Here is a 57,307-nt window from a genome sequence, read left to right on the forward strand (position 1 = left end):
ATTCGCGCACGCCGTACCCCGCACAAGTAGCCGACCGACCTTAGACAAGCCAGAACGCTACTGGGACAACGGCGTGCGCACCCATATGCGACACAACCACCCACGGTTACGTCAGTAGAGCCCTAAAAGACTCACGAGCTGGTCACGCCTAGTCTCGAAGGATGGCTCTCGTTGCAGGAGTGGATTCGTCGACGCAGTCGTGCAAGGTCGTCGTTCGCGATGCGGCAACCGGCGCCCTGATCCGACAAGGCCGCGCATCGCATCCGGCGGGCACCGAGGTCGATCCAGCGCACTGGCGGTCCGCGCTGGAACGCGCGGTCGACGACGCGGGCGGGCTCGCCGATGTTGCGGCGGTGTCGGTCGGCGCACAGCAGCACGGCATGATCTGCCTCGACGACAAAGGCGCCGTCGTGCGACCAGCCTTGTTGTGGAACGACATTCGGTCCGCAGCGGCCGCCGATGAGCTGGTCCGGGAGTTGGGTGGCGCACAGCAATGGGCACAGGCGGTCGGCGTGGTTCCGCTTGCGGCCATCACAGTCGCCAAGCTGCGCTGGCTTGCCGACAACGAGCCTGGCAACGCCGATCGGACAGCGGCAGTGTGCCTCCCGCACGACTGGTTGACGTGGCAACTCGCAGGCGCCACGTCGATCGACGTGATCGCCACCGACCGCGGCGATGCCAGCGGCACAGGGTATTTCGCCGCAGCGACCAACGAATACAAACCAGAATTGCTCGCGCTCGCCTTCGGCGCACGGCAACCGTTGCTCCCCCGCGTCGCCTCGCCCAACGAGGTCGTCGGCACTCACGCCGGCGGCGCAATTCTCGGACCAGGCACGGGCGACAATGCGGCGGCCGCCCTCGCGCTCGACGCCCGCGAGGGTGACGTCATCGTCTCGATCGGAACGTCCGGTGTGGTGTCGTCGGCCAGCACGGTCGTCGCGAACGACTCGTCCGGCGAGGTTGCCGCATTCGCTGACGCAACGGGTCGCCAATTGCCATTGGTCTGCACGCTCAACGGCGCTCCGGTGCTCGACGCGACCGCGCGACTACTCGGCGTGGACCTCGACCGTCTCGCCGACCTGGCGCTGTCTTCGACCAGCGACGGACTTGTGCTGGTCCCCTATCTGAGCGGCGAGCGCACCCCGAACCGGCCCGCCGCCACCGGCGCGGTCCACGGTTTGCGGCTCGGCAACAGCACGCCCGCACACTTCGCCCGCGCCGCCGTCGAGGGCTTGTTGTGCGGATTGGCCGACGGCATCGACCGGCTTCGCGCCCAAGGCGTCCGGACCGAGCGAGTCCTGCTGGTCGGCGGCGGTGCCCGGTCCCGAGCGGTCCGCGAACTCGCGCCAGCGATCTTCGGTATGCCGGTGGGGGTTCCCGAACCGGGCGAATACGTGGCCGACGGCGCAGCCCGCCAAGCGGCGTGGGCGCTGACCGGCCAGGACGCGCCACCGCAGTGGAATCGTTCTGCGACAAAAACTTACGAGGCCGATCCGACGCCGGACATTCGCGAACGCTACAGCGAGGTCCGCGATCTCACGGACGGCTCACCGCTACTGCCTTAATGCCGCAACTGTCGCCGCGGCGCCGTTTTCGTGCAGAGACGCGAGCGCCTGCACGTACGAGTCGACGAATACAGGCTGGTCGATGAGGTCACCGAACACCTCTCGGTCGGTCAGGAATGCCGTCGGATCTTGGCGTTGCTTGCGCGCCAACGGGACGAGCCGATCACGCAGCGGGTCGACGATCTCGATCTCGTTGCCCTGCTCATCGACGCCTTCGGCATATCGCGCCCAGCTTGCGATCACGGTCGCGGCGCACGACATTTCGCCACCGGTCGACAATTGATGCCGTACAACTGGCAAGAGCCACTTCGGGATTCGGTCCGACGACTCGGCACAGAGCCTCGCGACCGTGTCGCGAATCGCAGGGTTGGAGAAGCGCTCGATGAGTGTGTGTTTGTACTCGTCGAGGTCGACGCCGGGCACCGGTCGCAGTGTCGGCGTCGCTTCGGTATTCATGTAGCGCAACAAGAATCGGGCGAAATCAGGATCGCGGGCGACCTCGTGGACCAACCGGTAGCCACTGAGATAGCCGAGGTAGCACATCGCTTGATGGCTGGCATTGAGCAGACGCAGCTTCATCAATTCGTAGGGCGCGACGTCGTCGACGACCTGGACACCGACCTTTTCGTACGCCGGACGGCCGGCCGTGAAGTGGTCTTCGAGAACCCATTGGGTGAACGGCTCGGTGACGACGGGCCAGGCATCGTCGATCGAATAGCGTTGTGCCACCTCCACAGTGGTGTCCGCAGTCGTCGCGGGCGTGATGCGGTCGACCATCGAATTGGGGAACGCACCCTCGGAGTCGATCCACTCTGCGAGGTCGGGATCTCGAAGCCGCGCGAAGGCTGTGAACGTCGCCTGCGCCATGTGCCCGTTGCCTTCGATGTTGTCGCAGGACATGATCGTGAACGGCACCAGTCCGCGATCTCGGCGTCGAGCCAACGCCTCCACAATGAGTCCGAAGGCAGACGTCGTGTCGTACCCGTCGGAGTCAGGCGAGAAGTTGTAGCCGCCCTCGGTGATGGTCAACGACGCGATGCGAGTCCGCGGGTCGGCAAGCTTCTCGATCACCGCTTCGGGGTCGTCCGGCGCATAGAGGTACTCGACGATCGACCCGACAACCCTTGTCTCCCAGGTCCCATCTGGATTGGTGATCGACAGCGTGTACAGACAATCCTGGTCACGCATGACATCGCGCATCCGCTTGTCCGACGGGAGCACACCGACGCCGCAAATGCCCCATTCGCGCGCTTCGCCACGTTCCAACAGCCGGTCCAGGTACATAGCCTGGTGTGCGCGGTGAAACCCGCCGACCCCGAAATGCACTATCCCGACGCCGATTCCGGCACGATCGTAGGTCGGAACGGATACGACATCGGCGAACTGCCCGACCGTGTCAGCTCGTAGTTTCGTCATGATTGTCCTCCCCGCCGCACGTCGACGACTGCCTTGATGTTTCCAGGGATACGGTCCGCTTCCAGCGCTTTCGCTACTTCTTCCAGCCCGAATCGGGCAGTCACCATGGAGTCGAGATCGACCGCGCCCGACGTGGCGAGTTCGATCGCGAGCGGCCACGTGTTGGCATAGCGAAAGACACCCTGCAGCACGAGTTCTCGGTTCTGCAGGAGCGACAACGGCAGACTCACCTCGTCGGCCCCCATTCCGACGAGGACGACTGTGCCTGCCGGACGAACCGCGAACATGCCGTCGACGACGGCCCGCGGCGCACCGGAGGCATCGATGAACGAGTCGACCGCCAGTTCGCGGACCGAGTCCGTCGTGGGATCGATCGTCTCGGTGGCACCGAATTCCGTTGCGCGAGCACGGCGCGCGGGATCGGGATCGGACATGACGATGCGGGTGGCGCCGAACGCACGCGCGACGGCGGCGGTCACCAGCCCGACCGGACCGGCCCCCGCGATCAGCACGTGCGCGCCCGCTTCGATACCTGCCTTGCGGACCGCGGCGATCCCCACCGAAAGCGGCTCGAGCAGCGCGGCGGAATCGTCGCTCATGCCGTCCGGCACAGCGTGGGCAAATGCGGACTGGATCGTGACGAACTCGCACAAGGCGCCGTCGACGGGCGGGGTGGCATAGAACTGCAGGTGCGGGCAGAGGTTGTACAGGCCGCGCCGAGTCTCCGAACTGGCCGGATCGGGCCGCTGCGGTTCGATGGACACTCGCTCGCCGATTCGGCTTTTCGGCACGTCGTCGCCGACTGCCACGATGCGCCCCGCGGCTTCGTGCCCCAGGACGATCGGTGCGGTCACGACGTATTCGCCGATGCGCCCGTGCCGGAAGTAGTGCGCATCCGAGCCGCAGACGCCGACGACGCTGACCTCGACCAGCACATCGTCGCGCGCGGGCTGCGGGACCGGCCGCCGTCGCACCTCGACCTGACCTGGCTCGACGAGCACGCTCGCCAGCATCGACTTCGTTTCGAGTGTTGTGTGCGTCACACTACGATGCTAACTTGTTTGAGCAGCCGTTCATAGCCTGAGCAATTGCTCACGCAGCTGGCCCGCTCGACGAGGAGTGCGTGTGACTACCGATCCACCCCGCCCCGCCGCATCCGAAGATGTGCGGCTCGCGCTTCGCGCCGCGACGCTGTATCACCTCGAGGGGGCCACCCAAGCCGAGATCGCCGCCAAACTCGGCGTCTCCCGGCCGACTGCCGGACGATTGATCGCCCGCGCTCGGGCCCAGGGTCTTGTACGAATCGAAATCAGCGTCCCCAACGATCTGCTTGCCGCGATCCACACCGATCTGGAACGCGATCTCGAGCGCGCCTTCGGTCTTACCGAGGCGGTCGTGATCGGCGATGTACCCGATGGATCCGCGACCGGTTATCACCCGCTCGGTCGGGCCGCGGTGAGTGTGCTCAGCCGCCGTTTGCAGGCCGACGATACGCTCGGATTCACCTGGGGCCCTGAGACTGTCGCGGTGGCGCGGGCCCTCGGTCCGCGGTCCGCGCGGTGCGCAAATGTCGTGCAACTCGACGGATCGATGACGACTGCCGATTACCAGACCGGCGTCGATTACATCCTCGGCACCTGCGCGACACAGTTGCAGGCGACCCCACTGCGCCTGCATGCGCCGCTGTTCGCCGATCCCCCGACAGTCACTGCACTGGAACAGGATTCGAACATCGGACGAGCTCTCGAAGTAGGACGCAATGCCGACGTGATGATGTTCGGCGTCGGTCCTGTGTCGACGAACACGACACTGTTCGAAGGCAGCTACATCGACAACACCATTCTCGACGAACTGCACGAACTCGGCGCAGTCGGTGAAATCGGTGGGCGCTTCTACCAATTGGACGGCACCGACGTCGGCGGTTCACTGCCCGCCCGGACCGTCTCCACGCCGCTCGGCTCCGTCCGGGCCTGCCCGTCGACGGTGCTCGTTTGCGGCGGAGAACTCAAGCACGAGGCCATCCTCGGCGCACTCAATGGAGGTCTGGCGACCGTCTTGGTCACCGACGTCGAGTGCGCACGGTGGCTGCTGGAACAGAAGGAGGAATCGGCCCGATGAGCATTCGTTCGAAGATCGTTGCCGCCACGATGGCGGTCACGACAGCTATGGCGATCGGAGGGTGCGCCGGCGCCGGGTCGTTCACCGGTGGGGGCGGCGACGCCGTCACGATCGCGATCATTTCCAACTCCCAGATGCAGGACGCGATCAAGCTCTCCAAGGAGTTCGAGCGCGAAAACCCCGACATCAAGCTGAAATTCGTGTCGCTGTCGGAAAACGAGGCCCGCGCAAAGATTACGGCGTCGGTCGCGACGGGCGGCGGCGAGTTCGACGTGGTGATGATCAGCAACTATGAGACACCGCAATGGGCCAAGAACGGCTGGCTGACAAACCTTTCCGACTACGCCAAGAAGACTCCCGGCTACGACGAGACGGATTTCATTCCGTCCCTGCAGAAGTCACTGTCGTACGAAGGCAGCATGTACTCAGTTCCGTTTTACGGCGAGTCCTCGTTCCTCATGTATCGCAAGGACCTCCTCGAACAAGCCGGCCTGACGATGCCTGCGAAACCGACCTGGGAAGAGGTTGCGGGATTCGCAGCGAAACTCGATAACCCTGGCGATATTTCGGGTATCTGCCTACGCGGCAAGCCGGGCTGGGGTGAAGTTCTCGCCCCACTCGACACAGTCATCAACGCTTTCGGTGGTCGCTGGTTCGACGAGAAGTGGAACGCGCAACTCAACAGCCCGGAAACCGAGAAGGCCGTGCAGTTCTACGTCGACTTGGTCCGCAGCCATGGTGAACCAGGGGCTGCGACAAGCGGATTCAGCGAATGCGCGACTCAACTTTCGCAGGGCAACACCGCGATGTGGTACGACTCCACCGCCGCGGTCTCTGTGCTGGAGGATCCGTCTGCGAGCAAGGTCGTCGGCAAGATCGGTTATGCGCCAGCACCGTCCGCGGAAAAGGGTGACAACGGCTGGCTCTACTCATGGTCGCTCGGTATTCCGAAGACCAGCGAAAGGCCGGACGCTGCCTGGAAATTCGTGTCTTGGATGACCAGCAAGGAATACCTGAAGATGGTCGGCACCCAGCTCGGCTGGGAGCGCGTTCCACCTGGTAGCCGGCTCTCGACCTACGAGATTCCTGAATACAAGGCCGCGTCCGCCGCGTACGGACCACCGACCTTGTCTGCCATGGAAAAGGCTGATCCCGACCATCCGACCGTTCAACCGGTGCCATACACCGGAATTCAGTTCCTGACGATCCCCGAGTTCCAGGATCTCGGCACCCGGGTCAGTCAGCAGATCAGCGCCGCCGTCGCGGGACGGATCAGCGTGCACGACGCATTGGCACAAGCACAGCAATACGCCGAAGTGGTCGGCAAGACATATCAGGAGGCTGGGTAGCCATGTCCCAATCGGTAGCAGAAGTGGCGCCCCCGTCGACGCCCGAATCGAGAAAAGCCGCGGTGCTGAAGTCGAAGCGCCAGCACATCTCCCGTGCTGAAGGCTGGCGCCGGCGCGGACCGCTCCTCCCCGCGCTGATCTTCATGATCGTCGTCACCCAGATTCCGTTCGTCTTCACCCTGTACTACTCGACGCAGTCGTGGAACCTGGTGCGCCCGGGTTCGCAGAAGTTCAACGGACTCAACAACTACGTCGACGTTTTCAAGGACAGCCAGTTCCGGTCGGTCGCGCTCAACACGGTCATCATGATCGTCGGGACCGTCATCATCTCGGTGTTCCTCGGGCTATTGCTCGCGTTGCTGCTGGACCGCAAGTTCCTCGGTCGCGGCATCGTGCGGACACTGTTGATCACCCCGTTCCTCGTGACTCCCGTTGCCGCGGCGTTGATTTGGAAGACGACGATGTTCGACCCCGTCTTCGGTCTGATCAACTTCGTCTTGAAGCCGTTCGGCGTCGGTCAGGTCGATTGGATCAGCAAGTACCCCCTGCCAGCAGTGATGGCCGACTTGGTGTGGCAGTGGACGCCGTTCATGATGCTGCTGATTCTCGCCGGCCTGCAATCGATGCCACGCGACATCCTGGAAGCGGCCCGGGTCGACGGCGCAGGTTCGTTTGCCCTCTTCCGAGAACTCACCCTTCCGCACTTGCGGCGGTTCATCGAACTCGGCGCGGTTCTCGGAGCCGTCTACCTCGTCAACACCTTCGACGCCGTGTACATGATGACCTCCGGCGGTCCGGGTGTGGCGAGTTCCAACCTGCCCTACTACATCTATCAACGCGCGTTCCTCGGCTTCGACATAGGCCAAGCGGCCGCGATGGGCGTCGTCACAGTAGTGGCAACGATCATCATTTCGACCCTGGCGCTGCGCCTGATCTTCAAGAGCTTCAGCGGAACCGAGGAGGCAGCCTGATGAGTACCGATGTGACAGCACGGCCTACGCAGACCGCCACGAACATCGTCAAACACAAGAAGCGTTGGGGCCGCGACTCGATCTGGTCCGTCATCGCGTGGGTGATCGGCATCGGCTTCTTCTTCCCGGTGCTGTGGATGGTGATCACCGCCTTCAAGCAGGAGAGCGACGCCTACACCGATCCCCCGACGGTCGTCTTCACTCCGACCCTCGATCAGTTCCGCGCGGTCCTCGACAGCGGAATCGGAACGACACTGCTGAATTCGGCTTTCGCAACGGGGATTTCGACACTGCTGGTGCTGCTCCTCGGAGTTCCCGCGGCGTTCGCGTTGTCGCTGCGTCCGGTCCGAAAGACAAAGGACGCGTTGTTCTTCTTCATCAGCACGAAGATGCTTCCCGTCGTCGCAGCGATCATTCCGCTTTACGTCATCGTCGGCGACATCGGCATGCTCGACAACGTCTGGACTCTGGTAATCCTCTACACCGCAATGAACCTGCCGATCGCGGTGTGGATGATGCGGTCGTTCTTCCTCGAAGTTCCCGGCGAACTACTCGAAGCGGCAAGCATGGACGGCGCCAGCTTGTGGACCGCGGTTCGAGAGGTCATCTTGCCTCTCGTGTCACCCGGCATCTCTGCGACGGCTTTGATCTGCATCATCTTTTCCTGGAACGAATTCTTCTTCGCAGTGAACCTGACAGCCGTTCAGGCACAGACGATTCCGGTATTTCTGGTCGGCTTCATCACGGGCCAGGGCCTGTACTGGGCACAGTTGTCCGCTGCCGCTGTGCTCACCGCCCTGCCCGTGGTGCTCGCCGGCTGGTTCGCACAGAACAAGCTCGTCCGCGGTCTCTCTTTCGGCGCTATCAAATAGAAGCTTTCAAATAGACATAGGAGCATCACAATGGCTGAGATTTCGTACAAAGAAGCCTCGTGCGTATACGAGGGCGCAGACAAGCTCGCGGTCGATTCGCTGAGCCTCGACATCGAAGACGGTGAATTCGTCGTTCTCGTAGGCCCTTCCGGCTCGGGGAAGAGCACAGCCCTGCGCATGCTCGCCGGCCTGGAAGACATCGACGGCGGCAACATCTCGATCAACGGCAAGGACATGGCCGGCGTCCCGTCGAAAGACCGTGACATCGCAATGGTGTTCCAGAACTACGCGCTGTACCCGAACAAGACGGTCGGCGAGAACATGGGCTTCGCCCTCAAAATGCGCGGGGTGCCGGTCGAGGAGCGCAAGCGAAAGGTCGCCGAAGCGGCGAAGGTCCTGGACCTGACCGAGTACTTGGACCGCAAGCCCGGCAAGCTGTCCGGCGGTCAGCGGCAACGAGTTGCGATGGGGCGGGCCATCGTTCGCGAACCCCAGGTGTTCTGCATGGACGAACCGTTGAGCAACCTCGACGCCAAGCTCCGTGTGCAGACGCGCACCCAGATCGCCGCTCTGCAACGACGATTAGGCACCACAACCGTCTACGTCACGCACGATCAGGTCGAGGCCATGACGATGGGCGACCGCGTGGCTGTCCTGAAGTTCGGCCAGCTGCAGCAGTTCAGTTCACCGACCGAACTCTACGACCGCCCGGTCAACGCGTTCGTCGCCGGATTCATCGGTTCCCCTGCGATGAACCTGTTCGTCACGCCGGTTGTATCCGGCGGAGTCAACATCGCGGGCACCACGGTGCCGCTGCCCCGGGAGTCCATGAACCAGATCGCAGCGGCGGGACTCGAGACCGTCACCGTCGGAGTGCGGCCTGAACAGCTCGAATTACGCAGGGACGGTGCAGGCTTCGGCGTGGTCGTCGAGCTGATCGAAGAGCTCGGCAGCGAATCCTACGTCTACGCACGGAATTCCGGCCCGGCCATCACCGGACTCGACTCCGCACCGGTCACGTTCGTCGCGCGCTCAGCCACCCGTTCGCCCGCCAAGCTCGCTGAGACCGCGACCATGACCGTGCGCGAGGGAGCCACGATCCACCTGTTCCACCCGGCCACAGGCGCGCGGATCGGCGACTGAGACGCTATTTGAGGAACTTGCCGCCGACCACCACGACGACAGCGCCGATCAGCAACCCGACGATCGCCGTCGGCAGCCCGACAAGCCACCACACCAAGCCGAACACCGCAGCGACCGGCAACAGCGCGACCAGCAGAATCACTGGGCTCTCGCGAATCGTTTCGATCGCCGACCGTGCGCGGATCCGATCGATTTCTTTAGCCATGAGAGTCAGATTACTGGGATTTGGCGCTCCACGCTTGTGTCCCGGTCGGCCCACCCTCGTGAGTCTTTTAGGAGTCCCTGGACTCCAAAAAGACTCACGAGCAGTCAGCGGGGTTTTCCGCTCAACGCTTGTGTCCCGATCACGCGCAGGAGGTCGAGTTTCGCCTGCGCGTCGGTCCCGGGCCGGGGGAAGTAGACGAGCAGGTGCTGGGTGGTCGACGGGGTGAGCAGCGTTTCGCAGTTGATGTCGATGAGCCCGACCTCGGGATGCAGGATGCGCTTCTGGTCGCTCACCCGCACCGCGACCTGATGCTCGTCCCACAACCGCTCGAATTCCTCGCTCCCGCCACGCAACGACCCGATCAGCTCCGTCACGTCGGCATCGCCCGAGCGTCGAGCGGCTGTGGCGCGCAGGTCCGCGACGTGCTTGCGGCCCAAGCGGTCCCAGTCCTCGGCCGGGAAGCGCTCTCGCGCGGCCGGATCGGTGAACCACCGCCAGGCGTAGTACCGGTCGAGGCCGGCCCGATCTGCGTTGTCCCCCAACAGAATCGTGTGCATCCTGTTCTGTACGAGGACCTCGCCGAGGTCGGAGATCACGCAAGCCGGCGTGTCGTCGAGCTTGGTCAGCAAATGCAGGAGGCCAGGTCCGACGTGTTTGTCGCCGCCCGCTCGAGTCGGCGCCGGATCGCCGACCAAATGGTAGAGATGGTCGCGCTCGTCGTCCGTGAGGCGGAGTGCCCGGGCCAACGCCGCGAGGACCTGCGTCGACGGGTGCGGTCCGCGTGCTTGTTCGAGGCGCGTGTAGTAGTCGGTCGACATCCCGGCCAGCAACGCGACTTCGTCGCGACGTAGGCCGGGCGTGCGCCGACGCACGCCCGGTGCAAGCCCCACATCGGAGGGGACGAGCTGGGCGCGACGGCGACGCAGAAAGTCGGCGAGCTCGGTTCGGTCCATCGCTCCACTGTCTCGCACCGCGGTCACTGTTAGCCAGGGATTGCCGATCCCCCGATCGACCATCTCTGCCGAACTCCGACCAGCAGGCGCAAGGTTGAGTCATGACGACAACACAGATCGAGAAAGTTCAGCTCGGATCGACTGGTCCGACAGTCAGCCGCATTGGCCTCGGCGCCATGGGAATGTCGGGGATGTACGGCGCTTCCGACGACGCCGAATCCATAGCCACAATCCACGCCGCGCTCGACTCCGGCGCCAACATCATCGACACCGGCGACTTCTACGGCGCGGGCCACAACGAGATGCTGATCGCCAAGGCCATCGCCGACCGCGCCCGCGAAGACGTGGTGCTGAGCGTCAAGTTCGGCGGAATGCGCAGTCCGGGCGGCGGGTGGGGCGGCGTCGATACCCGCCCTGATGCGGTCCGCAACTTTTTGACCTACTCGCTGCAACGCCTCGACGTCGACTACATCGACATCTACCGGCCTGCACGCCTGGACCCAGCGGTCCCGATCGAAGAGACGGTCGGCGCGATCGCCGAAATGGTGGAGGCGGGCTACGTCCGCCATATCGGGTTGTCGGAGATTGGCGCAGACACGCTTCGCCGGGCGACTGCGGTCGCGCCGATCGCGGACCTGCAGATCGAGTACTCGCTGATTTCGCGTGGCATCGAAGCCGACATTCTGCCGACCGCCCGCGAACTCGGCGTCGCGGTCACGGCGTACGGCGTGCTGTCACGCGGTTTGTTGAGCGACTCTATGCGTGACGGTAAAGCATTCGCCGCCAACGACTTCCGCGCCCATAGCCCCCGCTTCCAAGGCGAGAATCTGACCCGCAACTTGCAACTGGTCGAGGCATTGGCCCAGGTCGCCAGCCAGCACGACGTCAGCGTTGCGCAGTTGGCCATCGCCTGGGTGCTGTCCCGCGGCACCGATATCATCCCTGTCATCGGCGCGCGACGCCGCGAACGCTGGGCCGAAGCCACCGCCGCTCTCGCATTGGAATTGACACCCGAGGACCTTGCGGTGATCGAGGCTGCCGCCCCTGCCGACGCGGTCGCGGGTGAACGCTACGCGGTCGCGCAGATGGCGACGCTCGACAGCGAGCACTAGGCCCTACAACCGTGCGCGAGTCTTACCCTTCCAGGGGTAAAACTCGCGCACAGTCTTAGACAGTCAAGTCGAGAAGTCCGAGTTGGGCAGCGCGGACCAGCCTGCGCGGAACTCGGTGCGCCACACCGTCGATCCTCACTTTCACCAGGTCGGGAGGCGTCGCCTTCCACTGGGACCGGCGATGACGAGTGTTGGACCGAGACATACGACGCTTGGGGACGGCCACGGGAGTACCTACTTTCGATAACGGTTTCCAATAGCGAGCCTACGCACAGGCGGTGCTAAATGAAAATAGTTACCAACAAAAGGCGAACCCGGACTGTGCGCGATTTTTACCCCTCAGGGGGTGAGACGCGCGCACGGGGTCCGGACAGCACTCGGCCCCCGCATCCGAAGGGATGCGGGGGCCGAGTTGCGTTGACTAGCGGTAGTCCGAGAAACCGTAGTCGTCCAAAGGAACCGCAGCACCGGTCCCGGAGCCGAAGCCGTCCGGGGAGTAGTACTGGTCGTCGTAGGACGGGACCGCGTATGCAGCTGCGCGGGCCTCTTCGGTCGGCTGAACCGTGATGTTGCGGTAGCGGTTGATACCGGTACCAGCAGGGATCAGCTTTCCGATGATCACGTTTTCCTTCAGACCGATCAGCTTGTCGGAGCGGCAGTTGATCGCCGCATCCGTCAGCACGCGAGTGGTCTCCTGGAACGACGCTGCCGAGAGCCACGAGTCCGTCGCGAGCGACGCCTTCGTGATACCCATCAGCACCGGACGTCCGGCAGCAGGCTCGCCACCTTCGGCAACGACTCGACGGTTGCTGGACTCGAACTCGGCACGCTCGGTGAGCGAACCGGGCAGGAACTCCGTCGAACCCGAGTCGATGATCGTCACGCGACGCAGCATCTGGCGCACGATGACCTCGATGTGCTTGTCGTGGATCGACACACCCTGGCTGCGGTACACCTCCTGGACCTCGTTGACGAGGTGGATCTGCACCTGACGGGGACCCATCACGCGCAGGACCTCGTGCGGATCCGCCGAGCCTTCCAGCAACTGCTGGCCGACCTCGACATGGTCACCGTCGGACAGCAGGCGCTCGGTGCCGTCGTCGTGCTTGAAGACGCGCAGACGTTGACGCTTGCTGAGCTTGTCGTAGACGACTTCCTCACCACCGTCATCCGGGATGATGGTGATCTTGTAGAAGCGGTCGTCGTCCTCGAGCCGAACTCGGCCGGTGACGTCGGCGATCGGAGCCTTGCCCTTCGGCACACGTGCCTCGAACAGTTCCTGGACACGCGGCAGACCGCCGGTGATGTCCTCGCCTGCAACACCACCCTGGTGGAAGGTACGCATGGTCAGCTGCGTGCCGGGCTCACCGATGGACTGCGCAGCGACGATACCGACCGCCTCGCCGATGTCCACCAGCTTGCCGGTAGCCATCGAGCGGCCGTAGCACGTTGCGCAGACGCCGGTGCCGGTGGTGCAGGTGAGCACCGAACGGACCTTGACCTGCGTGATGCCGGCAGCGAGCAACGCATCGATCGCCGGGTCGCCGAGGTCGGCGCCACGGTTGATGATGATGTTTCCGCTCGCATCGACCGCGTCGGAGGCCAACGTACGTGCGTACGTGCTGGTCTCGACGTGTGCGTCACGAACCAGCGAACCGTCGAGCTGCTTCTCGGCGATGTGCGTCGTGATGCCGCGCTCGGTGCCACAGTCGTGCTCGCGCACGATGACGTCCTGCGACACGTCCACCAGACGACGGGTCAGGTAGCCCGAGTCGGCGGTACGAAGCGCGGTGTCTGCCAGACCCTTACGAGCACCGTGGGTGTTGATGAAGTACTCCAGCACGGTCAGGCCTTCCTTGAAGGAAGACTTGATCGGACGCGGGATGAACTCACCCTTCGGGTTCGTCACCAGACCCTTCATGCCGGCCAGCGAACGGACCTGCGTCATGTTTCCGGCGGCGCCGGACTTCACGATGATCGGGATCGGGTTGTCGTCCGGGTAGTGGGCCTCCATGGCCTTACCGACCTCGTCGGTAGCCTCGGTCCAGATCTTGACCAACGCGCTGTTGCGCTCCGTGTGGTTCAGAGCACCGCGCTGATACTTGCGCTCGATCTGGTCGGCCTGCGCCTCGAACGCCTCCATGATGGCGGGCTTCTCCGGCGGAACCAGGACGTCGGACATCGAGATCGTGACACCCGAACGCGTGGCCCAGTAGAAGCCAGCGTCCTTGAGCTTGTCGACGGTCTGCGCAACGACGATCATCGGGTAGCGCTCGGCGAGATCGTTGATGATCGTCGCCTGACGCTTCTTCGGCATCTGCTCGTTGACGAACGGGTAGTCGGCCGGGAGCAGCTCGTTGAAGAGCACGCGACCCAACGTCGTTTCCGCGATCCAGGCGTCGCCGCGCTTCCAGCCGTCCGGGAACAGCTGCGCTTCGAGCTCACGCGACGGACGCTGCTGCGTCAGCCGCACTCGGATTGCTGCCCGAACAGACAGCGCGCCACGATCGACGGCCATCTGTGCCTCGGCCGGCGAGGAGTACGCACCGGTCTCAGGCACGTCCTTCGCGGTGTCGGTGCGAGTGCCGACGGCACCCTCTTCGAGCCGGGTCAGGTGGTACAGGCCGGTCACCATGTCCAGACGCGGCATGGCGAGCGGTCGACCCGACGCGGGCGACAGGATGTTGTTGGACGACAGCATCAGGATGCGGGCCTCGGCCTGCGCCTCCGCGGACAACGGAAGGTGCACGGCCATCTGGTCACCGTCGAAGTCGGCGTTGAACGCCTCACAGACGAGCGGGTGCAGCTGAATTGCCTTGCCTTCGACCAGTTGTGGCTCGAATGCCTGAATACCCAAGCGGTGCAGGGTAGGTGCGCGGTTCAGCAGCACGGGGTGCTCGGCGATGACCTCTTCGAGGACGTCCCACACCTGTGCACGCTGACGCTCGACCATGCGCTTCGCAGACTTGATGTTCTGCGCATGGTTCAGGTCGACGAGCCGCTTCATGACGAACGGCTTGAACAGCTCGAGCGCCATCAGCTTCGGCAGACCGCACTGGTGCAGCTTGAGCTGCGGACCGACGACGATGACCGAACGGCCCGAGTAGTCGACGCGCTTGCCGAGGAGGTTCTGACGGAATCGACCCTGCTTGCCCTTGAGCAAGTCGGAGAGCGACTTCAGCGGGCGGTTACCCGGCCCGGTGACCGGACGTCCACGACGACCGTTGTCGAACAATGCGTCGACGGACTCCTGCAGCATCCGCTTCTCGTTGTTGACGATGATCTCGGGGGCACCGAGGTCGATCAGTCGCTTGAGGCGGTTGTTGCGGTTGATCACGCGGCGGTACAGGTCGTTCAGGTCGGACGTGGCGAAACGGCCACCGTCGAGCTGAACCATCGGGCGCAGCTCCGGCGGGATCACCGGAACGGCGTCGAGGACCATGCCCATCGGCGAGTTGCCCGACATCTGGAATGCCGCAACAACCTTGAGCCGCTTGAGCGCGCGCAGCTTCTTCTGCCCCTTGCCACTGCGAATGGTCTCGCGCAGCGACTCGGCTTCGGCATTGATGTCGAAGGTCTGCATCAGCTTCTGGATCGACTCTGCACCCATCGCACCGGTGAAGTACTCGCCGTAGCGGTCGATGAGCTCGCGGTAGAGCACCTCGTCGACGATGAGCTGCTTCGGGCTCAACTTGGTGAAGGTGGTCCAGATCTCGTCCAGCCGGTCCAGCTCGCGCTGGGAGCGGTCACGGAGCTGACGCATCTCGCGCTCGCCGCCGTCCTTGACCTTGCGGCGAACGTCGGACTTGGCGCCTTCGGCTTCGAGCTCGGCCAAATCGGCTTCGAGCTTCTGGGCACGGGCCTCGAGGTCGGCGTCACGCTGATCGGCGACGCCTTTCTTCTCGACCTCCATCTCGGCTTCGAGAGTGGAGAGCTCGTTGTGGCGCAGCTCTTCGTCGACCGTCGTGATGACGTAGGCGGCGAAGTAGATGATCTTTTCGAGATCCTTCGGCGCCAAGTCGAGCAGGTAGCCCAAGCGCGACGGAACGCCCTTGAAGTACCAGATGTGGGTGACCGGTGCGGCCAGTTCGATGTGGCCCATCCGCTCACGACGCACCTTGGCGCGAGTGACCTCGACGCCACAGCGCTCACAAATGATGCCCTTGAAGCGCACGCGCTTGTACTTGCCGCAGTAGCACTCCCAGTCCCTGGTGGGACCGAAGATCTTCTCGCAGAACAAGCCGTCCTTCTCTGGCTTGAGCGTGCGGTAGTTGATGGTCTCCGGCTTCTTGACCTCGCCGAAGGACCACTGACGAATATCGTCGGCGGTAGCAAGACCGATCCGGAGTTCATCGAAGAAGTTGACGTCTAGCACGTAACTCCCTTTCCCCATTTGGGTTTTAGGTTGAGCAAAATTCTCGATGTGTGAATGTCGCATCCAGTCGATCTGTCCGACTGGATGCGACATTCATTCGCTAGTTCGCGAGGTCGTCGACCGTGGCGGACTCGTTGCGGGACAAGTTGATTCCCAGGTTCGCGGCAGCGCGTTCCAGGTCCTCGTCGTCGCCGTCACGCATTTCGATGGCCGCACCGTCGGACGACAGCACCTCCACGTTCAAGCACAACGACTGCAGCTCCTTCAGGAGCACCTTGAACGACTCGGGGATACCAGGCTCCGGGATGTTCTCGCCCTTGACGATCGCCTCGTACACCTTCACGCGACCGACAACATCGTCCGACTTGATGGTGAGCAGCTCCTGCAGCGTGTAAGCCGCACCATAAGCCTGCATCGCCCAGCACTCCATCTCACCGAAGCGCTGACCACCGAACTGGGCCTTACCACCGAGAGGCTGCTGCGTGATCATCGAGTACGGACCGGTCGAACGAGCGTGGATCTTGTCGTCGACCAAGTGGTGCAGCTTGATGATGTACATGTAGCCGACCGAGACCGGGTACGGGAACGGCTCGCCGGAACGGCCGTCGAACAACGTGGCCTTTCCGTCCTTGCCGACCATGACGTCGCCGTCGCGGTTCGGCAGGGTCGACTCGAGCAGACCGGTGAGCTCGTCTTCGCGGGCACCGTCGAACACGGGCGTCGCGATGTTGGAGTTCGCAGGTGCAGACAGCATCTCCTCGGGCAACGTCGCGGCCCAGTCGGGCCGAGTTCCGTCGCTGGCGATGTCGATGTTCCAGCCGGTCTTGCCGATCCACCCGAGGTGGGTCTCCAAGATCTGACCGATGTTCATACGACGCGGCACACCGTGGGTGTTCAGGATGATGTCGACCGGAGTGCCGTCAGGCAGGAAGGGCATGTCTTCGGCGGGGAGGATCTTGCCGATGACACCCTTATTGCCGTGGCGGCCGGCCAGCTTGTCGCCGTCCTGAATCTTGCGCTTCTGCGCGACGTACACGCGAACGAGCTCGTTGACGCCGGGAGGCAGATCGTCGTCGTCATCGCGGCTGAAGACGCGGATGCCGATGACCTTGCCGGACTCGCCGTGCGGCACCTTGAGCGACGTGTCGCGAACCTCGCGTGCCTTTTCACCGAAGATCGCGCGCAGCAGGCGCTCCTCCGGGGTCAGCTCGGTCTCGCCCTTCGGCGTGACCTTTCCGACCAGCACGTCGCCGTCACGAACCTCGGCACCGATGCGGACGATGCCGCGCTCGTCGAGGTCTGCGAGGACCTCGTCGGAGACGTTCGGGATGTCCCGAGTGATCTCTTCGGCACCGAGCTTGGTGTCGCGAGCATCGATCTCGTGCTCTTCGATGTGGATCGAGGTGAGAACGTCCTCTTCCACGAGGCGCTGCGACAGGATGATCGCGTCCTCGTAGTTGTGGCCTTCCCACGGCATGATCGCCACGAGCAGGTTCTTGCCGAGCGCCATTTCACCCTGATCGGTGCATGGTCCGTCGGCGAGGACCTGACCGGTCTCGACGCGGTCACCCTCGTCGACGATCGGCCGCTGGTTCGCGCAGGTGCCCTGGTTGGAACGGGCGAACTTGCGCATCCGGTAGCTCTTGCGAGTGCCGTCGTCGGCCATCACCGTGACGTAATCGGCCGAAACCTCTTCGACCACACCGCTCTTCTCGGTGACGACGACGTCGCCCGCATCGACAGCCGCACGCAGCTCCATGCCGGTGCCGACGAGCGGCGCCTCGGAACGGACCAGCGGAACAGCCTGACGCTGCATGTTCGCACCCATGAGGGCACGGTTGGCATCGTCGTGCTCGAGGAACGGAATCATCGCGGTTGCGACCGACACCATCTGGCGCGGCGAGACGTCCATGTAGTCGACGTCAGTAGACGCGACCAGCTCGACCTCGCCACCCTTGCGTCGCACGGTGACCCGCGCGTCGGTGAAGAAGTTGTCCGCGTCGATCGGCGAGTTCGCCTGAGCAACGACGTGACGATCTTCCTCGTCGGCAGTGAGGTACTGGACCTCTTCGGTGACCTGACCGTTGACGACCTTGCGGTACGGCGTCTCGATGAAGCCGAACGGGTTGACCCGCGCGTACACCGACAGCGAACCGATCAGGCCGATGTTCGGACCTTCAGGAGTCTCGATCGGGCACATACGGCCGTAGTGGCTGTGGTGCACGTCGCGGACCTCGAGGCCGGCACGCTCACGGGACAGACCGCCGGGGCCCAACGCCGAAAGACGGCGCTTGTGGGTAAGACCCGACAGCGGGTTGTTCTGGTCCATGAACTGCGACAGCTGCGAAGTTCCGAAGAACTCCTTGATCGCGGCAACGACCGGACGGATGTTGATCAGGGTCTGCGGCGTGATCGCCTCGACGTCCTGAGTCGTCATCCGCTCGCGAACCACACGCTCCATGCGGGACAGGCCCACGCGGATCTGGTTCTGAATCAGCTCGCCGACCGTACGCAGACGACGGTTACCGAAGTGGTCGATGTCGTCGACCTCTACCGGAACCTCGATGCCGCCGGGAGCGGTCATCGTCTGATCGCCCGCATGCAAGTGCACGAGGTACTCGATGGTGGCGACGATGTCTTCTTCGGTCAGCACCGACGAGGTGATCGGATCACCCGTGTGGATACCGAGCTTCTTGTTGATCTTGTATCGACCGACGCGAGCCAGGTCGTAACGCTTCTCCTTGAAGAACAAGTTCTCCAGAAGGGTCTGCGCGCTTTCCTTGGTGGGGGGCTCGCCTGGTCGCAGCTTGCGGTAGATGTCGAGCAGCGCCTCGTCCGTGCCGGCTGTGTTGTCCTTCTCCAGCGTGGCCATCATGATTTCGGAGAAGCTGAACCGCTCGGTGATCTGCTCGGTCGTCCAACCCAGCGCCTTGAGCAGCACTGTGACCGGCTGGCGACGCTTGCGGTCGATGCGAACGCCGACCGTGTCGCGCTTGTCGACGTCGAACTCGAGCCACGCACCGCGACCCGGAATGACCTTCACACCGTGCAGGTCCTTCTCGGTCGCCTTGTCGATGTTGTGCTCGAAATACACACCGGGCGAACGCACGAGCTGCGACACCACGACACGCTCGGTGCCGTTGATGATGAATGTGCCCATCGACGTCATCATGGGGAAATCGCCCATGAAGACCGTCTGGCTCTTGATTTCACCAGTGTTGTTGTTGATGAATTCCGCGGTGACGAACAACGGCGCCGCGTAGGTCATGTCCTTGTCTTTGCACTCGTCGACCGACGCTTTGACTTCGTCGAAGCGGGGGTCCGAGAACGACAGCGACATGGAGCCCGAGAAGTCCTCGATCGGGGACAGCTCGGTGAGGATCTCCTCCAGTCCACCGGCAAGCGCGTTATCGCCGCGTGCTGCTGCACGCTCACGCCACGCCGGCGCACCGATCAACCACTCGAACGAATCAGTTTGGAGATCAAGGAGCCCTGGTACCTCCAAAGGCTCACGAATCTTTGCGAAAGAAACCCTCTTAGGGGCTCCGGGAATCCCGGTATTGGCCTTGGTCTGGCTAGAGACTGCCAAGATGCGTCCTTCCAGCACCTCACGCGGGCCGCGTAATCACGCGACCATCGCTCGTACCTGCTTGTTCCTGTGGGGCGAGTCGCTGGTGACTACCGAACGGAACTCGCCCACGACAACCAGGAAGTGACACTGAGAAGTGACACTTTCGGCAGTAGAGGTACGAGAGGTGGACAGGAGGCAGCCAGCGCAACGTCCAAACTTACACGCAAAGGTGCGCCATGTCGAGCGGCGCAGCAAAAGTAACACCCGAGCTGGGGTTCCGTGTGGCTACGACGCTGGTTGCCAGCCGCCAGACGAACAAACTCTAGCGTCGACGCACAGCCGCACGACCCGCGATTTCTCGCATGTTCTCGCCATTAGAGTGACGCTTCAACACCGCGCCGTCAAGACTTCTGGCGGCGTTTTACCCAATCTGTTCAGCAGAAACACATCACAACTCAGTTGGGAACAACTTCGGCGAGCAGCCACTTGTCGCCGACCTTCTCCATCCGCACGACCTGCGGGCCTTGCCTGCTTTCCACGGCGACACCGTCGCGGTCCACGCTCACGGCCACGAACACGATCACCTCGGCGCGGTCGCCGTCCAATGCCGTGACACCCACGTCGTCGACACGCGCGGTCGTGCTCGTGTGAGACTGAACCGCGAAGTCCTTTGTGGCATCGGCAGTCTTGTTGAACTCGTCCTTCATCTTGTCCGTGAAGACCTGGCTGCCCGCGTTGCGCCAGTCGTCGATCTTGTCGTATTTGTACTGGGCGAGAGTGACGATCGCATTCGCTGCCGCGGCCTTGACCTGCTCGGTCGCGGGGTTGTCGACGAAGGCCTCGTTGGTCACGTCGGCGCCCGGCCTGAAGTAGGCGACCAACGCGAAGACACCGAGGACGAGTGCGGCGCCCGCGAGAATCGCGGTGAGCCGCCAGTCACGCAAAGTTCGAGCCGGCGACGGCGCCGGCTCCGACTTCTTGTCTGGTTTGCGGAGCAGCACGCTCGGCGTCGGGGCGTCCTCGCCGTTGTCGACAACCCTGTCGACTGCGGGTCGGTTGGCCCCCGCGACCTTCGGACGACGACGCGGAGTCGACCGGTTCACGCGACGATTGGGCGGTGCCATCACCGGCCTCCTGGCTCGGTCGGTTGGGGCTCGGGTGTTGGCGTTGGCGTGGGTTGTGGCGTCGCAGGCACGTCGAGCGGCAGCGTTTCGAGCCGCGTCGCTTCGGAGGCCTTCCAGACACCGTCGACGGTCTCCAACTGGATCGTCATCGTGACGCGGTCCAAGAGGGCAGGCTGGTTCGCCCTCGTCGTCGACTGGTGCAGCACGACGAGCGCTTTCGCCGTCTCTTCATCGGAGTTCAGTTCGATGAGCGAGACGTTGGTGATCTCTTTGACGGCGAGGCTCGCTTGATTGGCGGTGATTGCTGTCTTGAGCGCTTCCTTGTTCGCGATGTACTCGTCCTTGAGCTTGCCCGTGACCGACGATTCGATGTTCCGGAAGCTGGCGTCGAGATCGGCCAGGTCGAAGGTGCTGATATTCAGCGCAGCACTCTGTGCCGCATCGAGTGCTTCCTCGCGCGCATGGGCCCGCGGCTTCTCCACAAACGCCGCGTGGGCCCAGCCGAATCCGAACCAACCGGCCGCAGCGAGGGCAATGAGCGCCAGCAAGGCCGCCAGCCCCGTCGCTGCGGGCAACAAGCTACCGCGCTTCACGCGCCCACCATACGTGCCGACGAAGGTTGATCGATTTCACCGCTTCGGAGTGATCCCCATCAACGTCGCCAGCTGGATAGCGATGGGCGAGAGATTGAGCTTGTCCGGGTCGACCTTCGGCCGGCTGTCCCACGGTTGCACCACGTCCGGGTCGGCGTACTTTGCCCGTTCACCGCCACGCACATCCGTGGGGTTGCCGAACGGCACGGTGCAGGTCGCGTCCTTGTTGAACGGAAAGTCGTCGCGCGTGTCGTCGAAGTTCGGGTTCTGCCGCTTCATTTCCTCGAGGATCGCCTGAGTGCCCTCGTAGCCCTTTGTGCAAGCCGGCGGGTTGTTGGTCTCCAAGACCAGCCCGAAATGCGTCGTACCGTCACCTGGGGCCGTCGCCGAGGCGCCGGTGGACAGTGCGGGCAAAAGCTGAAGCAGCGGTCGCAACGCGAAGCTGGTCGGCGCGATCGTGCGCAGTGTGTCGTGCAGATTGGTCAGGTCCTGCGTCAGCCCCGGACCGCTCTCGTCGAGCAGGCTGCCCGCCTGATCACTCGCGGCCAGCCCGGTGTCGATGAGGGTCCGGATGTCGGGATCGCTCGCACGCAGTTGCTGGGTCAGCAGCAGCAGTCCGTTGCTGAAGGTCCGAATCGAGTCGGCTTGGTCGGCCTGCGTCCCGAGTACGGTCCGGCCGTCGTGAATCAGCGCCAACGTCTGCGGCAACGCTTCGAGAGCGGAATCGGTGAAGGTGTTCAGCGAGTCGACGAGGATCTGCAGATCGTCACCCTTTGCGTTGAACGCGACGCCCAGTTCGTGGACCATCTCGCGCAGCTTGTCCAGCGGTACGGACCGCGCAAGGGTGTCGACGCTTGCGATCAGGTCCTCGACGGGGACGGGCGTCGACGCCTGTGCTTCCTTCTCGTCCTTGGGTTCGATGACCGATCCGGCTTTCAGGAAGGGCCCTTCGGAGGTGTCCGAGCGCAGGTCCACGTACTGCTCGCCGATCGCGGAGCGGTTCACCACGAACGCTTGAACGGCTGCCGGGATGTCCGGCCCGCCGGTGTCGAGCATCAGCGATACCGCCACGCCGTCGGCGGTCAGCGAGATATCGCCAACCCTGCCTACCGGAACACCGAGGAACGTCACTTCCGAATCGCGGTACAGCCCACCGGTCTGCGGGAACTTGGCCGTGACCTCGTACTGACCGAACCCGAGCAGATTGTCGAGGCGGACGTACTTGCCGCCGACGAACACGACGCCGAGCACTGCCACGATGACGAACGCGACGAGCTGATACCTGACGAGTTTGGACCTCATCGCGGCACCACCCCCAACTGGTCGAGTAACGCGGAGAACGGATCCTGGCCAGGAGCGGGAACGTTGCCGACCGCGGGCCGCACGACATTCGGCGCCAACGGCAGAAGCGAGATGGTCGGCCACCCCGGGCGCGGACCGTTGCCGTGGTAGTACGGATTGGTCGGATCGACGGGAACCGGTGGACCCACTGGGTCGACGTACACCGGGTCGGGCTTGCCGACGCCGAGGTTGCTCAGGGTCGTGCCGATCTGCAGGTCGACCGACAGCCAGGTGTTGACGTATCCGCCCGCGGTGCTTTCGAGTACCGAATCCGGGAACGGATAGGTCGGGATGAGCGGGAACGCCGTCACCAGATCAGGCGCTGCTTCGCCGAGAGCCTGCAGGGTCGGGCGCAACGCTCGCAGGTCGCGGATCAGATCGTTCTTCGAGGTGTTGATGACGTCGAAGCCGACCTGACCGAGGCGGTCGAGCTGGCTCAACATAGCGGTCAATTGCGGACGCTGTTCTTCGAGAATCCGAACGCCCTCGGGCAGCTCGTCGAGGATCTTGCCGATCTGATCGGTCTGCTCGCTGACCCGGCTCGCCAGCACGTCGAGCCCGTCGAGCGCACGCGTGATGTCGTCGACCTGCTCTTCCAGGCCGGACACCAGGGTGTTCGCCTGTTCCAGCAGCGACCGCAATTTCGACTCACGCCCACCGACCGCCTTGTTGACCTCGGTGATGATGGGCTGCAACTGGGCGACACCGCCACCGTTGAGCAGCAAGGACAACGCGCCCAATACTTGCTCGATATCCGTTGCGTGCCTGGTGTTTTCGATGTGAATGACGGAGCCGTCGTGCAGTTTCTCCGACGATGCGTCCTCCAGCGGGACCGTCAGCTCGATGAACTTCTCACCGAGCAGATTCGACTGCCGCACTTCCGCGCCCGCATTGCTCGGCACGTCGACGTTCCCGTTCAGCAGGACGGTCACGCTCGCGATCCAGCCGTCGCCACCTGTCGCGATCTTGTCGACTCGGCCGACGGGGACGCCGTCCAACTTGACCGCAGACTGCGGAACGAGGTCGAGGACGTCGTCGAACTGGATGTCGACCTTCATCGGATGGTCGCCGACGTCGGCGCCACCGGGCAGCGGGATGTCGTATACACCTTGCGAGCCGCACGCCGTTGCTACCAGCGCGGTCGCGCAGACGCTGAGTGCGGCGAGACGAGTGCGCTTCATCGGGTGCCGTCCGGAACTCGAGGGGACGGGATTGGCGGCACGGTGCCCGGAACGGGAGCTTGCTGCTGGTTGTCGTTGCTGAGAATGCCGAACGGCAGAATCAGCGTCGGAGTCTTCACGCCTGCGGTGATCTGATCGGTGATCGTCTTGCAGTTGTCCAGAATCGGTCGGAGCTGCCGACCGAGCGCTTCGAATTTGGGATCGCCAGGCTTGAGCTTGCCGAGGTCGAGCATCTTGCAGATCACCCCGAACGGTTCCTGCAGGTCCGGGAAGTCCGCGCGCATATCGAGCGTGCCGGATTCGGCGTTGTGCACGTTGACCAGGTTGCTCAGCGCCACCGGCATCACCGGCAACGCCTTGGCGATGTTGTCGCGCTGGTCGGCCAGGGTCTGCGTCAGCGTGACCAAACTGTTCGAGTTGGTTTCGATCAATGCGCGATTGTCGTTGATGAATCGCGCGACATCGCCGAGCGCGACGGAGAGCAGGTTGAGCGCCTCCCCGAGATTCTGCCGTTCACCCGCCAGGAATCCGCTCAGATCGGCCAGCTGGGCATTGAACGTACGAACCTGGTTGTCGTTGACTGCCAGCATCGTGACGAACGATTGCAGCGCTTTGATGGTGTCGAAAATGTCGCCGCGAGTGTCGGAGAGATAGCGCGCCGCTCGCGAGAGTTGGGTGATGCTGTCGCCCAGCGCTTGACCGTTTCCGCTCAGGTTCGCGGCACCCGTTTCGACGAGCTTCGAAAGCACGCCGTCCTTGTTGGCACCGTTGGGGCCGAGTGCGGTCGACAGCTCGGTGACGCTCTTGTAGAGCCGATCGACCTCGACGGGAGTTGCCGTGCGGTCGCGCGGGATGGTGGCAGTTCTGCCCATCTTCTCGCCACCGGAATACGCCGGGGTGAGCTGGATGAAGCGGTCCGCGACGATCGAGGGAATGATCTCGGCTGCTCTGGCGTCCGCCGGAATGTCGTACTTGCGGTCGATGGTCATCACGACCTTGACCTGGTCGCCCATCGGCTCGACGGAGTCGACTTCACCGACTGGCACGCCGAGCACACGAACATCGGAGCCTTCGTAGATCCCGACGCCGCTGTCGAAGTACGCGGTGATCTTCGTCGTCGTCGCCCACTGGAAGATCCACCAGGCGCCGCCTGCCAGCACGAGCGCGACGACCGTCGCAAGAGCGATCGGCACCCAACGCGAACGCTTGCCGGTGGTCTGCGGTTCCGTCATCAGTTACCCCCGATCGTTCGGATCGGATCCCGATAGCCGGGAATGTCGGGCAATCCTGGTGGCGTGAGGTTGACGATGATGGCGTCGAACCAGCGACCGGTGCCGAGGACGTTGGCGTAGATGTTGTAGAACGGCTTCGCCAATTCGAGAGTCTTGCTGAGGTTCGCCTGATTGGCGTTCAGGATGTCCACGGCCCCAGCGAGGTTGGTCAGCGCCGGACCGATCTGCGCCTCGTTGTCGGCGACGAACGCCGAGAGCTCCGAGGACAAGGCGCGGGTCGAGGTCAGCAGCTGGGAAATTGCCTGTTGCCGATAGTTGAGTTCGGTCAGCAACTCGCCGCCCGATTGGATCAGGCGCTCGAATTCGGCATTGCGGTCGGCGAGGATCTTCGTCGTCGTCTTGGTCGCGGCGAACAGTCGCTGCAGTTCCTGATCGCGTTTGGCGAGCGTCTCCGACAGTCGCTTCACGCCGTCGATCGACCCGCGGATCTCCGGTGGCGTTCCCGCAAATGCCTCGGTCAACACCTGCATGCTCGTTGCCAGCTTTGTGGTGTCGATGTCGTCCAAGGTTCGCGCCGCATCGCTGAACGCATCGACGACGTCGTACGGCGACGTCGTACGCGTGAGCGGTATCCGCGAGCTCGGGTCCGCAGTCTCGGTGCCGCGCGGATCGAGGCCGAGGTACTTCTGGCCGAGCAACGTCTTGATCTGGATGGACGCTGTGGTCTCGTTGCCGATCCACGTGTCCTTGGTCCTGAAATCGACGAGCACCTTGTTTCCGTCGAGACGCACATCGGTGACTTTGCCGACCTTGACGCCTGCGACTCGAACTTCGTTGCCCACCTTGAGCCCAGCGGCTTCCTTGAACTCGGCCGTGTACTTCGTGCCTGCGCCGATGATCGGCAGGGAGTCGAGGAAGAACGCGGACATCGTGACCAGCAGAACCAGGACGATGCCCAACGCACCGGTGGCGGCAGGACTACGACGGTGTCGAATGCGATCGGTCATCGGCCCGCCTCGTTGTGGCAGCGAGTTGCGGAGTTCGTGTAGATCGGCTGGTTGATCGTCGGCAGTCCCGCGGGCAGATTCAGCTGCGGCGCGCCGTTGTCGCCGGCACCGGCGACGATGTCGATTCCGCAGAGATAGAACTGGAACCACGAACCGTAGCTACCGACTCTGCCGAGCCGCTCCATTTTCAGGGGCAGGTTCGTGAGGGCATCGTTGACCTCGTCGCGACGGTTGACGAGTTCGCCGGTGAGCTGACTGAGACCAGCGATGGAGCCCTGCAACGACGGCCGGGTCGGCACCAGCAAATCTGCTGTGGCGCTCGTGAGGTCGGACAGTGACTGGACCGAACTTCCCACGGTGTTGCGGTCTGCCGCGAGCCCGCTGACCAGACGCTCGGTCTTGATGATCATGTCGTTGAGCTCGTCGTCGCGCTGATTGACCGTCTCCAGAATCGTGGTCAGGTTCTTGATCAGCGAGCCGATCACCGCATCTTTGTCGGCGATCTTGTTCGTCAGCTTCGACGCGTTCGACACCAGGTCGGCGATGGTGCCGCCCTCCCCTTGGAAGACTTGAATGATCTCGCCGGACAAGTTGTTGACGTCGTCGGCGCTGAGGGTTTGGAAGAGCGGCCTAAAACCGTTGAACAACAAGGTCAGATCGACCGCGGGCGTCGTCTTGTCCAACCCGAGCGTGGAACCTTCGTTGATCTTGAAGCCCTGCGGACCGGAATCTTGACTCAACGCGATGTAGCGCTGGCCCACGAGGTTCCGGAACTTGATCGTGGCGTGGGTCGTCGACGGCAGCCAGTCGCGGTCGTCGAGAGCGAACTCGACTTCTGCCTCGGCGGGCTTGCCGTCCTTATGCTGATCGACGATCGAGATCTTGCGTACCGAACCAACCCGTACGCCGGCGATCCGAATCTCGTCACCGGGATTGAGCGACGTGACATCGGTGAACCGCGCTTTGAACGTGGAGCCGCCACCACCGCTGGAGTTCGCGATGGTGAATGCGAGCATTCCGGTCGCGAGAACGGTGACGATGACGAAGATTCCCAGCTTGATGAGCGGTGCGGCGAGACTCTTCATTTCATCCTCACCTCACTCCCCCGCAATGCCGGCGCGCCGAACAACAAGGTCCATTGCGGAATGTCTTGCGGCGCTATGCCGGTCGCCGCACCGTAGACCATCGACAGCGTCTCGTGCTCCGCGGTCGACCCTGAGAAGTCGGCAGGAACGAGCGAGAACTGCGGGACAGCCATTGTCGGGACGTCCCCGCCCGGGTTCCTGCTCGGAGGCTGGTACGAGCCGTCGTTGTTGGCGCCCCCCGGATACTGACCGGCGTCGACTCCGAGCGGCGCCTCCGGCGCGCACTGCGGTCCGCGAGTGTCGAGGAACCGAGGTTCGTCCTGGTTCGGCAGGTATTTCCCCCGAGTGTTGACGACCTCGATGGTCACGCGCGACCCCGGAAACTTCGAACCCTTGCCCAGGATCTCGTCGGTGCGTGGCTTGATGGCAGCGAAGTTGCGCAACGTGCAGGTGAAGGTCGGCGAGTAGGTCGCGAGCAACTCGAGCGCTTCGCGAGAGTCCGCCGCGATGTCGACGATGTTGTCGCGGTTGGCAGCGAGGAAGTCCGTCGCCGTGCTTCCTGTCGAGGTCACCGAGGCGAGGACCGCATCGATCTGGGACCGGCGTTCGACGATCGTCGCGTTCGTCGTCCGCAAATTGTCGAGCGCTTCGACCAGCTGCGGCGCCGCGTCGGAGTAGGTCTGTGAGAACGTAGCAAGGCTGCGCAGCGATTCCTGCAGGTTGGGCATCTCGGTGTTGATGCCTGCAAAGATCGTGTCGAGACGCTCGATGGTCGTGCCCAGTTCCTCACCGCGGCCGTCGATCGCTTTCGCGACCGCACTCAACGTGGTCATGAGATCTTGCGGCGGAATTGCCTGCAGCAATGGCAAGACACTGTCGAGAAGTCGGTTGAGCTCGATGGCATTACCGCTGCGGTCCTGCTCGACAACGGAGTCCGACGTCAAGTGGTCGCCACTTCCGGCCGACGTTCCGGGCGGAATGATCAGCGAGACGTAGCGTTCGCCGAACAACGTCTTCGGCAGGAGCCGAGCAGTCACGTTCGCCGGAATTTGATCTGCCTTGTCCGGATCGATAGCCATGACCGCGTGGACCTTGCCACCCTCCGGCTTCGTCGAGCGCACCTCGCCGACCGTAAGTCCGCGCACCTTCACGTCAGCATGCTTGGGCAACGAGTTGCCGACCGTATCGGTCACGAGACCGACTTCGACGACATCCTTGAACGTCTTGTTGTACATCGCTATCGAACCCCACACGAACAACGCGAGGACCAGGAAGAACGAGACTCCCAGGACCCGTTTGCGCAGGTTCGACGGCGTGTGGATCATCCCGATACCCGAACGGTCGTCGTCGTTCCCCAAATCGCCAAACTGAGGAAGAAGTCGAGAATGTTGACTGTGACGATGGCCGCGCGCACCGCCCGCCCGACCGCGACGCCCACGCCCGCCGGACCGCCCGTGGCGTGAAAACCGTAATAGCAGTGGATCAAGATGATCACGAAGGCGAAGATGAGCACCTTCAAGAACGAATACAACACGTCTTGCGGTGGCAAGAACCCGTTGAAGTAGTGGTCGTAGGAACCGCTCGATTGGCCGTTGAAATAGATGCTGATCGCTCGCGACGCCAAGAACGATGCCAATAGTCCGACGATGTAGAGCGGGATGACGGCGATGAAGCCGGCGATCATGCGGGTCGTGACCAGGAACGGGATACCTGGAACTGCCATGACTTCCAGGGCGTCGATCTCTTCGGAGATTCGCATCGCACCGAGTTGCGCAGTGAAACCGCAACCGACAGTCGCCGACAGGGCGAGCGCGGCGACGAGCGGCGCGATCTCGCGCGTGTTGATGTAGGCGCTCAGGAAGCCCGTGAGGACCGAACTACCGAGCTGGTCCAGTGCGGCGAAACCCTGCAGTCCGACGACCACGCCGACCGAGCCCGACATCAGAAGGATCACGCCGACCGTTCCGCCGATGACCGCGAGCGCGCCGCTTCCGAACGTCACCTCGGCCAGCAGCCGAAGCAACTCTTTGGGGTAACGGTGCAAAGTTCGTGGTGTCCACGCGATGGTCCGCGAGTAGAACGACATCTGCTCGCCCGCGCGGTCGATGATCCCGAGCGGAGCCCGGACGATCTTGCGGGTCGCGTGCGCGGCGCGACTGGCCGTTGTCGTCACGACTCATGCCCCCTTCGCCGGAACAACCTGCAGGTAGATCAAGGTCATGACGAGGTTGGCGAAGAACAGGACCAAGAACGTGATGACGACGGACTGGTTAACCGCTTCGCCGACGCCTTTCGGCCCGCCTTTGGGATGCAGACCCTTGTAGGCGGCGATGACGCCCGCAATGACACCGAAGATCGCGGCCTTGATCTCACCGATCCATAGGTCCGGCAGCTGCGCCAACGCCGAGAACGACGCCAGGTACGCGCCAGGTGTGCCGCCTTGCAGAAGCACATTGAAGAAGTAGCCGCCCATGATGCCGACGACGGAGACGAGGCCGTTGAGCAACAGCGCCACCAGCACCATGCCGAGGACACGCGGTACGACGAGCTTGTGAACCGGGTCGACGCCCAGCACCTCGAGCGCGTCGATCTCCTCACGGATTGTGCGTGACCCCAGGTCGGCAGCGACAGCGGACCCGGCAGCGCCCGCGATGATCAGCGCGGTGATGACCGGGGCGGCCTGCTGCACCGTTGCCAATACACTTGCCGCGCCCGTGAACGACTGCGCACCCAGCTGCTGGATCAGCGAACCGATCTGCAACGCGATAACTGCGCCGAACGGTATGGACACCAGTGCGGTCGGCAGAATCGAGACGCTCGCGATGAACCACGACTGCTCGATGAACTCACGAAATTCGAACGGCCGCTTGAACGTCTTACGGGCAACGTCGATGAACAGGGCAAAGATGTGACCGGCTTGAGCGAGCCCGCCATTGATCGGTCGGAGAATGCTGGCTCGCGCCTTGCTCGCCATTCCCCGTTGCCCTAGAGGTGCTTATGCGGAGTGGTAACACCCTCGTCGTAGCCGCCGTCGTCGTAGCCGCGATGCGATCCGCCGCTGCCCTCGTATGCGGGGAGGACTTCGGTGCGATCGTCGTCGTCTTCGGCACTGCTGTCCAGATCGTTCTGGATAGCAACCTGAGCGGCATGCGGAAGGGTGTGCATGATCTCGCGGACGCGGTCCTGGCGACGCTTGATCGCCTGGCGAGGCGGCATGCCGGGAGCAGCCTTCATCTGCGGAACGATGCCTTCGACTTCCTCGACACCGCCTGCATGGTGGCCCGCTTCGACCATCGCCTGCTCTTGCGCCATCTGCGCTTCGTCTTTTTCTTCCGACATACCGATCGGGCCGATCATCCGACCGTTGAGGAACTGCTTCACGACCGGCTCGTCGCTGGTCAGCAGCACCTCACGCGGTCCGAACATGACCAGGTTGCGACGGAACAGCATGCCGATGTTGTCGGGCACCGTACGGGCGAGGTTGATGTTGTGCGACACGATCAGGAACGTCGCATCGATCTGCGCGTTGATGTCGAGGAACAACTGGCTGATGTAGGTCGTACGAACCGGATCCAGACCGGAGTCGGGCTCGTCGACGAGGATGATCTGCGGATCGAGCACGAGGGCGCGGGCGAGACCGGCGCGCTTGCGCATACCACCGGAGATTTCGCCCGGCAGCTTGTTCTCGGCACCGAGAAGGCCCACCAGCTCAAGCTTCTCCATCACGATGCGCTTGATCTCGGACTCGTTCTTCTTCGTGTGCTCACGAAGCGGGAACGCGACGTTGTCGAACAAGTCCATCGAGCCGAACAGCGCGCCGTCCTGGAACAGCACACCGAACAGCTTGCGGATCTCGTAGAGCTCTTTGTTCGAGCACGTCGTGATATCGGTGCCATCGATGTAGATGTGGCCCTGCTCGGGCATCAACAAACCGATGAGGCACTTCAAGAAGACCGACTTGCCGGTACCGGACGGACCGACCATGAGGCTGACCTCACCCGGCGGAATCGTCAGAGTGACGTTCTGCCAGATATTCTGGCGACCGAAAGACTTAGTTATGTTTTCGGTTCTAACTTCGGCGCCCACAGAAAACCTCCACACTCGAACAGACCGATCCCGCTGTGCGTTGGGCCACTGTATCGCATGGATGTGGGTGGTGTGACACACCTCTGTAACCCGCAACAAAAGCGAAAGCGGGCGGTCCTTTCGGACCGCCCGCCTTGTTTCCGTAATTGATACGGAATGCTGTCGAAATTACTTGACCGAAACCTTGGCGCCGGCCGCTTCGAGCTTCTCCTTGGCTGCGTCTGCAGCTTCCTTCGCAACCTTCTCGAGGATTGCCTTCGGAGCGCTCTCGACGAGGTCCTTGGCTTCCTTCAGGCCGAGGCCCGAAACGATCTCGCGGACGACCTTGATGACCTGGATCTTCTTCTCGCCTGCGCCCTCGAGGACGACGTCGAACTCGTCCTGCTCTTCTGCGGCTTCGGCGGCGGCCGGGGCTGCGCCTGCGGCTGCAACGGCAACCGGAGCAGCAGCGGTGACCTCGAAGACCTCTTCGAACTTCTTCACGAACTCCGAGAGCTCGAGCAGGGTCAATTCCTTGAACGCGTCGAGCAGCTCGTCAGTGCTGAGCTTTGCCATAGTGGCGGTCCTTCCTGGGTAAGTACTTGATGGGGTTGTACGTGATGCGCGTGTGCGAATCAGCTTTCGGCGGGAGCATCTTCGACTGCGTCGGCAACAGCCGGCGCATCCACGGGTGCATCTGCAGTTTCTTCAGCAGCCCGCTTCTCCTGCAAAGCGGCAGCCAGTCGTGCAACCTGCGAAGCAGGTGCGTTGAACAGCTGCGCGGCCTTGACCAAGTTGCCCTTCATCGCGCCGGCGAGCTTGGCCAACAGAATTTCGCGGGATTCGAGATCCGCGATTCGGTTGACCTCGTCCACGGACAGCGAATGGCCGTCCATGTAGCCGCCCTTGATGATCAACGCCTTGTTGTCCTTCGCGAAGGCTTTGATCGCCTTCGCTGCGTCGACCGGCTCGCCATTGATGAATGCAATGGCGGTCGGACCGACGAACAGGTCGTCGAGGCCTTCGATGCCAGCTTCAGCAGCGGCACGCTTGACCAGGGTGTTCTTGGCGACGGAGTAGCTGGCGTTCGGCCCGAGCGCGCGTCGCAGATCGGTCAACTTGCCGACGGACAAGCCACGGTATTCCGTGACAACCGCCGCGGTGGAGCCCTTGAACTGCTCGGTGATCTCCGCTACCGCGGTGATCTTCTCAGCCTTTGCCATACTTCGCCTCCTCTCAGAGGGTCATATCGTTCTGGACCCTGCCCTACCCAGAGGACTCTCCTGAAAAAAGCGAAAGCCCCGGTGCAGGAAGCACACGGGGCACAAGAGGAAGCAAACCGCACATCGAAATCTGCGTTGTACATCCACTACCGCGATCTCCTGCGTAGGTCGCCGGGAAAATCCCGAACCTTCGACGGCAGTTCTTGCGAACTCCGTGACCGACGGTCTTGGGTAGAACGTGATTGGGTGGTTTTCGATATCTCGAAGACCGCGGTCTAGAGTACGCGACGATCCCATGAACTGCCAAAACGAGGGAAGTGCGATGGCCAGAGAGATCCGGACCGGTGTCGCCGACGCGAACGGAATCAAGCTCGCATACGAGGATCTCGGCAACCCCGACGATCCCGCCGTCGTGTTGATCATGGGCTTCAGCGCACAGCTCACGCAGTGGCCGCTCGCGTTCTGTGACCGGATCGTCGAGCAGGGCTATCGAGTGATCCGCTTCGACAACCGCGATATCGGTTTGTCGACGAAGCTGAACGGCACTCGAGTGGACGGCAGTCGCGCACTCCGAGTGGCCAAGTTCGCGCTCGGCCGACCGAGCCAGGTCCCGTACTCGCTCCTGGACATGGCACAGGACACCATCGGACTGATCGACTACCTCGGCCTTGCAAAGGTGCACGTCATCGGCGCCTCGATGGGCGGGATGATCGCCCAGATTCTCGCTGCACAGCACCCGCAACGCGTCCACTCGCTCGGAATTCTGTTCTCCAGTACCAACCAACCGTTCCTTCCGCCAGGCGATCCCCGAATCCTTCGGTACATGCTCGGCGGACCCGGCCGTGACGCCGAACGAGAAGAACGGATCGCATTCTCGGTCCAGCTGCTCAAGATGCTCAACGGCAAGAAGCACAAGTTCTCCGATGACGAGCTGCACTCGATCGTCGCCGCGGACTTCGATCGCGACTACTCACCCGCCGGCATCGTGCGCCAACTCAATGCCACGCTGGGCACCGGAAGTGTGCTCGGTTACAGCAAGCGAATCACCGCGCCGACCGTCGTGGTGCACGGAACCGACGACGGGTTACTGCGCCCCGCGGGCGGCAAAGCGGTCGCACGGGCGATCCCGCGATCCTCGCTGCACCTCGTCGAGGGAATGGGCCACAGCATTCCCGACAGCGTGATTCCCGAGCTCGCAGAGCTCTACCTGGCGAACATCCAGCGGTTCTCGTAGCTGGCGCTACTCCTCGACGATTTCCGCGTCGTCGACCTGGATCACGATGTCTTCGCGCTCACTCGACACGGTCCGGACCGTCGGCGTCGGACGCCGTCGTATCCCAGGCATCTTCATCGCCAGATCCTTCAACGGCTCCACCGCAACGGACAGGACCTGAGCAGATTCGTCGATGGCCTTGATCGGGCGGTCCATCGACTCGATGACCGGCCCGATCTTCGCAATCGTCTCCATCACATCGGACAGCTTGTCGAGGATGCCGTCCTCGGCGACAAGCTGCTCGATCAGCCCCTCCTTGGCGAGCAGCCGATCGATGATGCCGCCCTCTTCCAGCATCCGATCGATCGCGCCCTCTTGAGCGAGCAGGCGATCCACCGGACCGTTCGGCGCCATGATCCGATCGACCGGACCACCCGGCTCGATCATCCGGTCGAGCGCTCCCCCTGGCGCGGTGAGCCTGGCGAGCACGCCATCTTCTTCCAGAACCCGATCGACGATCCCGCCCGGTGCGAGGGCCTTGCCAAGCGGGCGATCTTCCGCGGTGAGGTCCGAAACCTGGTTTGCGAAACGCGTCGGCCCCTGCGGATCGACGAGCTTCGCGACACCGATGCTCGCCTCACCGAACGCAACAGCGACACGGAATGGAAATGTCACAACGTCGAAAAGACCCATGATCGAAGACCCTACTGGAATGCGAAGGCCGGTACGGATCAAGATCCGTACCGGCCGTCACAACTACGTCAGCGGATATTTATGCCGCGTCATGCTCGTTCGGCAAGCATCACTCGTTGTCCTCGAGGAGGTTGCGCGTGCGGTTCGGATCCACCGGGATGCCCGGTCCGGTGGTCGTCGACACGGTGACCTTCTTGAGGTAGCGACCCTTCGCGGTGGCAGGCTTGGCCCGCAGCACCTCGTCGATCGCAGCGCCGTAGTTCTCGACGAGCTTCGCATCGTCGAACGACGCCTTGCCGATGACGAAGTGCAGGTTGGCCTGCTTGTCGACACGGAAGTTGATCTTTCCGCCCTTGATCTCGTTGACGGCCTTCGTGACGTCAGCGGTCACGGTGCCGGTCTTCGGGTTCGGCATCAAGCCACGCGGTCCGAGGACGCGGGCGATACGGCCGACCTTGGCCATCTGGTCCGGGGTCGCAATAGCTGCGTCGAACTCGAGCCAGCCGCCCTGAATCTTGGCGATCAGATCTTCTGCGCCGACCTCGTCAGCGCCTGCTGCAACTGCCTCGGCCGCCTTCTCGCCGACCGCGAACACGATGACTCGTGCCGTCTTACCGGTGCCGTGCGGAAGGTTGACGGTGCCACGCACCATCTGGTCGGCCTTGCGGGGATCGACGCCGAGTCGGAGCGCAACCTCGACGGTCGCGTCCATTTTCTTCGAGGACGTCTCCTTCGCGAGGCGCGTCGCCTGCAGCGGGGTGTACAACTTGTCCGCGTCTACCTTCTCGGCAGCCGCGAGATATGCCTTGCTTCGTTTTGCCATGTCTACCTGTCCTAATTTCTTGGTTCAGATGTGGTTAGCGAGCCTGGCCGGCTCTCCCACACGTTTCTTGTTCAACTACGCGTCGACGACGGTGATTCCCATCGAGCGCGCTGTGCCGGCGATGATCTTTGCCGCTGCGTCGATGTCGTTCGCGTTGAGGTCTTCCTGCTTGGTCTTGGCGATTTCGCGCACCTGGGCCATCGTCACCTTGGCGACCTTGGTCTTGTGCGGCTCACCGGAACCCTTGGGCACACCGGCTGCCTTGAGGAGCAGTCGGGCGGCTGGCGGCGTCTTCAGCTTGAAGTCGAAGGTGCGATCCTCGTAGACCGAGATCTCGACCGGCACGACGTTTCCGCGCTGCGACTCGGTCGCTGCGTTGTACGCCTTGCAGAACTCCATGATGTTGACGCCGTGCTGACCGAGCGCAGGTCCGACCGGCGGGGCGGGGTTCGCCATGCCTGCCTGGATCTGAAGCTTGATAATTCCGGCGAGCTTCTTCTTCTTCTTGGGGGGCATCTGTCTGTGTTCCTTGTTGCTGGATTGTATTGCTCGGGTGTGTAGTACTGCCCTACGTCAGATCTTCGCGACCTGCGTAAAGCCCAACTCGACCGGAGTTTCCCGGCCGAAGATCGAGACGAGGACCTTGAGCTTCTGCTGCTCGGCATTGACCTCGCTGATGCTTGCCGGCAACGTCGCGAACGGTCCGTCCATGACCGTGACCGACTCGCCGACCTCGAAATCGACCTCGATGACGGACTTGCTCGACGCCGCCGCAGCCGCCTCGCCCGTGCCGCCGGACGCCGCAGCCGCCTTCTTCTGCTGACCCTGCGGGAGCAGGAACTTCACGACATCGTCGACCGACAGCGGCGACGGACGCGAAGTCGCGCCGACGAAGCCCGTGACACCAGGCGTGTTGCGCACTGCGCCCCACGACTCGTCGTTGAGGTCCATCCGGACGAGGATGTAACCAGGCAAAACCTTGCGGTTGACCTGCTTGCGCTGTCCGTTCTTGATTTCGGTGACCTCTTCGGTCGGCACTTCGACCTGGAAGATGTAATCACCGACGTCGAGGTTCTGCACGCGAGTTTCGAGGTTGGCCTTCACCTTGTTCTCGTAACCGGCGTAAGAGTGGATCACGTACCAGTCGCCGGGTGCGCGGCGAAGCGCAGCCTTCATCTCGGCAACTGGGTCGACCGGTGCTTCCGCCTCGGTCAAGACGGTTTCACCCGTCTCGAGCTCCTCGGCCGAGGCCTCACCGTTCTCCGGGTTGGTCACTGGGCACTCTCTTCCTTCGAATCAAGAATTGTCACAAGCAAACTGGTCGCGCATACGGCTGGGCTAGCCGAAGAGCCACGAAACACCCTTGATGAAAGCCAGATCCAAGCCGCTGATGAAGGCGACCATGAAGATCACGAACACAAGGACCACGCTCGTATAGGTGATCATCTGCTTGCGATTGGGCCAGATCACCTTGCGCAGTTCTGCGATCACTTCCCGCAGGAACCGCCGCAGACGTTTGAAGATATTTTCCTGCTTCTGCTTGCTTGCAGCAGCCGCGGCCTGCGATCTCGTAGGACGAGTGGCAACCTTCGTTGCTCCTGCGTCACTACCGGCGCGGGAGCGACGGGCCGAACGCTTACCGCTCGGCCTACTCGCCGCGGCTTCGCCCTCGTCCGTCGAGTCGGCGTCGCTCGACTCGGCGTCGGTCACGTCGGCATCGACGGAGTCGTCAATCTCCGTATCGCCGTCGCGCTTGTCGCGCTCGTCGCTCACCGTCATCCTCTCCGTCGCTGGCATAAGGGGCAGGGGCGACAGGACTTGAACCTGCAACCTGCGGTTTTGGAGACCGCTGCTCTGCCAGTTGAGCTACGCCCCTTCGGCCGGTCTCGACACAGCGATCAGAACAACATTGATCGACGAGAGCCGGCCATTCTGCGATTACATGACATGCGCGCCACCCTCAGCGGCAAACGAACCCGCCGCAGGGCAGCGCGCAGCGCTGAGTAAACCCAGAAATCTCAGTGTACTTCACTGCCCGCTTACGACCGAAATCGCCGGTCACGCAAGCTGGACCTTGGCGGTCGCCCGCCCGAAAATCCGCCGACCGCCGCACATCGCGACCATGGCAATGACAGCCGTCTTGGTCTCTTCGTCCATCGACTTGATCTTGCCGGTGAACTCGATCTCAGCGGCTTTGTGTGGGTCGACGTAGACGGGGCTGGTGAAGCGAACGCTGTAATCCTTGACAGCGCCCGGGTCGCCCAGCCACGACGTGATGAATCCGCCGCCGAGGCCCATGGTCAGCATCCCGTGGGCAACGACGTTCTCCATCTCCACCATCTTCGCGACTTCGTCGCTCCAGTGGATGGGATTCGCGTCGCCGGAGACACCCGCGTAGTTGACCAGGTCGCCGCGCGTGAGCCGCACGGTCCGCGGCGGGAGCTCGTCTCCGACGCTGACATCGGCAAAATTCGGCGCGTGCTTGCTCGGCGGCACGACGGGCAGGGCTGCGTCCACCTGCTTGACCGGAATGTTGGGCGCCGAACGCGGAACATGATCGGGCTCTTCGTCGCCGATGCCGTGCATCAGGATGTCTTTGATCGTCGCCGCGATCGACTCGTCGATCTCGACGTTGCTGCGGCCCGCGAGCGTCGTGTACGTCGTCTGGACCAACTCGTCGTTCTGATCGGTCACGATGTTCTTCGTAACGATCAGATCGGCGCCGCCGGGGGCGCGCCGGAACGAGTGCAGAAAGACGTCGCAGACCAGCTGGTCGCCAGCTTTGATCGGCCGGTGAAATTCCAGGACCTGATCGGTCTGCATGATCTGGCTGAGGTCGTAGCCGGTGACCACTGTTTCGAAGAGCCGGCGCTGCGCCAGGATTCCCACCAGGGAAATGAAGGTCAGCGGCGCGACGAGACCGTCGTGGCCGAACTCCAAAGCCTTGTCCTCGTCCCAATGGACGGGGTGGTAATCCTGGACCGCGCGCGCGTACTCGCGAACCTTTTCTCGACCGACCTCGTAGTAGTCGTCGACGCGATAGTGGTGTCCCACCATCGCCTCGGCGTGCGCCGCTGGGTCGAAGGGTGCGGTCTCCTGATCCGAAACGTCGGTGTTGGTCACCTGGAAAATGTACCTATCTACCCAGGACCGCACCCCGCGAGGTGCGGCGTGTCGATCTCCTCACGTGTGATCGGTCGAGGCGGAGGCGACTGACGCGACCCCGCGCGGAGTCGACTAGCGCGACTCGCGGTGCGCCCGATGAGTGCCGCAGTTCGGGCAGAATTTCTTCAGCTCGAGGCGATCAGGATCGTTGCGACGATTCTTCTTCGTGATGTAGTTGCGGTGCTTGCACTCCGTGCACGCCAAGGTGATCTTGGGGCGGACGTCGGTGGAGGAGGCCACTGGATGCCTTCTTTCGGGTCTTGGTTCTGATCGGGCTCGATCAGATCGTTCATGTTGTAGCGATGGCCGGACTTGAACCGGCGACACAACGATTATGAGTCGTTTGCTCTACCGACTGAGCTACACCGCCTTGGTGTCGAGGGCCACACGGCAAGTGCAGCACCACAATCCAGCGAGCCCCCTAACGGAATCGAACCGTTGACCTTTTCCTTACCATGGAAACGCTCTACCGACTGAGCTAAGGGGGCATGGCTACGTCCGCAGCGCGGAATCTCCCAGCATACTCGGAAACTTCTGCGACGCGATGAAGCCTTCAAGAGGGTACACAGAGCGGGCGATCGAATCCAAACCGCCTGGAAAGCGAAATGCCCCGCAACCGGCTGAACAGCTGGTCACGGGGCATTTCCTTGCTGTGGCAGGTGTAGGATTCGAACCTACGTAGGCGTAAGCCGACGGATTTACAGTCCGCTCCCATTGGCCGCTCGGGCAACCTGCCGGTTGCGATCAGAGCGAGTCTGACGCGCTCAGCAGAATACAACGCACCCACACTGATTGTGCAAACCGGGTGGTCGTGGCCCTGACCGAGCGCGATAACGTCTGTGCGGCGGGGATGAACACAAAACTGATCGAGGAGCTGGAAGTGGCCGATTCGTCATTCGATGTCGTGAGCAAGGTCGACCGGCAGGAGGTCGACAACGCGCTGCATCAGGCAGGCAAAGAGCTGTCGACCCGCTACGACTTCCGCGGCACCGGCGCCAGCATCGAATGGTCCGGTGACGAAGTGATCGTTCTCACGGCCGAAGCAGAGGAGCGGGTGAAAGCCGCGCTCGACGTCTTCAAGGAAAAGCTCATTCGCCGCGACATCTCGCTCAAGGCCTTCGACGCAGGCGAGCCCGTGCAGTCGGGGAAGATCTACAAGATCACCGGAACCCTTGTGCAGGGAATCACCTCCGAGAACGCGAAGAAGATCTCGAAGAAGATCCGCGACGAAGGCCCCAAGGGCGTCAAGGCGCAGATCCAGGGCGAAGAGCTACGCGTGAGCAGCAAGAAGCGCGACGACCTTCAGGCCGTCCAGGCGCTGCTGCGCAGCGAGGACTTCGGCATCGCCTTGCAGTTCGTCAACTACCGGTAGCAGCCCAACCCCCTTGTGAGTCCTTTAGGAGTCCCTGGACTCCTAAAGGACTCACAAGGGGCCGTTGGCCAGCGCTTCGAGGCGGGCGATTCGGTCGGCCATGGGTGGGTGCGTCGAAAAGATCCGCGAGATACGTTCACCGCCACGGAACGGGTTGGCGATCATCATGTGCGACTGGGCCGCCAACTTCGGCTCGGGCGGCAGCGGCGCCGCAGCCACGCCGAGTTCCAGTTTCCGGAGCGCGGATGCCAGCGCCAACGGATCGCCGGTGAGCTCGGCGCCGGACTGATCGGCTTGATACTCCCGGGATCGCGATACCGCGAGCTTCACGACGGTCGCCGCAATCGGGCCCAGCAGCGACACCAGCATGATCTCGAGGATGTTCGGTCCTCCGTTCCCCCGACCGAACATCGAGGCGAATACGGCGAGATTCGCGAGGCCGGAGATCACCGCCGCCATCGCGCCCGCGACCGACGCGATCAAGATGTCGCGGTTGTAGACGTGGGACAACTCGTGCCCGAGCACAGCGCGAAGTTCGCGCTCGTCGAGGATCTGCAAAATGCCACTGGTGCAACACACCGCTGCATGCCTCGGACTGCGTCCGGTCGCGAAGGCATTCGGCGCATTCGTGGGGCTGATGTAGAGGCGCGGCATCGGCTGATGCGCGATCGTCGCCAGCTCCCGCACGATCCGGTAGATCACCGGCGCCTCTACCTCGGTGATCGGCTGGGCCCGCATCGCACGCAGGGCCAGCTTGTCGCTGTTGAAATACGCGTACGCGTTCATCGCGACAGCGAAGACGATCGCACCGATCAGAATGGTCGGACTACGAAAGATCGCACCGATGCCGACGATCAGCGCCGACATACCCACTAGCAGTGCGAACGTTTTCAATCCATTGGCATAGCCGTGCACGCGATGCCTCTTCTCGTCAGGGCCAGGCGCCTTCCACGTTACGCGGCGGACAGCCTCAGCCGACCCGTTCGATCGTGTAGTCCACCAGCCGTTTCAGCGCCTCGTTACCGACGCCTTGAGGCAGGAGTGCAAGCTCAGCCCGTGCGAGATCGGCATAGCCGGCGAGCTTCTCCTTCGCGAGCAACATGCCCTGCGATTGGCGCAACAGTTTCAGAGCTTCCTCGACGTCCTCATCGGAATCGATGGGACCGGAGAGCAGCTGACGCAACCGGTCTCCCCCGGTGCCCTCTTCGCGCAGCGCGTACAGCACCGGCAAGGTGTGTACGCCCTCACGCAGGTCTGTGCCGGGGGTCTTGCCCGATTGCTCGGAGACCGAGGAAATGTCGATGATGTCGTCGGAGATCTGGAACGCTGTCCCGACAGCGTCGCCCAACCGCTCCAACCGGGCGACATGTTCGGCATCGGCGCCGGAGAAAGTGCCCCCGAACCGGCCGGACGCTGCGATCAACGATCCGGTCTTCTCCCAGACGACGCGCAAGTAGTGCTCGACGGGATCCTGCATTTCCTTGACGCCGATGGTCTCGCGCATCTGCCCGGTGACCAGCTCGGCGAAGGTCTCGGCGATGATGCGGACCGCTTCGGGACCGAGCGTCGAGACCAGACGCGACGCGTGGGCGAACAGGTAGTCGCCTGCAAGGATCGCGATGCTGTTGCCCCACCGTGAGTTCGCGCTCGGGGCCCCGCGACGCATGGATGCTTCGTCCATCACATCGTCGTGGTACAGCGTCGCAAGGTGCACCAATTCGACGACGGTGGCTGCGGTGACGATGCCTGGGTCGTACGGTTTCGGCCCGAGTTGGGCGGTCAGGATCGTGAAAAGTGGGCGAAACCGCTTGCCACCCGCTTTCGCGAGATGGAGGGCCGCCTCCGTGAGGAAATCCTCGCCGTCCGACAACTCGTCGACGAGAAGTTTCTCGACACGCTCCAGCCCGTCGCGGACCTTCGCAGCAAGCTGCGGATCGACGAGATCCACGCCTGCAACGACCGTGCTCTCTTCCTCCACTGTCCCGGTGCCCATTCCTTCTGTCAGTGACGCGTTCGGTACCACGGTATTGAACCTAGCGGTAACGCTCCATTCCGGCTCATCGCGTCGGCTCAACGCACGACCCTTTGCCGGAACTGTCAAGATGGAACCATGTTGACCCAGGATGTCGCACACGAGCCCGCACCCGTGCCTGCGCACACCGATGTGCTGGTCATCGGCGCCGGACCTGCGGGTTCTGCAGCTGCCGCCTGGGCGGCACGTAGCGGTCGCGACGTGGTCCTCGCTGATTCAGCGGTGTTTCCACGCGACAAGACCTGTGGCGACGGACTCACACCGCGAGCGATCGCCGAAATCGACCACCTCGGGCTCGGCGACTGGGTCCGGCAGCGGACCGTCAATCACGGGCTCCGCCTGGCCGGATTCGGCCGCGAAGTCGAGCTGCCGTGGCCGGGTGGGTCGTTGCCGACCATTGGAAGTGCCGTTCCGCGAACAGAACTCGACGACAAGCTGCGCACGACGGCCGTCGAATCCGGCGCGACGATGGTCGAAGGCGCGAAGGCCGTCGGAGTCGAGCGAGACGGTGACCGCGTGAGCGCGGTGATCCTGAAAACCGCCGACGGGCCACGCACGATCACCTGCCGCTCGTTGATCGTTGCCGACGGGGTCCGGTCCACATTGGGCAAGGAATTGGGCCGAACCTGGCATCGCGAAACGGCGTACGGGGTCGCCGCACGGGCGTATGTGAAGTCGGGCCGCAGCGACGATCCGTGGATCACGTCACATCTGGAACTGCGCGACGGCACTGGAAAATTGCAGGCCGGCTACGGCTGGGTCTTTCCATTGGGCACCGGCGAGGTGAACATCGGGGTCGGTTCGCTCGCGACCGTCAAGCGTCCCGCCGCGGTCGCGTTGAAACCGCTCATCGAGCTGTACGCATCGCTGCGCCGCGAAGAGTGGCAATTCGACGGACCGATCCGCGCAATCTCGTCGGCACTGCTCCCGATGGGCGGGTCGGTGTCCGGCGTCGCAGGCCGCAACTGGGCCCTCATCGGTGACGCCGCGGGGTGTGTGAACCCGCTGAACGGCGAGGGCATCGACTACGGCCTCGAAGGTGGGCGGCTGGTCATCGACCTGCTCGACGACCGCGACCTCACCCATGCCTGGCCCGCCCTCCTGCGCGACCGCTACGGTCGCGCGTTCTCGATCGCCCGACGTCTCGCTGGGCTCGCCACGATGCCCGGCGCGGTCGCCACCGGCGGACCCCCGGTCCTACGGTCGAAAGCCCTGATGCGCATCGCAATTCGGGTCATGGGCAACCTCGTCACCGACGAAGACGCTGATACCACCGCACGCGCCTGGCGGGCATCGGGCCGCGCATCGTTGAAGTTCGATCGCCGCCCGCCGTTCAGCTGAGCAGGTGGCCCCTCGACCGGTCCCCCGCGACCTGCTCACCCACGTCGAGTTCACTCAACTCCGGCAACTGGCTCGTGCTGGTCGAGCCGAAGGAATTCACGCCGGAAGACTTCGCCTAACCCCCTTGTGAGTCTTTTAGGAGTCCATAGACTCCTAAAAGACTCACGAGGGTCAGGGACAGATCGCGCTGTGTACGGCGACGACTCCGCCGGACAGGTTGCGCCACTTCACCTTCGACCAACCAGCTGCTTCGATGCGCTTGGCGAGCTCGGCCTGGTCCGGCCAGGCGAGGGTGGATTCGGCGAGGTAGACGTAGGCGTCAGGGTTGCTGCTGAACCGCTTGGCCACCCAGGGCAGCACGTTCGTCACGAAGACTCGGTGCCCGAAACGCATCGGGCGCCACACGGGGGTCGAGACTTCGCACACGACCAGTCGGCCGCCGGGCTTCGTCACGCGCGCGAGTTCGGCGAGCCCACCGTCGAAGTCGGCGACATTGCGCAGGCCGAAGGAGATGCAGACGCCGTCGAACACGTTGTCGTCGAAGGGCAGCGCGACGGCGTCGCCCGCCACCATCGGAACCCGCCGCGCGAGGCCCGCTTTCAGCATCCCCTTCGAGAAGTCGGCAGCCACGCACCAGGCGCCGGAGCGACCCAGTTCGACCGTCGAGACACCGGTACCCGCCGCGAGGTCCAGGATCTTCTCACCGCTCGTCGGCGCCAACGCTTTACGCGTGGCGCGCCGCCACAGCTTGTCCTGGCCCATGGTGAACACGGTGTTCATGAGGTCGTACCGAGGCGCGACGCCGTCGAACATCGCCGCTACCTCGTGCGGGTCCTTTTCCAGCGATGCCCGCGAGCCCTCTGTTTTGGTCACGACCCGAGCTTAGTTATGCCGGGGCCTTCACCTCCGGCCGGTCGATCAATCGCAACCACGTCCCGTCCGACTGGCGGCGCACCACCTGCACTCGCCCGCCGGTGTTGTCGGACGACGGAGTCGAGGTGAGCGCCAGATCGCCCGCGAACACGGTCGGGAGCGGCTCTTCGAAGGTGAATGTGGGCCTGCCAGCGATCAACTGTTCGCAGATCGCCTGAATTGCCTTCCGGCCGACCGTCGAACTCCCGGGCGGGAACGCCAAAACGGCGTCTGGTTCGTAGAGCAGCGCCATCCCCTCGGCGTCGCCGGCGTTTGCGCGCTCGACGAACAGACGGGTGAGATCTTCTGGCGTGCTGGCTGTTTCGCGTTGTGCTGGCATCGTCTTTACCTACTTTCACTGTCGGTTCCTGCTGACAACTCCATCGTGCGATCTACGAAGCTAGAAGTCCAACAGCTAGTTGTTCTGCCAACTAGAATCGCTATTTATGGAACTTCGCCAGCTCGAGTACTTCATTGCGGTCGCCGAAGAAGCGAACTTCACCCGAGCAGCCGAGCGCATGCACGTTGCGCAGCCCGGAATCAGCGCTCAGATCCGCAAGCTCGAACGAGAGGTCGGTCAGGACCTGTTCGATCGATCGGGTCGCGGCATTCGGCTGACGGACGCAGGAAGGGCCGTCTTGCCGTACGCACGGTCGGCGCTGGGCGCCGTTGCGGGCGCGCGGACCGCCGTAGACGAGTTGTCCGGACTGCTCCGCGGCCGCATAGCTGTCGGGATAGTCGGCGCGGGTCCCACGATCACCTTTGCCACTCAACTGACTGCATTCCACAACGATCACCCCGGCGTCGATATCACCTTGACCGAAGCAGACTCCGCCACGCTGCTCGACCGGTTGCGCTCAGGCGAACTGGATCTCGTCGTGGTTGGGCTGGCCACCGAGCCCACTCCCGATCTCACCATCGAGGTCCTGGCCGAGGACCCGATCGTCGCAGCCGTCTGCCGCGACCATCCGCTTGCTGCCGAGTCGTCGGTACCGCTGACCGCACTGCGCAACCTGCCACTCATTACGCTGCCGCGCGGCAACGGTGTCCGTTCGAGGATCGAAGAAGTCTGCGCCCGGGCTGGTTTCGCGCCACACGTGGCGTTCGAGGCGAGCAATATCGCGGTGCTCGCGCAGCTCACCGAGTCAGGAGTCGGCGTGGCGATCGTGCCCGAACCACTGGTCCCGATCATGTCGACGGCGTTGCATGTGCTGCCGATTCACCCAGAAGTCCGCGCGCAGATCGCACTCGCCTGGCGCACCGAAGGCCCCACCAACCCGGCCGCGCTCGCGTTCCGACAGCAGGTTCGGGCGAATCGCTAGTCAGGCGGTGTGGTGCAGATGCGAGGCAGGCGCACCGATGACCTCGCGATAGTGGTCGAGCAATTCCGCGCAGATCGCCGGCCAGGTCCGATGCAGCACGGACCGTCGAGCGGATTCACCGAACCGAGCCCGGACCGTCCGGTCCGCCAATGCGTCGACCGCGCTCGGCAGCAGTTGACCGAACCGCTCGACCGGCAACAAATAGCCGTTGCGGCAGTGCGAGACGAGGTCGCGTGGGCCACCTGCATCCGGACCGATCACCGGCACGCCGCTGGCGAGTGCTTCTTGAACTGCCTGGCAGAACGTCTCGTGCTCACCTGGGTGCACGAACACATCGAGGCTCGCGTAAGCCTGCGCTAGTTCGGAGCCGCCGAGTTCGCCCATGAAGATCGCGCCAGGCAACCGACGCTCGAGGGCGGGGCGTTCCGGTCCGTCGCCGACGATGACGAGCTGGATGCGCGGATTGTGCGCCAAGGATTCGAGCCGGTCGACGTGCTTTTCGGGAGCCAGCCTGCCGACGAATCCGACGATGAGTTTGCCCTCGGGTGTCCAACGCGCACGCAGGTCCTCGCGTCGAGCACTGGGTGCGAAGCGCTCGATGTCGACGCCCCTGCCCCAGCGATGCACGCGGGGAATGCCGTGCTCTTCCAGCGCCTCGACAGCTGCCGTGGACGGCGCAAGCGTGCGTGACGCGCGCCGGTGAATCCGAGCGGTCCAGGCCCATGCCGAGCGGGTCGCGACGCCGAGGCCGTAGCTCTTGGCGAATCCCGCCACATCGGTCTGGTAGATCGCGACCGAGGGCACGTCGAGCCGCAGCGCAGCGCCCAGACCGCCCGCGCCGAGCAGGAACGGCGAGGCCAGGTGGATCACGTCGGGGTCGAAATCGCGCAACGCTGCCGTCATGCCGGGTTGCGGCAAGCCGACAGGCAGGGAGCTGATCTTCGGCACCATGATCGCAGGCACCCGATGAATTGGGACTCCGTTGATCTCGGTCGGGGCAGGGGGTGCCGCCCGAACAGTGTCCGGCGCGACGACGAAGGCCTGGTGACCGTGCCTCTCGAGGTAGTCGAGAACCCGGAGCACCGAATTGGTGACCCCATTCATATTCGGGAGGAAAGACTCCGCGACGATGGCTACTCGCACGAGACTCAGTGTCCTAGGCGCATCGCCCGAGCCAGCCACGACCGCGTGACCACAGGGCGAAGTTCAAGCAAACGCTTCGGACTCACGGCGCATTCGACCAACGACGATCAACGTGGGAATCGCGAGAGCCCACACCACGACGATCACCGACGCGACCGGGATGACCGCGACGCGCGCATCACGGCCCTTCACCCGCACCAGATCGGGGTCGGCCTTCGAATACTCGACGTCGATGCGCTGACCGGCCGTGAGGTTGGTCGGATACAGCACCCCGAGCCGCGGGGTATGGGTCACGCCGTCGGGGGTTTTGAAGCTGACGGCGGAACGCAGCCGCCCGGCGGAGAGCACCTCGGCAACCGTGACGTCTTTGTCGGCATCGATGGTCCGGTCGTTCTTCCACGCCGCGAGAACGAGGAGTACCGACAAGATAGATACCGCCGAGGCCGTGATCCAGACAACCAATCGAACCCGCCGCAAAACTAGCGGTCGGCGGTCGGAGGTCACGGTCGAAGGCTACAACGCCTCGCCCGAGCGGCTCGGGTAGCGTCGTCGACCATGTCCCGCAGCTTCGAATTCGACCTTGCCTACACGTCGACCCCAGCCCAGGTTCATGCCGTGTTGACGTCCGAGGAGTACTGGCGTTCGGTGTTCGAGGGCGCCGAGAACGCCGACGTGACCTATACGTCGCCCGGCCCTGGTGCACTCCGCGTCGTGCTGACGCAGGTCATCGGCGATCGCTCCATTCCCGGCCCTGTCAGAAGGGTGCTCGGCGGAGAACTCACGCTCAGCTACGCCATGGAGTGGCAGCAATTCGACGGACCCGGCGCTACCGGCTCGTTCGGCGGAAAGTCGACCGGAGTCGTCGGGCTCGCCGACGGCGTCTTCGCCCTCACCGATGCAGGAACCGGCGCGCTGATCACCGCGAAAGGAAAAGTCGAGGTCAAAGTGCGCCTCGTCGGCGGAGTGATCGAGAAGATCTTCGAGCAAGCACTCCACAAAACCCTGACGCACCAGCGCAACGACGTCGAGAAGTGGATCGCCGAACGCTCGTCGAGCGAAACGAAAGACTAGAGCCGGGCGCGGACCGCTGCGTGCAGTTCGCGCAGCCCGGACCGCTCGGTCGCCACCTCGAGCACGCGGATGCCGTCGGCGCCGCCGTCGAGTGCGACCGCCAGTTCGTCGGGGGTCACCAGCCGATGGGGGACGCGATAAGCGGCGCAGAGCGCCGCTAGGTCCATGCCGTGCGGCGTGCCGAAGACGCGCTCGAACACCCCCGCGTACTGCGGATCGCCCTGTTCGAGGAGCTCGAAGATGCCGCCACCGTCGTCGTTGGCGACGACGATCGTGAGGTCGAGCGGCCGGGGCTCACCCGTTCCCATCAGTAAGCCGGACGCGTCGTGCAAAAACGTCAGGTCACCGATCAAGGCGATGGTCCGGCCATCGTGTTTGAGCGCGGCACCGACAGCGGTCGAGACGGTGCCGTCGATACCCGCGACGCCACGGTTCGACAGCACACGCACGCCCGGTTTGGGGTAGCTGACCAATGCGGCATCGCGAACAGGATTGGACGCGCCGAGCAGGAGCTGATCGCCATCGCGAAGCGCGTCGGTGACCACGGCGGCGACATGCAGCCCCGTGGCCTTCGGGTGCAGCGAAAGTTGTTCCCGCACAGCGGCATCCGCGCTGCGGCCAAGCTTCGCGCAACGGTCGAGCCAGTGCTGCGTCGGCGCACCGGACACCACCGCGCGCGTGCCGGTTCCGACGACGTTGCCCGATACATCCGGCCACCGCGGACCGGTCGTCAAGGCATATACCGCGACCCCTTGATCGGCCAACAGCTGCGCGACCGGCCGGTGCAACGTCGGACGACCGGTGATGATCGCCTGGCGCGGCTCCAACAGGGGCAACGCCAGCGGGTGTAGCGGCGGTCCGTGCAAGGGTGCCGTCGGCTCGGCAACGGTGGGCACATGGGAGAGCTCGGGGCGGAGGCGCGCGCCGTGCCCGGAGATGACGACGGTGTCCGGCGTGAGGTCGATCTCGATCGGCACGTCGAGGGTGGCGTTCTGCGTGGTGGTCCACGCGGCGCCGTTGGGCCGCCCGACCGGTGCAGGGACGGTCGGATGGATCCCCGGCACAAGCGGCTCCCGCAGCGGGATGTCGAAATGCACAGGTCCGGCATTGCCCGACCGCGTACCGCGTGCGGCGGCAAGAACCCGACACACTGCCGAGCGCCACTGGCTGTTCTGTTCGTTTCCGTACTCCGCCAGCCCGAGGCTGACCGTCGCACGGACCTGGCTACCGAAGAGCCCGAGCTGTTCGATCGTTTGGTTCGCGCCGGTGCCGAGCATTTCGTACGGCCGGTTCGCACTCAGGACGACGAGCGGGACGCGCGCGTAATTCGATTCGAGCACCGCCGGACCGAGGTTCGCCACCGCCGTACCCGACGTCATCACCACGGGGACGGGGCGCCCGCTCGATATCGCGAGCCCGACCGCGAGAAACCCCGCGGTCCGCTCGTCGATGCGCATATGCAACCGCACCCGCCCAGCCGAGTCGGCGGCTTCCAACGCGAACGCCAACGGCGCATTTCGCGAGCCGGGGCACAGGACGACGTCCTCGACCCCACCACGAATCAGCTCGTCGACGACAACTGTTGCCTGGGCGGTGGACGGATTCACTCCTTCAGATTGGCAGACGCGCGCTCGGCGTGACTCTCCACCAGGTCACCAAGGCGAGGAAGAGCCTCGATCACGTTCTTCTTCGCCGACGGCCGCATGGTCTTGTAGACCTTCTTCGCGGCCTGTCGAGAAGAGGCTTCGACGCGGTCGTCCGTGACGCCGAGCAGAGCATCGGACACCTCGTCGGCACGCCCGCTCAGGTAGTCCGCGAACCGGCCACCCGTGGTGCGGAACTCCTGCCAGAACGGGTCGAGCCGGTCGAGAAACGACGGCAAGAGCTTCTCGACGGCCTCGGGCACGATCGACGGACTGACCTTCTTGACGGCCGCGTACCCGCTCTTGACCGCGATGCCCGAGGCGCCCTTCTTGTCCGATACCTCTGCATCGATCAGTGCGTGCACATCGGCGAATACCGCATCGCGTCGCGACTCTTCGAGCAGTGTTTCGTTCAGGGCTGCAACCACTTTCAGTCCTCCATCAGGATCGTCTTCATTCGGCGCCCGCCACTATACGGTGACATCTCGCCAAGCGCTCGAGCCACCAATCAGCTCTGTCTGCGGTCACGGCGAGTCGGGTCAGACGCTCCGGATCCGGGTCGATCGGCGCAACCTCGAGCGCCCCGTCGACCAAAGATCGCGGCTCGGCGACGTCTTCGGTGAACAGCCCACCGGTACCGAGCCCGCACGCAAGTTGCAGCTCCGGCAACGCCGCCGCAGCCGCCAGCCCGGCGTTCATTCCGACGACGGAATCGAGTGCGCTCGACACGACGAGCGGTATCCCGAAGTCTGCGAGCTCGACCGCCAGGTCCAGCAATCGCCGCATCCCGCCCAGCGGTGCGACTTTCACCACAGCGACATCACAGCCACCCATTCGCGCGACGCGAATCGGATCCTCTGCACGCCGGATGCTCTCGTCGGCCGCGATGCGAATCTCAGGGAGCCGTCGCCGCAACTCGACGAGTTCGTCGACCGTGCGGCACGGTTGTTCGGCGTACTCGAGCGGTCCGACGGCCGTGAGTGCGGTCAGCGCTCGGGTGGCTTCATCGAGACTCCAACCACCGTTCGCGTCGACTCGGACGTTGGGGATCTGCGAACGGACCGCATCGACTCGCCGGACGTCGTCGTCGATCGTTTGTCCCGGCTCGGCAACCTTGACCTTGGCAGTCGAGACCCCGGGAAACTTTGCCAGCACCATGGGCACCTGGTCGGCGGCGACCGCGGGCACCGTCGCATTGACGGCGACCCTGGACCGCACCGCGGCAGGTTGCCCCAGCCACGCCGCCTCGATCGCGCTTCGCAGCCAATGCGCGGCTTCGTCGTCGCCGTATTCGGGGAAGGGTCCGAATTCGCCCCAGCCTGCCGGTCCGCGCACCAAGGCGACCTCACGCGCAGTGATACCCCGAAACCGGACCCGCATCGGCAAGCTGACCACACGGACCTCGGTGGTCAGTTCGGCGAGCGTAGGCAGTTCGGACACAGCCTCATTCTTACCGTCCGCGGTTCACGCCCAGCTCATAGGTCGCTCCCAGGGTTCTGGCAGGAAAGTCCACAACAATCGCCCCAGTGCGCGCTCACCAAGGCATTTCGCTGCTGCAAGGATGGTTTCCGCTCACCCTGGAGATCGTCACCGTTGTCGTACTGATCGTCGTGATCGGCTGGCGCACGAAGCGTTGGCGCCTGATCTGGTTGCCGATCAGTGTGGCGGTGGGCATCGCAGGCGCACTCGCCGCTCGCACGTACATGAACTCACAGGGACTCGCCGACGACCCCGCGCCCCAGCCGCTCTGGATCTGGACCGCCGTGTTCGTCGGCGCGATCGCCGTCGCGGTCGTGGGTTGGCGAGGCACGCGATGGTGGCGGCGAGCCCTATCCGTTCTGGTATTGCCGTTGTGCTTCGTGTGCGTCACCCTCGTGCTGAATCAGTGGGTCGGGTACTTCCCGACGCTGTCGGCGGTCTGGGGCGCAATCACCGCCGGACCGCTTCCCGACGAGGTCGACGCCAGCGACCTCGCGGGTCTGCGCGGCACTGCACCGACAACCGGCAAGGTTGTCGAGGTCGACATTCCAGACAACGGCAGCGATTTCAAACACCGCTCGGAGTACGTCTATCTGCCACCAGCGTGGTTCGCGGGCGATACACCGCCGAAGCTGCCGGTGCTGATGATGATCGGCGGCGAATTCAACACTGCACCCGACTGGATGCGCAGCGGCGATGCGATCTCTGTGGTCGATTCGTACGCCGCGGCCCACGCCGGACGCACGCCGATTCTCGTGTTCGTCGATTCGAGCGGCAGCTTCAATACCGACACCGAATGCGTCGACGGACCGCGCGGCAACGCAGCGGACCACCTCACGAAAGACGTTCGCCCCTACATGGTTTCGCAGTTCGGCGCATCGAACGACGCCGTGAACTGGGGTATCGTCGGCTGGTCCATGGGCGGCACCTGCGCGGTCGACCTGACCACGATGCACCCCGACCAATTCACCGCATTCGAAGACATCGCAGGCGACATCGGACCGGCCGCCGGCACCAAGGACCAGACGATCGCGCGACTGTTCGGCGGCGACGCCGACAAATGGGCGTCCTACGACCCGATGACGGTAATGGCCACACACGGACCGTACGTGGGCATTGCCGGTTGGTTCGAAGACACCGGTCAGCAACCGAATGCGCAGAAGAGCGCGCGACCTGGCGGCCACGGCAACTACCACCCGCCTGTTGCGAGCGCGCCGAACGGCTTCGGTGGGCACGACGATTCGATGATGGTCGTGCAGAAGGATGCCGCGGAGAAGCTCTGCGCCGCAGCAAGCGCGCAGAGCATCGACTGCTCGGTTCACACCGTCGTGAGCGGGCACACCTGGCAGTTCGCCACCCAGGCGTTCGCCGATGCGTTGCCCTGGATCGCAGGCCGGATCGGGGCGTGAATCAGGGCTGACCGGGCAACAACTGCACCATCAACGCATCGCCGTCGGCCAGCAACGTTCCCGATTCATCGGTCAGCCGTGCCTTGATGAACGTCTTGCGACCTTCGACGTGGTCGACGGCGCCCTCGATTACCAGCGGAACCTCGAGTGGCGTGACCTTTCGGTAGTTCACGTGGAGGTAGGCGGTCCGGCTGATCGGCCTTCCTGCTGCGTGCACGATCATGCCGAACAAGTCGTCGAACAACAGCGGAAGCACGCCGCCGTGCGCAGCACCGTTACCGCCCAAGTGGTAGCGCCGGAAAACGCCTCGGCTGCGGACACCCTCGGCGTCGAACTTCTCGATCCGCCACGGCAACATCAGCAGGCTGCCGCGACCCGGGAGTTCGATCGCACGCCCAGCGGGAGCCTTGCCTTCGGCAGCCTTGTACGGCGCGAGCAGTTCGTTGAGTTTCTCGGCCTGGTCCGCGGCCAACGCGAAGACATCGTCCGGCGCATCGGCGGAAACTGCGAGGTCCTGCAAGGTCCGCATCGCCTCGACGAAGCGCCCGAAATCCGGACCTGCCGTCGATGCCGTCCACACCGGAAAGCCACCGCGATGCTCGTCGGCCTCGTCACTCAGTTGTTCACTCATACCTGCACCGTAGCTATGGTGACGCTGTGACCTTCAATCCGCAGCTATGGCGAGCAGTTCCTGGTTTCGAGAATCTCACCGATATCACCTATCACCGGCACATCGAGCAAGGCACAGTTCGCATCGCGTTCAACCGTCCCGAAATCCGCAACGCGTTTCGGCCGCACACCGTCGACGAGCTCTATCGGGCACTCGACGACGCGCGGATGACGTCGGATGTCGGCGCAGTGCTGCTGACCGGAAACGGACCGAGCCGCAAGGACGGTGGGTGGGCCTTCTGCTCCGGCGGTGACCAGCGCATTCGAGGCCGCAGCGGCTACCAGTACGCGGCAGGCGAGACCGCCGACACCGTCGACAAAGCCCGCGCGGGGCGACTCCACATTCTCGAGGTCCAGCGCCTCATCCGATTCATGCCGAAAGTCGTCATCGCCTTGGTGAACGGCTGGGCAGCAGGCGGCGGACACAGCTTGCACGTCGTGTGCGATCTCACACTCGCCAGCCGCGAGCACGCCCGGTTCAAGCAGACCGACGCAGACGTGGGTAGCTTCGACGGCGGCTACGGCAGCGCCTATCTGGCAAAGATGGTGGGCCAGAAATTCGCTCGCGAAATCTTCTTCCTGGGGCGCCCGTACACCGCCGAGGAAATGCACCAGATGGGCGCCGTCAACAAGGTGGTCGACCACGCCGAACTAGAGGATGTCGCCCTCGAATGGACCGCGGACATCAACGGCAAATCACCGCAGGCACAACGAATGCTGAAGTATGCGTTCAACCTGACCGACGATGGTCTGGTCGGACAGCAGCTTTTCGCCGGCGAAGCGACGCGACTCGCGTACATGACCGACGAAGCAGTTGAGGGTCGCGACAGCTTCCTGGAGAAGCGCAAGCCCGACTGGACGCCGTACCCCTGGTATTTCTGATCGATCGAGAGGTTCACCGATGCAGGTACTCAGCAGCCGCGTCATCTTGCGCCCCGCCGACTATTCGCGGACGCTGAGTTTCTACCGAGACCTGATCGGCCTCGCCGTGGCTCGCGAATATCCCGGCGGCACCGTGTTTTTCGCCGGTCAAGGTCTCATCGAGATCGCGGGCCACGGCGGTTCCGACGCACCATCGACATTCAGCGGCGCCATTTGGCTTCAAGTCCGAGACATCGCCAAGGCCGCAAGCGAACTTGCAGCAAAGGGCGTGACGATCGATCGGGAGGCCGTCAAGGAGCCGTGGGGACTGCTCGAAATGTGGGTTTCGGACCCCGACGGAGTGAAGCTCGTCATAGTCCAAGTGCCCGACAATCACCCGCTTCGAAGGGACTCGCGAACGACCGGGTAGACGGCAGATGAACAGCTCGGGTTCAGCTGGATTTCCCCGCCGACGATCTTCACACTGATTCGCGTGAGCGCAGACCTGATAGTTCTTCTGATCGTTATCGTCACCGCCTTAGCCTTCGACTTCACGAACGGCTTCCACGACACGGCCAACGCCATGGCGACCTCCATCGCCACCGGTGCGTTGCAACCGAAGGTGGCAGTGGCCCTATCCGCCATCCTCAACCTCGTCGGCGCCTTCCTCTCGGTGGAGGTCGCCGCGACGGTTGCGAAGGGCATCGTCAACCTCAAGGGCGTAGGTGGCCAAGACCTGCTGGTCATCGTCTTCGCCGGTCTAGTCGGTGGCATCCTTTGGAACCTGTTGACGTGGTTGTTCGGCATCCCCTCCAGCTCGTCGCACGCATTGTTCGGCGGACTCATCGGCGCGACCATCGCCGCCCTCGGAACGAGTGGCGTCATCTGGTCGGCGGGCAAGGACGCCGGCGTCGTCGGCAAGATCCTGGTTCCTGCGGTCCTCGCCCCGGTGGTCGCTGCCGCGGTGGCCGCACTGGGTACCTGGCTCGTCTACCGCGTCACGCAGAAGTCGGATCCGGGCAAGGTGAAGGAAGGATTCCGCTGGGGTCAGATCGGCTCGGCATCCCTGGTTTCCCTCGCACACGGCACCAACGACGCGCAGAAGACGATGGGCATCATCTTCCTCGCATTGGTCGCCTATGGATCGATCGGCGAGAAGGACACCATGCCGTTGTGGGTCATGGCAGCGTGCGCCCTGGCGATCGCCCTGGGCACTTACCTCGGTGGCTGGCGAATCATTCGCACACTCGGCAAGGGCCTCGTCGAAATCGACTCGCCGCAGGGATTCGCCGCCGAATCTTCCTCGGCAGCAATCATTCTGACGTCGGCGCACTTCGGCCTGCCGCTGTCGACGACACAGACCGCCACGGGCTCGATCCTCGGCACCGGCCTTGGTAAGCCAGGCGCAGAGGTTCGCTGGAACGTCATGGGCCGCATGGCCGCTGCCTGGTGTCTCACCCTCCCGCTCGCCGGCCTCGTCGGTGCCATCTGCTGGTACATCGCAGATGTGATCAGCGGACTCGGCGGCGTCGTCGTCGTGTTCGGCATCCTGGTTGCATTGTCCGGTTACATGTACCTCCGGTCGCGTAAGAACCCCGTCGACACCTCGAATGTCAACGAAGACTGGGACAAGGGCCTCGCACCCGAGGCGGCGCCGTCCTCCAACCAGCCTGCCCAGGTCTAGGCCCAAGTCTTTTCAAGAACGGAACCCAACGTGAATACCTTCAACGCCATTCTTTCCTCACTGGGCAAGGTCGGGATGTATGCCTTCCTGCTCGGTGTGGGCCTGCCCCTGATCTTCGCTTTCGGAATCCGTTTCATGTCGGTGGAGACGGCTACCGTGAGCGCAAACGGCACTCCGGGCACCCAGCGAAACCAAGCCGCATACGCGTTGGCTCTCGCCCTCTTCGCCATCGTTGCAGCAGCTGTCGTCATCGGAATTCTGTTCATCGCAAAAGACTTCATCGGCCACCAGTTCGGCTGGTACATCCTGGGAGCGAAGCAAAAATGACCGCAACAGCGAAGCCCGTTTCCGAGCGAATCCTCAACTGGCTGCGTGCCGGATATCCCAAGGGAATTCCGCGCGAGGACTACATAGCCTTGTTCGCCGTACTGCACCGTCGCCTGACCGAAACCGAGGTCCGGCTGATCGCCGACCGGCTCATCGCCGATGCCACGGAATCGGGCGATGGGGAGATCGATCGCACCGAGATCGAGGCTGCAATCGAGAAGCTGGCACTGGAAACGCCCGGCGACGACGACGTCGCGCGCGTTGCGTCCCGGCTCGCGGCCGGTGGTTGGCCGCTGGCCGACCCGGCAGAGTAAACACCGAATTGGCGCTACCACCATTTCTCAACAGCATCCTCGGGTGGCTGCGTGCCGGCTACCCCGATGGTGTGCCTGAGTCGGACTATGTCCCGCTGCTTGCGCTGTTGACGCGCAGGTTGTCCGACGACGAGGTCGCCCAGATCACGGCGGCCCTCGTCGAGCATGGCGATATTCCGATCGACAAGGCGAGCATCGGCGTTCTGATCACGAAGATCACCAACGAACTGCCGCTCGAAGCCGACATCGATCGAGTTCAGGGTCGCCTCCGCGAAGGCGGCTGGATCATCGAGTGACGATGGTTGTCACGGGGTCTCACCCCTCGTGACACCATCGAAACCGTGTCCAACACCCTCGAGACCCTCCCGATACCCGCAAGCGTCGACGTTGGACGTCTGCTGCCGGTCCTCGGCGAGATATTGGCTGGACGCGGTCCTGCACGGCTCCCGGTCCCCTCGTTCGACGAGCGCGAAGCTACCCGCCTGACCTCGACGCTGGGGGTCGGCGAACCCATCGACGACGACGTCGCCCTCATCGTCGCAACGTCCGGCACGACCGGAATTCCCAAGGGCGCCATGCTTTCTGCGAGCGCGCTGAACACGAGCGCCACCGCTACCCACGCACGTCTCGGCGGCACCGGTTCGTGGCTGCTCACCCTGCCGCCGCACCACATCGCCGGGCTGCAGGTGTTGCTGCGGAGCGTGGCCGCGGGCACCGATCCGATCGTGATCGACGTGACCAACGGTTTCGACCCGGTGGCCTTGATCCCCGCCATCGAAGCCATGTCCGGACCCCGCCGCTATACCTCGCTGGTGCCGACCCAGCTGCTCAAGGTGCTCAACCACCCCGACGCGACGACTGCGCTGGCAACGCTCGACGCCGTGCTCGTCGGCGGCGCCGCCACCCCGGCCGCGCTGCGTGAGCGTGCGCAGTCCGCCGGCATCACGCTGGTCCGCACCTATGGGATGAGCGAAACGTGCGGCGGCTGCGTGTACGACGGCGTGCCGCTCGACGAGGCGAAGGTCCGCCTCGACGACGGCCGGGTGTTGTTGGGCGGCCCGATGCTCGCTTCCGGCTATCGCGGGATGCCCGATCATCCCGCCTTTGCCGAGGCAGGCTGGTTCCGGACCGACGACGCAGGCTCGGTGCGCGACGGCGTGCTGACCGTCTTGGGCCGCCTCGACGAAGCCATTTCGAGCGGTGGCCTCACCATCGTTCCGCAGGTCGTCGAGACGGTACTGCTCACGCATCCTGGCGTCGGTGAATGCGCTGTTCTCGGAGTTCCCGATGAGCGGCTCGGCGAACGCGTCGTCGCAGTCGTCGTGGCTGTAGA

The 57,307-nt window shown here is 63.7% G+C and carries 57 protein-coding genes and 4 tRNA genes (1 of these 61 cut by a window edge); 20 read left to right on the plus strand and 41 right to left on the minus strand.

What is annotated here, in order from left to right:
* Positions 1 to 161: 161 nt before the first annotated feature.
* Positions 162 to 1,565: a xylulokinase gene (locus tag FGL95_RS22910; RefSeq protein WP_169591220.1), complete on the plus strand. Its 1,404-nt coding sequence runs from the start codon at positions 162 to 164 to the stop codon at positions 1,563 to 1,565.
* Here the strand turns inward: FGL95_RS22910 and FGL95_RS22915 are convergent.
* Entirely contained in the window at positions 1,554 to 2,981 is a 1,428-nt protein-coding gene (locus FGL95_RS22915; RefSeq protein WP_169591223.1) for a mannitol dehydrogenase family protein, read from the minus strand. The genes FGL95_RS22910 and FGL95_RS22915 overlap by 12 nt on opposite strands.
* The gene (locus tag FGL95_RS22920) at positions 2,978 to 3,994 is read right to left on the minus strand and encodes an NAD(P)-dependent alcohol dehydrogenase (protein ID WP_169591953.1); all 1,017 of its coding nucleotides are present in this window, start codon (positions 3,992 to 3,994) and stop codon (positions 2,978 to 2,980) included. The genes FGL95_RS22915 and FGL95_RS22920 overlap by 4 nt, the downstream gene beginning before the upstream one ends.
* A 112-nt stretch (positions 3,995 to 4,106) precedes the next feature.
* Here FGL95_RS22920 and FGL95_RS22925 point away from each other — a divergent pair, with 112 nt between their 5' ends.
* Genes FGL95_RS22925 through FGL95_RS22945 form a run of 5 tightly spaced genes read left to right on the plus strand, consistent with a single transcriptional unit; the run spans position 4,107 to position 9,434 of the window.
* Complete coding sequence (locus tag FGL95_RS22925; protein WP_338079982.1) at positions 4,107 to 5,099, plus strand: sugar-binding transcriptional regulator; 993 nt, start codon at positions 4,107 to 4,109, stop codon at positions 5,097 to 5,099.
* Positions 5,096 to 6,448, plus strand: coding sequence for an ABC transporter substrate-binding protein (locus tag FGL95_RS22930; protein ID WP_169591228.1), 1,353 nt, complete (start codon positions 5,096 to 5,098; stop codon positions 6,446 to 6,448). Before FGL95_RS22925 ends, FGL95_RS22930 begins: the two co-directional genes overlap by 4 nt.
* A gap of 2 nt (positions 6,449 to 6,450) precedes the next feature.
* Positions 6,451 to 7,419: a carbohydrate ABC transporter permease gene (locus FGL95_RS22935; protein ID WP_169591230.1), complete on the plus strand. Its 969-nt coding sequence runs from the start codon at positions 6,451 to 6,453 to the stop codon at positions 7,417 to 7,419.
* On the plus strand, positions 7,419 to 8,291 hold the full coding sequence (locus FGL95_RS22940) for a carbohydrate ABC transporter permease (protein ID WP_169591232.1): 873 nt from the start codon (positions 7,419 to 7,421) through the stop codon (positions 8,289 to 8,291). The genes FGL95_RS22935 and FGL95_RS22940 overlap by 1 nt, the downstream gene beginning before the upstream one ends.
* A gap of 30 nt (positions 8,292 to 8,321) precedes the next feature.
* On the plus strand, positions 8,322 to 9,434 hold the full coding sequence (locus tag FGL95_RS22945) for an ABC transporter ATP-binding protein (protein ID WP_169591234.1): 1,113 nt from the start codon (positions 8,322 to 8,324) through the stop codon (positions 9,432 to 9,434).
* 4 nt (positions 9,435 to 9,438) lie between these two features.
* Here FGL95_RS22945 and FGL95_RS22950 read toward each other — a convergent pair whose 3' ends face one another.
* Together FGL95_RS22950 and FGL95_RS22955 are read right to left on the minus strand one after the other, a co-directional pair.
* On the minus strand, positions 9,439 to 9,639 hold the full coding sequence (locus tag FGL95_RS22950; protein ID WP_169591236.1) for a hypothetical protein: 201 nt from the start codon (positions 9,637 to 9,639) through the stop codon (positions 9,439 to 9,441).
* Between the two features lie 104 nt (positions 9,640 to 9,743).
* Positions 9,744 to 10,592: a helix-turn-helix transcriptional regulator gene (locus FGL95_RS22955; protein ID WP_169591238.1), complete on the minus strand. Its 849-nt coding sequence runs from the start codon at positions 10,590 to 10,592 to the stop codon at positions 9,744 to 9,746.
* Positions 10,593 to 10,693: 101 nt separating this feature from the next.
* Here FGL95_RS22955 and FGL95_RS22960 point away from each other — a divergent pair, with 101 nt between their 5' ends.
* Complete coding sequence (locus FGL95_RS22960; protein WP_169591241.1) at positions 10,694 to 11,704, plus strand: aldo/keto reductase; 1,011 nt, start codon at positions 10,694 to 10,696, stop codon at positions 11,702 to 11,704.
* Positions 11,705 to 11,759: 55 nt separating this feature from the next.
* On the opposite strand, the gene rpmF is transcribed toward FGL95_RS22960, so the two are convergent.
* From rpmF to rplJ, 16 genes are all read right to left on the minus strand, one after another.
* A complete protein-coding gene (rpmF, locus tag FGL95_RS22965; protein WP_169591243.1) occupies positions 11,760 to 11,930 on the minus strand; it encodes a 50S ribosomal protein L32 in 171 nt (56 codons plus the stop codon).
* 195 nt (positions 11,931 to 12,125) lie between these two features.
* Complete coding sequence (locus FGL95_RS22970) at positions 12,126 to 16,079, minus strand: DNA-directed RNA polymerase subunit beta' (protein ID WP_169591246.1); 3,954 nt, start codon at positions 16,077 to 16,079, stop codon at positions 12,126 to 12,128.
* Between the two features lie 100 nt (positions 16,080 to 16,179).
* Positions 16,180 to 19,686, minus strand: coding sequence for a DNA-directed RNA polymerase subunit beta (gene rpoB, locus FGL95_RS22975; RefSeq protein WP_169591249.1), 3,507 nt, complete (start codon positions 19,684 to 19,686; stop codon positions 16,180 to 16,182).
* Between the two features lie 419 nt (positions 19,687 to 20,105).
* Positions 20,106 to 20,774: a hypothetical protein gene (locus FGL95_RS22980; protein WP_169591251.1), complete on the minus strand. Its 669-nt coding sequence runs from the start codon at positions 20,772 to 20,774 to the stop codon at positions 20,106 to 20,108.
* Complete coding sequence (locus FGL95_RS22985) at positions 20,774 to 21,367, minus strand: mammalian cell entry protein (protein ID WP_169591254.1); 594 nt, start codon at positions 21,365 to 21,367, stop codon at positions 20,774 to 20,776. Before FGL95_RS22985 ends, FGL95_RS22980 begins: the two co-directional genes overlap by 1 nt.
* Before the next feature lie 36 nt (positions 21,368 to 21,403).
* Positions 21,404 to 22,669, minus strand: a complete 1,266-nt coding sequence (locus FGL95_RS22990; RefSeq protein ID WP_169591257.1) for an MlaD family protein — start codon at positions 22,667 to 22,669, stop codon at positions 21,404 to 21,406.
* Positions 22,666 to 23,889, minus strand: coding sequence for an MCE family protein (locus tag FGL95_RS22995; protein ID WP_169591260.1), 1,224 nt, complete (start codon positions 23,887 to 23,889; stop codon positions 22,666 to 22,668). Before FGL95_RS22995 ends, FGL95_RS22990 begins: the two co-directional genes overlap by 4 nt.
* Complete coding sequence (locus FGL95_RS23000; RefSeq protein WP_169591263.1) at positions 23,886 to 25,121, minus strand: MCE family protein; 1,236 nt, start codon at positions 25,119 to 25,121, stop codon at positions 23,886 to 23,888. Before FGL95_RS23000 ends, FGL95_RS22995 begins: the two co-directional genes overlap by 4 nt.
* Entirely contained in the window at positions 25,121 to 26,116 is a 996-nt protein-coding gene (locus FGL95_RS23005) for an MCE family protein (RefSeq protein ID WP_169591956.1), read from the minus strand. The genes FGL95_RS23000 and FGL95_RS23005 overlap by 1 nt, the downstream gene beginning before the upstream one ends.
* An 8-nt stretch (positions 26,117 to 26,124) precedes the next feature.
* Complete coding sequence (locus FGL95_RS23010) at positions 26,125 to 27,213, minus strand: MCE family protein (RefSeq protein ID WP_169591266.1); 1,089 nt, start codon at positions 27,211 to 27,213, stop codon at positions 26,125 to 26,127.
* Positions 27,210 to 28,538 (minus strand): MCE family protein, encoded by a 1,329-nt coding sequence (locus tag FGL95_RS23015; protein WP_169591958.1) that lies wholly within the window; start codon positions 28,536 to 28,538, stop codon positions 27,210 to 27,212. Before FGL95_RS23015 ends, FGL95_RS23010 begins: the two co-directional genes overlap by 4 nt.
* Positions 28,535 to 29,299: an MlaE family ABC transporter permease gene (locus tag FGL95_RS23020; protein ID WP_169591961.1), complete on the minus strand. Its 765-nt coding sequence runs from the start codon at positions 29,297 to 29,299 to the stop codon at positions 28,535 to 28,537. Before FGL95_RS23020 ends, FGL95_RS23015 begins: the two co-directional genes overlap by 4 nt.
* A 90-nt stretch (positions 29,300 to 29,389) precedes the next feature.
* Positions 29,390 to 30,187 (minus strand): MlaE family ABC transporter permease, encoded by a 798-nt coding sequence (locus FGL95_RS23025; RefSeq protein ID WP_169591269.1) that lies wholly within the window; start codon positions 30,185 to 30,187, stop codon positions 29,390 to 29,392.
* 11 nt (positions 30,188 to 30,198) lie between these two features.
* Complete coding sequence (locus FGL95_RS23030) at positions 30,199 to 31,299, minus strand: ATP-binding cassette domain-containing protein (protein ID WP_169591272.1); 1,101 nt, start codon at positions 31,297 to 31,299, stop codon at positions 30,199 to 30,201.
* Between the two features lie 168 nt (positions 31,300 to 31,467).
* A complete protein-coding gene (gene rplL, locus FGL95_RS23035) occupies positions 31,468 to 31,854 on the minus strand; it encodes a 50S ribosomal protein L7/L12 (protein ID WP_169591275.1) in 387 nt (128 codons plus the stop codon).
* Positions 31,855 to 31,913: 59 nt separating this feature from the next.
* Positions 31,914 to 32,501: a 50S ribosomal protein L10 gene (gene rplJ, locus FGL95_RS23040; protein WP_169591278.1), complete on the minus strand. Its 588-nt coding sequence runs from the start codon at positions 32,499 to 32,501 to the stop codon at positions 31,914 to 31,916.
* Positions 32,502 to 32,823: 322 nt separating this feature from the next.
* On the opposite strand from rplJ, the gene FGL95_RS23045 reads away from it, so the two are divergent.
* The gene (locus tag FGL95_RS23045; RefSeq protein ID WP_169591281.1) at positions 32,824 to 33,735 is read left to right on the plus strand and encodes an alpha/beta fold hydrolase; all 912 of its coding nucleotides are present in this window, start codon (positions 32,824 to 32,826) and stop codon (positions 33,733 to 33,735) included.
* A 6-nt stretch (positions 33,736 to 33,741) separates the two neighbouring features.
* Here the strand turns inward: FGL95_RS23045 and FGL95_RS23050 are convergent, their stop codons facing one another.
* The 11 genes from FGL95_RS23050 to FGL95_RS23100 form a co-directional block, all read right to left on the minus strand.
* Positions 33,742 to 34,407, minus strand: a complete 666-nt coding sequence (locus FGL95_RS23050) for a hypothetical protein (RefSeq protein ID WP_169591284.1) — start codon at positions 34,405 to 34,407, stop codon at positions 33,742 to 33,744.
* A gap of 109 nt (positions 34,408 to 34,516) precedes the next feature.
* On the minus strand, positions 34,517 to 35,230 hold the full coding sequence (rplA, locus tag FGL95_RS23055; RefSeq protein WP_169591287.1) for a 50S ribosomal protein L1: 714 nt from the start codon (positions 35,228 to 35,230) through the stop codon (positions 34,517 to 34,519).
* A gap of 75 nt (positions 35,231 to 35,305) precedes the next feature.
* Positions 35,306 to 35,746: a 50S ribosomal protein L11 gene (gene rplK, locus FGL95_RS23060; protein ID WP_169591290.1), complete on the minus strand. Its 441-nt coding sequence runs from the start codon at positions 35,744 to 35,746 to the stop codon at positions 35,306 to 35,308.
* 57 nt (positions 35,747 to 35,803) lie between these two features.
* The gene (gene nusG / locus FGL95_RS23065; protein ID WP_169591292.1) at positions 35,804 to 36,505 is read right to left on the minus strand and encodes a transcription termination/antitermination protein NusG; all 702 of its coding nucleotides are present in this window, start codon (positions 36,503 to 36,505) and stop codon (positions 35,804 to 35,806) included.
* 63 nt (positions 36,506 to 36,568) lie between these two features.
* Positions 36,569 to 37,003: a preprotein translocase subunit SecE gene (secE, locus tag FGL95_RS23070; protein WP_169591295.1), complete on the minus strand. Its 435-nt coding sequence runs from the start codon at positions 37,001 to 37,003 to the stop codon at positions 36,569 to 36,571.
* 30 nt (positions 37,004 to 37,033) lie between these two features.
* Positions 37,034 to 37,106: transfer RNA gene (locus tag FGL95_RS23075), tRNA-Trp, on the minus strand.
* 182 nt (positions 37,107 to 37,288) lie between these two features.
* Complete coding sequence (locus tag FGL95_RS23080) at positions 37,289 to 38,362, minus strand: fused (3R)-hydroxyacyl-ACP dehydratase subunits HadA/HadB (protein WP_420838084.1); 1,074 nt, start codon at positions 38,360 to 38,362, stop codon at positions 37,289 to 37,291.
* 105 nt (positions 38,363 to 38,467) lie between these two features.
* Complete coding sequence (rpmG, locus tag FGL95_RS23085; RefSeq protein WP_169591298.1) at positions 38,468 to 38,635, minus strand: 50S ribosomal protein L33; 168 nt, start codon at positions 38,633 to 38,635, stop codon at positions 38,468 to 38,470.
* A gap of 57 nt (positions 38,636 to 38,692) precedes the next feature.
* A tRNA-Met gene (locus tag FGL95_RS23090) sits at positions 38,693 to 38,765 on the minus strand.
* Between the two features lie 45 nt (positions 38,766 to 38,810).
* A tRNA-Thr gene (locus FGL95_RS23095) sits at positions 38,811 to 38,883 on the minus strand.
* 165 nt (positions 38,884 to 39,048) lie between these two features.
* Positions 39,049 to 39,131: transfer RNA gene (locus FGL95_RS23100), tRNA-Tyr, on the minus strand.
* A 144-nt stretch (positions 39,132 to 39,275) separates the two neighbouring features.
* Between FGL95_RS23100 and FGL95_RS23105 the strand changes: the two genes are divergently transcribed.
* Positions 39,276 to 39,767 carry a YajQ family cyclic di-GMP-binding protein gene (locus tag FGL95_RS23105; RefSeq protein WP_169591301.1) on the plus strand — a complete coding sequence of 164 codons (492 nt, stop codon included), beginning with the start codon at positions 39,276 to 39,278 and terminating at the stop codon, positions 39,765 to 39,767.
* Between the two features lie 51 nt (positions 39,768 to 39,818).
* Here the strand turns inward: FGL95_RS23105 and htpX are convergent, their stop codons facing one another.
* Both htpX and FGL95_RS23115 read right to left on the minus strand, forming a co-directional pair.
* On the minus strand, positions 39,819 to 40,682 hold the full coding sequence (gene htpX, locus FGL95_RS23110; protein ID WP_169591303.1) for a zinc metalloprotease HtpX: 864 nt from the start codon (positions 40,680 to 40,682) through the stop codon (positions 39,819 to 39,821).
* Between the two features lie 55 nt (positions 40,683 to 40,737).
* Positions 40,738 to 41,760 carry a polyprenyl synthetase family protein gene (locus FGL95_RS23115; RefSeq protein ID WP_169591967.1) on the minus strand — a complete coding sequence of 341 codons (1,023 nt, stop codon included), beginning with the start codon at positions 41,758 to 41,760 and terminating at the stop codon, positions 40,738 to 40,740.
* Between the two features lie 117 nt (positions 41,761 to 41,877).
* Between FGL95_RS23115 and FGL95_RS23120 the strand changes: the two genes are divergently transcribed.
* Positions 41,878 to 43,140: a geranylgeranyl reductase family protein gene (locus FGL95_RS23120; RefSeq protein ID WP_169591306.1), complete on the plus strand. Its 1,263-nt coding sequence runs from the start codon at positions 41,878 to 41,880 to the stop codon at positions 43,138 to 43,140.
* A 171-nt stretch (positions 43,141 to 43,311) separates the two neighbouring features.
* On the opposite strand, the gene FGL95_RS23125 is transcribed toward FGL95_RS23120, so the two are convergent.
* Positions 43,312 to 44,013 (minus strand): demethylmenaquinone methyltransferase, encoded by a 702-nt coding sequence (locus FGL95_RS23125; RefSeq protein WP_169591309.1) that lies wholly within the window; start codon positions 44,011 to 44,013, stop codon positions 43,312 to 43,314.
* Positions 44,014 to 44,026: 13 nt separating this feature from the next.
* Positions 44,027 to 44,392: a YybH family protein gene (locus FGL95_RS23130; protein WP_169591313.1), complete on the minus strand. Its 366-nt coding sequence runs from the start codon at positions 44,390 to 44,392 to the stop codon at positions 44,027 to 44,029.
* A 106-nt stretch (positions 44,393 to 44,498) separates the two neighbouring features.
* Here FGL95_RS23130 and FGL95_RS23135 point away from each other — a divergent pair, with 106 nt between their 5' ends.
* Entirely contained in the window at positions 44,499 to 45,374 is an 876-nt protein-coding gene (locus FGL95_RS23135) for a LysR family transcriptional regulator (RefSeq protein WP_169591315.1), read from the plus strand.
* Here FGL95_RS23135 and FGL95_RS23140 read toward each other — a convergent pair whose 3' ends face one another.
* Positions 45,375 to 46,517, minus strand: a complete 1,143-nt coding sequence (locus FGL95_RS23140) for a glycosyltransferase family 4 protein (protein WP_338079983.1) — start codon at positions 46,515 to 46,517, stop codon at positions 45,375 to 45,377.
* Between the two features lie 63 nt (positions 46,518 to 46,580).
* The gene (locus FGL95_RS23145) at positions 46,581 to 47,021 is read right to left on the minus strand and encodes a DUF3592 domain-containing protein (protein WP_169591318.1); all 441 of its coding nucleotides are present in this window, start codon (positions 47,019 to 47,021) and stop codon (positions 46,581 to 46,583) included.
* A 51-nt stretch (positions 47,022 to 47,072) separates the two neighbouring features.
* Between FGL95_RS23145 and FGL95_RS23150 the strand changes: the two genes are divergently transcribed.
* Positions 47,073 to 47,588: a DUF2505 domain-containing protein gene (locus FGL95_RS23150; protein ID WP_169591321.1), complete on the plus strand. Its 516-nt coding sequence runs from the start codon at positions 47,073 to 47,075 to the stop codon at positions 47,586 to 47,588.
* On the opposite strand, the gene menD is transcribed toward FGL95_RS23150, so the two are convergent.
* Genes menD through FGL95_RS23165 form a run of 3 tightly spaced genes read right to left on the minus strand, consistent with a single transcriptional unit; the run spans position 47,585 to position 50,671 of the window.
* Positions 47,585 to 49,195, minus strand: a complete 1,611-nt coding sequence (menD, locus tag FGL95_RS23155; protein WP_169591323.1) for a 2-succinyl-5-enolpyruvyl-6-hydroxy-3-cyclohexene-1-carboxylic-acid synthase — start codon at positions 49,193 to 49,195, stop codon at positions 47,585 to 47,587. The genes FGL95_RS23150 and menD overlap by 4 nt on opposite strands.
* On the minus strand, positions 49,192 to 49,659 hold the full coding sequence (locus tag FGL95_RS23160; protein WP_169591326.1) for a DUF6918 family protein: 468 nt from the start codon (positions 49,657 to 49,659) through the stop codon (positions 49,192 to 49,194). Before FGL95_RS23160 ends, menD begins: the two co-directional genes overlap by 4 nt.
* Before the next feature lie 25 nt (positions 49,660 to 49,684).
* On the minus strand, positions 49,685 to 50,671 hold the full coding sequence (locus tag FGL95_RS23165; protein ID WP_169591329.1) for an o-succinylbenzoate synthase: 987 nt from the start codon (positions 50,669 to 50,671) through the stop codon (positions 49,685 to 49,687).
* An 86-nt stretch (positions 50,672 to 50,757) separates the two neighbouring features.
* Here FGL95_RS23165 and FGL95_RS23170 point away from each other — a divergent pair, with 86 nt between their 5' ends.
* Positions 50,758 to 52,119 (plus strand): alpha/beta hydrolase, encoded by a 1,362-nt coding sequence (locus tag FGL95_RS23170; protein WP_338079984.1) that lies wholly within the window; start codon positions 50,758 to 50,760, stop codon positions 52,117 to 52,119.
* 1 nt (position 52,120) lies between these two features.
* Here FGL95_RS23170 and FGL95_RS23175 read toward each other — a convergent pair whose 3' ends face one another.
* Positions 52,121 to 52,750, minus strand: a complete 630-nt coding sequence (locus tag FGL95_RS23175; RefSeq protein WP_169591331.1) for a PaaI family thioesterase — start codon at positions 52,748 to 52,750, stop codon at positions 52,121 to 52,123.
* Between the two features lie 26 nt (positions 52,751 to 52,776).
* Here FGL95_RS23175 and FGL95_RS23180 point away from each other — a divergent pair, with 26 nt between their 5' ends.
* From FGL95_RS23180 to menE, 7 genes are all read left to right on the plus strand, one after another.
* Positions 52,777 to 53,670, plus strand: a complete 894-nt coding sequence (locus FGL95_RS23180) for a 1,4-dihydroxy-2-naphthoyl-CoA synthase (protein WP_169591334.1) — start codon at positions 52,777 to 52,779, stop codon at positions 53,668 to 53,670.
* A gap of 19 nt (positions 53,671 to 53,689) precedes the next feature.
* The gene (locus FGL95_RS23185; RefSeq protein ID WP_169591337.1) at positions 53,690 to 54,079 is read left to right on the plus strand and encodes a VOC family protein; all 390 of its coding nucleotides are present in this window, start codon (positions 53,690 to 53,692) and stop codon (positions 54,077 to 54,079) included.
* A 63-nt stretch (positions 54,080 to 54,142) separates the two neighbouring features.
* Positions 54,143 to 55,333 carry an inorganic phosphate transporter gene (locus FGL95_RS23190; protein ID WP_169591341.1) on the plus strand — a complete coding sequence of 397 codons (1,191 nt, stop codon included), beginning with the start codon at positions 54,143 to 54,145 and terminating at the stop codon, positions 55,331 to 55,333.
* Positions 55,334 to 55,363: 30 nt separating this feature from the next.
* Positions 55,364 to 55,660, plus strand: a complete 297-nt coding sequence (locus FGL95_RS23195; protein WP_338079985.1) for a hypothetical protein — start codon at positions 55,364 to 55,366, stop codon at positions 55,658 to 55,660.
* Positions 55,657 to 55,974, plus strand: a complete 318-nt coding sequence (locus tag FGL95_RS23200) for a DUF3349 domain-containing protein (RefSeq protein WP_169591344.1) — start codon at positions 55,657 to 55,659, stop codon at positions 55,972 to 55,974. The genes FGL95_RS23195 and FGL95_RS23200 overlap by 4 nt, the downstream gene beginning before the upstream one ends.
* An 8-nt stretch (positions 55,975 to 55,982) precedes the next feature.
* Complete coding sequence (locus FGL95_RS23205) at positions 55,983 to 56,270, plus strand: DUF3349 domain-containing protein (protein ID WP_169591346.1); 288 nt, start codon at positions 55,983 to 55,985, stop codon at positions 56,268 to 56,270.
* A 45-nt stretch (positions 56,271 to 56,315) separates the two neighbouring features.
* Positions 56,316 to 57,307: the 5' portion of an o-succinylbenzoate--CoA ligase gene (menE, locus tag FGL95_RS23210; protein WP_169591349.1), read on the plus strand. It continues 148 nt past the right edge of the window; 992 of the gene's 1,140 nt are visible here — the first part of the coding sequence; its start codon is at positions 56,316 to 56,318; its stop codon lies off the right edge, out of view.

The sequence above is a fragment of the Antrihabitans stalactiti genome (assembly GCF_012932915.1).
Classification (GTDB): domain Bacteria; phylum Actinomycetota; class Actinomycetes; order Mycobacteriales; family Mycobacteriaceae; genus Antrihabitans; species Antrihabitans stalactiti.

Bases quoted from the DNA above. Each gene is read 5' to 3' on its own strand.
- FGL95_RS22980 (WP_169591251.1), bottom strand. From the start codon at position 20,774: ATGGCACCGCCCAATCGTCGCGTGAACCGGTCGACTCCGCGTCGTCGT.
- FGL95_RS22935 (WP_169591230.1), top strand. From the start codon at position 6,451: ATGTCCCAATCGGTAGCAGAAGTGGCGCCCCCGTCGACGCCCGAATCG.
- FGL95_RS22915 (WP_169591223.1), bottom strand. From the start codon at position 2,981: ATGACGAAACTACGAGCTGACACGGTCGGGCAGTTCGCCGATGTCGTA.
- FGL95_RS22910 (WP_169591220.1), top strand. From the start codon at position 162: ATGGCTCTCGTTGCAGGAGTGGATTCGTCGACGCAGTCGTGCAAGGTC.
- FGL95_RS23015 (WP_169591958.1), bottom strand. From the start codon at position 28,538: ATGATCCACACGCCGTCGAACCTGCGCAAACGGGTCCTGGGAGTCTCG.
- FGL95_RS23115 (WP_169591967.1), bottom strand. From the start codon at position 41,760: ATGGGCACCGGGACAGTGGAGGAAGAGAGCACGGTCGTTGCAGGCGTG.
- FGL95_RS23175 (WP_169591331.1), bottom strand. From the start codon at position 52,750: ATGAGTGAACAACTGAGTGACGAGGCCGACGAGCATCGCGGTGGCTTT.
- FGL95_RS23150 (WP_169591321.1), top strand. From the start codon at position 47,073: ATGTCCCGCAGCTTCGAATTCGACCTTGCCTACACGTCGACCCCAGCC.
- FGL95_RS23185 (WP_169591337.1), top strand. From the start codon at position 53,690: ATGCAGGTACTCAGCAGCCGCGTCATCTTGCGCCCCGCCGACTATTCG.
- FGL95_RS22995 (WP_169591260.1), bottom strand. From the start codon at position 23,889: ATGAAGCGCACTCGTCTCGCCGCACTCAGCGTCTGCGCGACCGCGCTG.
- FGL95_RS22955 (WP_169591238.1), bottom strand. From the start codon at position 10,592: ATGGACCGAACCGAGCTCGCCGACTTTCTGCGTCGCCGTCGCGCCCAG.
- FGL95_RS22940 (WP_169591232.1), top strand. From the start codon at position 7,419: ATGAGTACCGATGTGACAGCACGGCCTACGCAGACCGCCACGAACATC.
- FGL95_RS23120 (WP_169591306.1), top strand. From the start codon at position 41,878: ATGTTGACCCAGGATGTCGCACACGAGCCCGCACCCGTGCCTGCGCAC.
- FGL95_RS22930 (WP_169591228.1), top strand. From the start codon at position 5,096: ATGAGCATTCGTTCGAAGATCGTTGCCGCCACGATGGCGGTCACGACA.
- rplK (WP_169591290.1), bottom strand. From the start codon at position 35,746: ATGCCCCCCAAGAAGAAGAAGAAGCTCGCCGGAATTATCAAGCTTCAG.
- FGL95_RS23135 (WP_169591315.1), top strand. From the start codon at position 44,499: ATGGAACTTCGCCAGCTCGAGTACTTCATTGCGGTCGCCGAAGAAGCG.
- rplJ (WP_169591278.1), bottom strand. From the start codon at position 32,501: ATGGCAAAGGCTGAGAAGATCACCGCGGTAGCGGAGATCACCGAGCAG.
- FGL95_RS22960 (WP_169591241.1), top strand. From the start codon at position 10,694: ATGACGACAACACAGATCGAGAAAGTTCAGCTCGGATCGACTGGTCCG.
- FGL95_RS23025 (WP_169591269.1), bottom strand. From the start codon at position 30,187: ATGGCGAGCAAGGCGCGAGCCAGCATTCTCCGACCGATCAATGGCGGG.
- FGL95_RS23020 (WP_169591961.1), bottom strand. From the start codon at position 29,299: ATGTCGTTCTACTCGCGGACCATCGCGTGGACACCACGAACTTTGCAC.
- FGL95_RS23130 (WP_169591313.1), bottom strand. From the start codon at position 44,392: ATGCCAGCACAACGCGAAACAGCCAGCACGCCAGAAGATCTCACCCGT.
- FGL95_RS23010 (WP_169591266.1), bottom strand. From the start codon at position 27,213: ATGAAGAGTCTCGCCGCACCGCTCATCAAGCTGGGAATCTTCGTCATC.
- FGL95_RS22920 (WP_169591953.1), bottom strand. From the start codon at position 3,994: ATGCTGGCGAGCGTGCTCGTCGAGCCAGGTCAGGTCGAGGTGCGACGG.
- FGL95_RS22945 (WP_169591234.1), top strand. From the start codon at position 8,322: ATGGCTGAGATTTCGTACAAAGAAGCCTCGTGCGTATACGAGGGCGCA.
- rplA (WP_169591287.1), bottom strand. From the start codon at position 35,230: ATGGCAAAACGAAGCAAGGCATATCTCGCGGCTGCCGAGAAGGTAGAC.
- FGL95_RS23200 (WP_169591344.1), top strand. From the start codon at position 55,657: ATGACCGCAACAGCGAAGCCCGTTTCCGAGCGAATCCTCAACTGGCTG.
- FGL95_RS22950 (WP_169591236.1), bottom strand. From the start codon at position 9,639: ATGGCTAAAGAAATCGATCGGATCCGCGCACGGTCGGCGATCGAAACG.
- FGL95_RS23050 (WP_169591284.1), bottom strand. From the start codon at position 34,407: ATGGGTCTTTTCGACGTTGTGACATTTCCATTCCGTGTCGCTGTTGCG.
- FGL95_RS22990 (WP_169591257.1), bottom strand. From the start codon at position 22,669: ATGAGGTCCAAACTCGTCAGGTATCAGCTCGTCGCGTTCGTCATCGTG.
- FGL95_RS23000 (WP_169591263.1), bottom strand. From the start codon at position 25,121: ATGACGGAACCGCAGACCACCGGCAAGCGTTCGCGTTGGGTGCCGATC.
- rplL (WP_169591275.1), bottom strand. From the start codon at position 31,854: ATGGCAAAGCTCAGCACTGACGAGCTGCTCGACGCGTTCAAGGAATTG.
- FGL95_RS23045 (WP_169591281.1), top strand. From the start codon at position 32,824: ATGGCCAGAGAGATCCGGACCGGTGTCGCCGACGCGAACGGAATCAAG.